Source organism: uncultured Thermosynechococcus sp. (assembly GCF_937958135.1).
Classification (GTDB): domain Bacteria; phylum Cyanobacteriota; class Cyanobacteriia; order Thermosynechococcales; family Thermosynechococcaceae; genus Thermosynechococcus.
The window spans coordinates 1-55,674 of the sequence record NZ_CALGOG010000032.1; the positions used below are offsets into that span (position 1 = coordinate 1).

The following is a 55,674-nucleotide window of genomic DNA, read 5'->3' on the forward strand; positions in this document are numbered from 1 at the left end:
TTGCCTTCACCGCTTCATAGACATCTGCCGCTTGCACAAAGCCAATTTCATCCGCCAGGCGGGCAAAGGTTTCTTCCTTATTGTGGGTGCGCCCCAAGCCACCGCCGGCATAGATATTAAAGCCCTCCAGATTCCCCTCAGAATCCGTGATCACCACTAGGGTCAAGTCTTGGGAGAAAAGATCCACAGAGTTATCCCCCGGCACCGTGACACAGCACTTAAACTTGCGCGGCATGTAGTGATCGCCGTAGATTGGCTCTTCGTTGTGGGGAAAGATCGTGCCGTTGGTATTGCGCTGGCGTGCCGCCTTGACATCGGGGTGCTCTTCGGCGGAGATGACCTTTTCACCATCCAGCCAAATCTCGTAGTAGGCACCGGTTTGTGGCGTCAGCAGATCGGCGATGCGGTGGGCATACTCATAGGCAAGGGTATATTCCGGGCGATCGCGAAAGGGGGCAGGGGGTGCCATCACGTTGCGGTTCAAGTCACCGCAGGCACCCAAGGTGGATCCCATACTGCGGACAATCGCCGCAATCGCTGCTTTCAGATTCTTCTTGAGAATGCCATGTAACTGAAATCCTTGGCGTGTGGTTGCCCGCAGGGTGCGGTTGCCATACTCATCCGCCAAGCGATCCAACGTCAAATAGAGCTGCGGTGGAATATAACCAGCCGGACTGCGGGTACGCAGCATAAACTGGTAGTCTTTTTCCTGTCCTTTGACGCGGTTATCGCGATTGTCCTGCTGATAGGAGCCGTGGAACTTAAGGATCTGCGCCCCCTCTTCGCTAAACCGGTTCGTTGGTTCCAAAAGTTCTGTAGCCACAGGTTCTCGCAGATGTTGGCTCCGTTCTTTGAGAGCTTCGATTTTCGAGCGTTTTAGTACAGCATCAGTAGAGGGGGGCGAAGCAACCATAGTGTTCTGTCTTCCAACAGGTGAGAGTAGCTAAAATAACGATAGCTAAAAGTCCCTAATCTTGATCGGGAAAGTGAACTATCTTATTTTAGCGAACCTGGGGAACGATTAACAGGAGGGTTCTTCTTTTGAGGCACAGTCCTTCTGCCAGCAGCGCTCGAGATAGGCATTGTAGTACTGCCGCCAAAACCGTTTGGGATTGAGGGTAAAGCCCGGACTAAATAGGTGCTGATTCAAATACTGCCAAAGAGGAAAGGGAAGAACACGACGCGTAGCCATAGGCACACCGTGAGCGTGAGCGATTCAACAACTGCAAGTTACTTTGATCATAGACGAGGGTTCCGGAGAGCAAGGGTCTTTGCCAAGTTTCTTAACGCGGGGGAAACCGTCGGAGGGGCAAAAAATGTTAAAATCTGTAAAGTTTTCTGGGATCACCGATGCGGGTTGTCATTGTTGGTGCAGGATTAGCCGGCTTAGCCGCCGCAGTGGATTTGGTGGATGCCGGTCACAATGTTGAAATCTATGAATCCCGTCCTTTCGTCGGAGGCAAAGTCAGCAGTTGGCAGGATGCCGACGGCAACCACATTGAGATGGGACTCCACGTTTTCTTCCATAACTACACCAATCTCTTTGCACTGATGACAAAGGTGGGGGCGATCGCCAACCTTCTGCCCAAGGAACATACCCATACATTTATTAATCGCGGTGGCCAGGTGGGGGAATTGGACTTTCGCTTTCCCTTGGGCGCCCCCTTCAACGGTCTGAAGGCCTTCTTCACCACCAATCAACTCTCTGCTGCTGATAAGTTCTTTAATGCCATTGCCCTTGGCACCAGTCCCATTGTGCGCGGTCTGGTGGATTATGAGGGGGCAATGCGCCAAATTCGCGCTTTGGATCGGGTCAGCTTTGCCGAGTGGTTTCGCCGCCATGGGGGGTCGGAAAACAGCCTCAAGCGCCTCTGGAACCCTATCTCCTATGCCCTAGGCTTCATTGATACCGAGCAGATGTCTGCTCGCTGTATGCTGACAATCTTTATGATGTTTGCCGCTAAAACCACCGCCTCACGCCTGAATATGCTCAAGGGATCACCGGCGGAATATCTCCTCAAGCCCTTGGTGAACTATATTGAAGCGCGGGGGGCGAAGATTCATCTGCGGCGACGGGTCAAGGAAATTCTCTTTCGCGGTGAGGATCCTAGAACTTGGCACGTGGAAGGGTTGGTCATTCCCCTTGGCGAAGAACTAGAAACAGTGACGGCGGATGCCTATCTCTGTGCCTGTGATGTGCCGGGAATTCAACGTCTGATTCCCCCAGCGTGGCGATCGCACCCCATCTTTGACAACATCTTTAAGCTAGAGGCAGTGCCTGTGGCCACGGTGCAACTGCGGTTTGATGGCTGGGTGACGGAACTGCAAGATCCCGGTAAACAAAGGCAGCTCGCGGCAACGGGTATTGATAATCTGCTGTACACCGCCGATGCCGATTTTTCCTGCTTTGCCGATCTCGCCCTCACGAGTCCAGCGGACTACTATCGCGAAGGTCAAGGCTCCCTTCTGCAAGTGGTGCTTACCCCCGGCGATCCCTTCATCAAAGCCAGCAATGAAGAAATTGCCCAACACGTGCTGCGTCAAGTCCATGAACTCTTTCCCTCATCGCGCCATCTGAACATGACATGGTACAGTGTCGTCAAATTGGCTCAGTCCCTCTATCGCGAAGCGCCCGGCATGGATCCCTATCGTCCGCCCCAAAAAACCCCCGTGCCTAACTTTTACTTGGCGGGCAGCTATACGCAGCAGGACTACATTGACAGCATGGAGGGTGCCACGATGTCCGGACGACAAGCCGCCCAAGCGATTTTGGCAGGAGGTCACCCATGAGTTGGCTAGAGCACACGGTTCAGGTTGAGGTGGCAGCGGAGGTCGATCGCGTCTGGGCACTCTGGTCGGATCTAGAGAAAATGCCCCTGTGGATGAAGTGGATTGAATCTGTGGTCATCACCGAAGAAGACCCCACGCTATCACGCTGGACATTGGCCACGGGAAACTGGCACTTTAGCTGGCGATCGCGCATTTGCCGCCAAGTAAAGCACCAAATTATTCAGTGGGAGTCAGTGGATGGGCTGCCCAACCGGGGGGCCATTCGCTTTTACGATCGCCATGGCAGCACCATTGTCAAGCTTTCGGTGGCCTATGCCATTCCAGGGATTCTGGGACAGATCATGGATCGCCTCTTCTTGGGTCGTGTGGTGGAAAGTACCTTGCAAGCAGATCTCGAGCGCTTTCGGGAGTATGTGCAACAGATGCAGCCCACACAGATCTCTTAAAGTTGGGTGAGGCAAAAAGAGATAGCGATCGCCAGCAGGGCTGCTCCCGGAAATGTGAATATCCACGCCATGAAAATTTGCGCCCACACTTGCCAGTTCACTTTTCCTTGACGGCGATACCCCGCCCCCGTAATCGCACCCACCACCACTTGTGTGGTACTGACGGGAAACCCCACCAGGCTGGCGACACCGACCGTCAAAGCAGCACTGAGGTTAGCTAAGCAACCACTCACGGGATCTAGGGGCGTAATTTTCTCACCGGTGGTATGGATAATGCGCTCACCGCCGCCATAGGTACCGATCGCGATCGCGAGGGCACAGGCAGCGACAACCCAGAAGGGCACGCCCGCCTCCGGCGACAGTTGTCCCCAACTCACAAGGGCAAGGGTAATCACCCCCATGGTTTTCTGGGCATCATTGGCACCGTGGGCAACAGCCATCAACATTCCCGAAAGAATCTGCAATCGTTGCCAGCGTTCGGCGGGAATTTCCCCCTGCCATTGCAACCATATCTCAACAAGGGTCATGCAGCCCAAACCAATGGCGATCGCCACCAAGGGGGACACAATCATGGGAATAAGTACTGACTGAACAATCCCCTGCCAATAAATGATTTGCGCTGACCCTTGAAAGAGGGCGGCCCCTACTAAGCCACCAATGAGGGCGTGGGAAGAACTACTGGGCAGCCCCCAATACCAGGTGAGCAAATTCCAGCCCATGGCGCCAAGGAGTGCGGCACCAATGACGCTAAACCAATGTTCACCCAAGGCAGAACTGTCGAGAATCCCCGATTCAATGGTTAGCGCCACCCGCGTACTCAAGAAAGCACCGCTAAAATTGGCCACAGCAGCAAGGATGAGGGCTGATCGCAGGGAAAGGGCACGGGTGGCCACCACCGTTGCAATTGCATTGGCGGCATCATGGAAGCCATTGGTGACATCAAAAAGGAGGGCGATCGCAATCAACCCCCCTTGGAACTCAATGGCCATGCTCTAGGCAGAGGCACTGATTTGATCTTTTTCCTTGGCGAGGAACTTTTCCAGTTCCGCAAGGGCGTCGGCATCCACTTTGGTTTGCATGGGGCAGAACTTCGGCCCGCACATGGAGCAGAATTCAGCCGTTTTGTAGATGTCTGCCGGCAGCGTTTCGTCGTGGTATTCCCGCGCCCGCTCTGGATCGAGAGCGAGTTCAAACTGGCGGTTCCAGTCAAAGTTGTAGCGTGCCCGCGACAGTTCATCATCGCGATCGCGCGCTCCCGGACGGTGACGGGCAATATCCGCTGCGTGAGCAGCAATTTTGTAAGCAATCAGGCCATTGCGCACATCTTCGGCATTGGGTAAGCCAAGGTGCTCTTTGGGGGTGACATAGCAAAGCATCGCTGCGCCGTACCAACCTGCCATTGCGGCGCCAATGGCACTGCTAATGTGGTCATAGCCAGGGGCAATATCGGTCACTAGAGGTCCAAGGACGTAGAAGGGGGCTTCGGAGCACTCTTCCATTTGCTTGCGCACATTAAATTCAATTTGATCCATGGGCACATGGCCAGGCCCTTCCACCATCACTTGCACATCGTGTTCCCAAGCCTTGCGCGTCAATTGACCAAGGGTTTTTAACTCCGCCAGTTGAGCCTCATCGGAGGCATCGTGGAGACACCCCGGCCGCAGCGAGTCGCCTAGGGAGAAGGAGACATCATATTTTTTGAAGATCTCAATAATGTCGCGGAAGTGGGTGTAGAGCGGATTTTGCTTGTGGTGATACAGCATCCACTTAGCGAGAATGCCACCACCGCGGGACACAATCCCTGTGATGCGGTTTTTGACCAAGGGCAGATATTCAATGAGAATTCCCGCATGAATTGTCATGTAGTCCACCCCTTGCTGGGCGTGCTTCTCAATCACATGCAGAAAGTCGTCGGGGGTGAGCCGCTCAACACTGCCGTGGACACTTTCAAGGGCTTGATAGACGGGCACCGTACCGATGGGCACCGGTGAGGCATTAATAATGGCGGTGCGAATGGCATCGAGGTCACCGCCCCCCGTGGAGAGATCCATCACTGTATCGGCACCGTACTTCACTGCTAAACGCAGTTTGGCCAATTCTTCCTCGAGGTTTGAGGAGTTGGGCGAGGCACCGATATTGGCATTCACCTTGCACTTGGCGGCAATTCCGATTGCCATCGGCTCGAGGTTGGGGTGATTGATATTGGCAGGAATAATCATCCGCCCACGGGCGACCTCATCACGAATCAATTCCGCAGGCAAATTCTCCCGCTGTGCCACATAGTGCATTTCTTCGGTGATGATCCCTTGGCGGGCATAATGCATTTGGGTAACATTGTCTTGCCCCTTGCGGGCAGCAATCCATTCGCTACGCACCATTGATAGAATCCTCTCTAGACAGCTTCCCTACGCCAGCATGACCTGGTTCAGGTTCTAAGGGTTTGCTCTCAGTCTGCTCTGGCCGCAGACACCCCTAGCATGTCGTTCATTCTATCATTTTGCCCTTGGGGGGTGGGGATCAATCCAGCACATCAATACGGACAGGTCCGACACCCGCACCAATGAGGCCAATGGCAGCGGCAGCTCCCCGCGAGAGGTCAATTTCTCGTCCCCCTGTAAAAGGCCCGCGATCGTTAATCCGCACGACCACTGAGCGGCCATTTTGCAGATTGGTCACCCGCACCCGTGTACCAAAGGGCAGCGTGCGATGGGCAGCCGTCAGGGCATCTTGATCAAATCGCTCACCATTAGCCGTGCGGGCACCGTGAAACCCAGGGCCATACCATGAGGCAAGGCCGGTCAACTGCATCCGAATCGGCCCCATGGCCACAACGGTATTTGGGCTACCCTCGACGCGGGTGAGAGCCGGGGCATTACCCAGTTGGCGACGGATCAGGTTGGCAATGCGTAGGGCGTTTTCATCGTTGCGTGGTGACCCCTTGGGAAGCATGACCTGATGGTTCAGGGTCAGCAGCGGTTCTTGGTTAGCGTAGATGCGATAGTGCTGCTGTTGGGCATCCCAACGGACGCGCACAAGATTGGCGTCAAAACCCTGTTCGTGGAGCTGATTGAGACGAGCGGTGAAAAGGGTTGCCTGTTGTGCCGCTTCTGAGAGAGTGGTTTGCTCTGGCATCCCGGCAGCTACTTTGACTCCCTCTGGGGTGGCTGCCCGTTGACCCAAGAACGTAAGCACGGGAATCCCCCGCAGATAGACAGTAATGGCTTCCCGTCCCTGTTGCTGATGACGATAGAGGCCGGCGATCGCCCGCGTTGTCGTCGGGGCCGTGGATTGGCGTTCCCCCACTTTGGTGGCAACAACGGTCGAGGCGGTATCTGAAGCTGACTCCATAGCTGGTGCAGTCGTGGTTGCACGGCTACTGGAAAGCATTCCCAACACAGCCAACGTGGTTGTTGTCAGACCCAAATAAAGCGTTTTTTTCATAGGCGTCCGTTAAAAAGGGCATCCATACGGCCGGACAGTAGGGCACCAACGTCACACAGGGCAAACCCCTACTGGTGCCGTGTTCGCTCTCATCGCGGAACTGTTTCAACCTACCACGAAGGCCTAGAATCAAGCATCAGGGGCATTTTGTTCACATCAAACATTTTGAAAGAGAATAAAAAAGCGCTGAGCGCAGTGAAACCTATGCAGACTGGCACATTGACGGAATTTAGAGTTAATGAAAGAAAATAAGAAAGTTTTATAAACCCTTAATAAGCTATTTTTAATTTCTAAACATTTTTGTGATTCAGATCACCGAGAATAAAAATTTCTCTAAAAGATAAAATTTGCTTTTTGCGACCTTTTCTATGCGCCCTAGGACGATTTTTGACCCGATTTTGTTTCCCGTTCTATCCCTTTTGGGATGTTCCGCTAGACACTTAATTAATAAACTTAATAAGATGCATTGCCCAAGAAATTACTCTCCTCTTTAGCGCATAGAACGGGGATATAGCCCGTGGGGAGCCAGACTATGGAAGACAGGGATGATTTGCGGCATCGTCTTGAAAACTTAGAAGCCGCTGTGGCTGCCCTCCAGCGATCGCTGGAGATTCTGCAAACCGCTATTCTCCGTGAAGACCTTTCCTCTTCTGGCGTCCCAGAACGTTCAACTGAAGCCACTCAGCCCGCGGAAGTGGCCGCGCCCGCCCCTGGGACTGAACCCCAACTCCCAGCTCTTGAATCCCCGTTAGGCTCCGTGACGCCTTCCCGAGCGGACTGGCTGCACAACTGGGAGCTGTGGCTTAACCGTCTTGGCATTGGCCTACTGCTGTTGGGGATTGGCTTTCTCTTTCGGTACGCCGTTGAATTGGGCTGGATTACGGATGCGGCTCTTGTGGCTATGGGCTTTCTCATCGGTACTGTGCTAATGGGGTTGGGTTGGCGGTTGCAGCGGCGAGCCATTTTTAGCCAGTTTTTGCAGGGGGGTGGCCTTGCAACCTATTACCTAACTATCTTTGCTGCCTATCAGTTTTTCATGGTGATGCCTTGGGGCGTGGCGTTCCCATTGATGGTGGCAGTTACCCTAGGGGCATTTTTTATATCGTTGCACCAAAATCGAGCCATTTTTGCAGTGATTGGGGTTGTTGGCGGCCTAGCTACTCCCTTGCTCCTCTACAACACGGGTATTAGTCGTCCTTTGGCATTGGCCAGTTATACCTTTTTAATTCTCTTGGGCAGTTGGGCAATTTATGGGGTGAAGGGGTGGCGATCGCTCCTGCTATCAGCCTTTTGGTTGGGATGGCTGATGTTAATGGTGTCTGTAACCATTGACCGGGTGGATCGAGCTGGGGCGTTGCAAGTAATTCTGGCGCTGACTTGGCTAGGCTTTTCGGTATTGCCCCCTTGGTATCAGTGGCGCGATCGCTTGCAGCAGACTTCCCCTGTACCCGCTGGTTATGGTCAAACGATTGCTCTTTTTAACCCGCTCATTGCCCTCGGCTTAAGTGCTTTGCTTTGGGGGTGGTCGGCAACGGTAACGGCTCGCATGTTTATCGTCTTTGGTGGTCTCTACCTTGGAACCAGTCTGCTCTGGCGACGCCTGCCGCAACCTTGGCGCTGGGTCTATAGCTTGACGGGGCTGGTGCTGGTTGCCTTTGGCATTGTTATTCGCCACTACAACGATCGTTTTATCCTCGCACCCCTAGCGATCGAGGGTCTGGTTTTGCACTACCTCAGCCAACACTATTCCTCGCCAACCCTGCGGATGATTGCCCATCTTTGGTGGGGACTGCTGACTTTTGGCTGGGTGGGTCAACTGCTTTTCACCACTGCCGATCGCCCGCCGCTGTTGAATCTCGCTTTTTTTACCCACCTGGTGGTTCTAATTGCTGCCGTCAGCAGTATTCGTTTTTTGCCCCCACCCACCCGCCCGGTTTATTGGACATTGGGCTATGGGGTAACGATGGTTTGGATTGAACATGAACTGGCGCCCTTTGGTACAGGGGCAACGACCCTTGTCTGGGGACTCTTTGGGGTGGGACTGCTGATCTGTGGGCTGCGACGAGATACATCAGCGCTGCGCACGGTGGCTTTGATAACCCTAATCATTGCACTAACTCGCCTTTTTTTCTTTGATCTCATCAATCTTGCGCCCGTGGGGCGAGTGCTCCTCTTTGTGGGGTTTGGTTTGATTTTTTTACTGCTGAGCTATTTTTTCCGTACTCTATGGGGGCGATCGCCCGTGGAATCCTCTAGGATCAGTGAAGAAACTCCCACAAATGAGTCCGAAGAAAACCCATGACCAGCATTGCCGATCTGCGCCGTGATTACCGTCGTCAACGTCTCCTAGAAAGTGAGGCGGCTGAAGATCCAATCCAACAGTTTCGCCTCTGGTTTACCGAGGCCGTCAACGCCGAATTGCCGGAACCCAATGCAATGACACTGGCCACCGTTGGCCTCGATGGTATGCCCGCCGCGCGACTGGTATTGCTCAAAGAAGTGGATGAGCGCGGGTTTGTTTTTTTCACAAACTATCGCAGTCGCAAGGGTCGAGAATTGGCAGCCCATCCCAAGGCCGCCCTTGTGTTTTGGTGGGCAGAACTAGAACGGCAGGTGCGCATTGAGGGCAATGTCGAGCAAATCAGTGCAGCGGAGTCCGATGCCTATTTCCAGAGTCGCCCTCTGGGGCACCGTTGGGGGGCATGGGCATCTCAGCAGAGTGAGATTTTAGAATCCTACGCCGAACTGGAAGCTCGCCTAGCAGAAGTGGAAGCCCGCTACGGTGAACATGTGCCCCGACCAGAGCATTGGGGTGGCTATCGCGTTCTACCCACCCTGATTGAATTTTGGCAAGGACGACCCAATCGCCTCCACGATCGCCTGTGCTATCGTCGCCAAGGAGACCACTGGCAGCGGGTACGCCTCTACCCCTAGGATGGAGATACCTTGCAGAGATTGGCTGAGACGCTGCCATGATGCCCGCTGAACTCATTCCCGCAGATGGATGGCACAATTAACTCATGGCCGGTTAACAGCGACTTTAAGGGTAGTCAAGAGGGGCGATCGCCCAATTCGGTGGGGTCGCACCATCACTTTTACGCAGTCAATCCTGCTCTCCAGTTTGATCGCCACCAGGCGCGAGGGAGGGGTTGAGATATTCCCGCTAGCCCGGCCATTCGCTTTGAGTTGGGGGAGGAGCGAGTGGTACAACTGGCGGCCTTTAACGGCAGTCACCAAATCTATGGCTTTCGCGGTGAAGTCAACAGTGCGCTCTAGTCGGGATTCCAAGCATCCTGTAGATTAAACAGTATGGATGACAATGATTTCCCCCTTCTCGACACCTCAGAAGATGCCCTAGCGGCTCTACCGAGTGAGGAGAGCGATCGCCCCGATCCCGAAGCCATGTTGCCCCTGCTGACCTCCGCTAATGTGACGGAGCGGATGTTGGCGGCGCGCGCCTTTTGTGAATTGCAGGATGAACGCGCCACACCCTATCTCATTCATCTGTTGCAAGAACCCTGTCCCCTGGTTCGTGTCAGTGCTGCCTATGCCCTGGGCCGCAACCCCAGTTTGGCGGCAGTGGATGCCCTCATTCAGCAACTGGAGCGGGACTGGAATGGCTATGTCCGCAAAGGCATTGTTTGGGCGTTGGGCAACTGTGGCGTCCGCTTTCCCTTACCAGAAATTTATCGGCGCACCCTTGATCCTTTGATTCATGCCCTGCAGACCGATATTTCTGCCGTGCGCCTGTGGGCGGCCAGTTCCTTGGGTCAAGTTGCCGAAGCCAGGGAAGAGGCGGCGACGGTTGCGATTCCTGCCCTTGCCTTGGCTCTGGCTCAGGATGCGATCGCGGCGGTGCGCAGCAACTGTGCTTGGGCCTTGGGTCATGCCTGTCGCAAAATCCCTTTCGGGCCTCTGTACACCCAGGCCGTTGATCAACTGATTGCTGCGCTGCAGGACAGTGATATGGGTGTTCAGGAAGATGCCAAAGCAGCCCTCTTGAAGCTGGGGGATGCGCGGGGATTGCAAGCGATCGCAGATTTGCAATCAGAAGCCTTTGGCTAGGGGAGGCGGCAGATGACCAAACCACTGGTGGAGTTGCGGGGTGTCTGCAAAGCTTTCGGTAATAAGCAGGTTCTCAATAATGTAGATTTGGCTATTTATCCCCAAGATGCCCTGGTTATCCTTGGTCCTTCTGGCACTGGCAAGTCAACACTTCTGCGAATTATTGCGGGATTACTTGCCCCCGATAAAGGCGATGTCTATGTGGCAGGTGAACGCCGTCAAGGGTTGCGCCAGGATGGCCTGTGCCGGTTGCGCATGAGCATGGTTTTCCAGCAATCTGCCCTATTTGACTCCCTGACAGTTGCTGAGAATGTTGGCTTTTACTTGTATCAACACACCCGTTTGCCCGAGGCACGAATTCGCGAAATTGTCAGTGAAAAATTAGCGATGGTCGGCCTCGCCGGTGTAGAAGACCTTTACCCAGCCCAGTTGTCTGGGGGAATGCGCAAGCGAGTGAGCTTTGCCCGTGCCATTGTCGCTAATCCAGAGGATCCCGATGACGATCCCTACCTCCTGCTTTACGATGAGCCAACAGCAGGGTTAGATCCCATTGCCTCGACCGTGATTGAGGATTTAATTCGTGATCTACGGGAAAAAACTGGCCATGCCTATGTTGTTGTGACTCACCAAAACAGTACGATTGAACGCACGGGCGATCGCCTAGTTCTCCTCTACCAAGGTCGCATTTGCTGGCAGGGTACCCATGCCGAAGCTCACACGACTGACAATCCCTACCTGCGGCAGTTTCTCAGCGGCGATGTCAATGGCCCGATTCGCATCATTGATCAAGTGGGTACTACTGCTCTATAGAATGCCTTTCCCCTGAGTCTGCCTACAGGAATCTTGGCGAATTCCGAGGATGTATGTCAGGATAGCGATTATTCGCTGCTATTAGAACATTCATATCCATAGAAAACTAATCTTAGGTAAGGGAATAAACTATCGTGGCTCTACACATCGCGTGGCTTGGCAAAAAATCTCCCCCCTGCGGCAATGTCACCTATAGTCGTGAGATTACCAATGGGCTATTGGAGCGGGGTTATCAGGTGAGCTTTCTGCACTTTGCCCAAGGGGATAAACAGGGAGCCGACGGTGACAGTGAAACGCCAGATGTCACGCTCCCTTGTCTCTATAAATCCCAAGTCTATACTCTGCCGTCTCTGCGGGCCAACAAAGTTCTGTTTGAATCCCTCAGGAAACTCAAGCCAGACATTGTCCATGCGTCATTGACCCTCTCCCCCCTCGATTTCTTTCTCCCTGACATTTGCGAAGAGTTGAATATTCCCCTTGTCGCCACATTTCATCCTGCCTACAGCGAAAAGTATCGCACCTTAACAGCGGGCACAGCTTTGATGACTTACCAACTCTATGCCCCCTTTTTAGCCCGCTATGACCGAGTTATTATTTTCTCTCAGTCGCAAAAAGAACTCTTGATGCGTCTTGGGGTAGGTGCTGAAACCCTGCGGGTGATTCCCAACGGGGTGGATACACGCAAATATGCCCCAGGCCCCTCTACGGCCAAAGAGGAGTTTAAGGCACGCTACCTCTATATCTATCAGGGGCGGATGGCGATCGAAAAGAATGTCGAAGCGCTCCTGCGCGCTTGGTGTGCCGCTGATATGCCGCCGGAGTGCAAGCTGCTGATGGTGGGTAGCGGTGTCCTCATGTCTTCATTGATGGCCAACTATGGCCCTGATCAAAATATTCTCTGGCTTGGCTCAATTGTTGATGATCAGCAACGGCTGCAAATTTTACGCGGCTGTGATGTCTTTATTCTCCCCTCCCAAATTGAGGGATTGTCCCTTTCGCTTCTTGAGGCCATGGCCTGTGGTCTGGCCTGCTTGGCCACGGATGTGGGTGCCGATGGTGAAGTTCTTACAGGGGCAGGCATTGTCTTAAATCCTCAGTATGTCAAAACTCAGCTGCAAACGCTCTTGCCCGTTTTTTATCAGCATCCAGAAATGATTCGCCTGCTGGGGGACAAAGCCCGCAAACGGGTGCTTGAGCACTATAGTCTTAATCACAACTTAGATCGCCTAGAGGCCTGTTATCAAGAACTTATGGCATCCTATTCTCTAATGCCCTCTAGAGCAAAGGCGGCAACTTAAGATTGTTTAACTTGATCGGGCAGGCCTTCAAAACGGGCATTGAGACAGCACCACTCCTGTCGTCGCCAGACACTGCCTAGGCTCCAGCCCTGTCGCTCCAATTGCTCTGCGACACGATCTGCTTGATCTAAGAGAATACCGCTAAAGATGCCCCAGCCTTTGGGTTTCACAATGGTTGCCAAGTGGGGCAAAATCTCAAGAATCACCCCTGCCAAAATGTTGCAGACAACGCCATCTACGAATGGCGGCACTTTCTCCCAACTGCCTTGAGCCACGATTAGCTGCGCTGCGGTGAGGCCGTTGAGTTGAGCATTTCTTTGGGTAGCTGTGACTGCCAACTCACAGGTGTCAACTGCATAAACTTTCTCGGCGCCTAAGAGCAGGGCAGCGATCGCCAGAATGCCACTGCCACAGCCAATATCGGCAATCACGGTGGGGGGCAGCGGCTCAAAGGTTTGATCTAACTGCATCTCTAGGGCTTCCAGGCAGAGCTGAGTGGTCTCATGGGTGCCGGTGCCAAAGGCCATGCCGGGGTCTAACTTGATTACCAAGCGGGTGTTGTCTGCAGGGGGGGATTCCCAGGCAGGACAAATGAGTAGGCGATCGCCCACCGGTATCGGATGCCAGTGGACTTGCCAACTATGGGCCCAGTCCTGCTCATTGACCAACTGCCAGTGGAGTTTGGGTGAGAGGTAGCCCTGTGCCACCACATCCTGCTCAATCCAAACCCCCAAAGCAGCGATGTCCAGTAGGGTTACCTGCTGCTGCGGTACATACCCCTGAATCAATACCCGCCCCTGCTGTTGCTGGGTTGCCGTTCCTTGACAGCCAAAGGATTGCAGGCGCCAATAGACCAGCTCTTCCGCCTCAGCTTGACAAGTGACAGTAATTTCCCACCAGCGCTGTACCACAACCGTGCCTACAGATTCACGATATAGGCATCACGAATGCCGGGCACTTTCAGGATTTCCTCCAAGAGGCCTTCGGGGAGTGGATCATCGAGGCTAATCACCATCACTGCATTACCGCGCACCATTTTGCGACCCACCTGCATACTGGCAATGTTGACATTAAAGCTTCCCAACTGGGTGCCAATTTTACCAATGATGCCGGGCATATCGCGGTGCAGCGTCAGCAGCATATAACGGGTGGGCGCCACACTAATGGGAAAATCATCAATACTGGTGATGCGCAACTCACTGTGGGCCAGCACCGCACCAGAGACAGAGCGGGTTCCTGACGGACTTTTGGCAATCAGCGTCAAGGAGCCAGCATAGTCCCGCTGTGATTCATCGCGGGTTTCAACAACGCGAATTCCCCGTTCCTTGGCCTCTAGTCCAGCGTTCACATAGTTTACCCGTTCCCGCAACGCCGGAGAGAGCAAGCCCTTGAGAGCGGCAATTACAATCGGTTGACTGTCATTGGTGGCCAGTTCCCCTTGCAGACGAACTTCTAGAGATTCCACGCGACCGCCGGCCAATTGTCCCACTAAGTTGCCGAGGGTTTCGGCCAACTGCATGTAGGGAGCTAGTTTCTCAAGGACATCGGGACGCAGGCCGGGAATATTTACCGCCGATCGCGCCGGCAGTCCCAAGAGCACATCGCGGATCTGTTCGGCAACATCAATGGCCACATTCACCTGTGCTTCTTCAGTGGAGGCTCCTAGGTGGGGAGTTAAAATTACCTCCATCCCGCAGGTACGCAGGGGAGACTCCGCTTCAAGGGGTTCATTTTCAAACACATCAAGGGCAGCCCCCGCGAGTTTACCAGCTTTAAGCGCCTCCACCAGTGCTGCCTCATCAATAATGCCGCCCCGCGCACAGTTGATAATACGCGCCGTGGGCTTCATCTTGGCAATGGTTTTGGCGTTGATGAGATGGTGGGTTTCTGGAGTTTTCGGCAAGTGCAGCGTGATAAAATCCGACTCCGCAAAAAGCACATCTAGATCTACAAGACGGCAGCCCAGTTGTTCAGCTCGCTCTGTCGAAAGGTAAGGATCATAGGCAAGGAGTTTCATGCCCATGGCACGGGCAACCGTAGCGACATGGGAGCCAATTTTGCCTAATCCAATAATGCCAAGGGTTTTCTTGTAAATTTCTACTCCCGTAAAGCGTTTGCGATCCCATTGACCGGATTTAACCGCCGCATTTGCATCGGGGATATGGCGGGCAAGGGAGAGCATCATTGCCAAGGTGTGCTCCGCCGCCGCAATTGTGTTGCCCTCTGGTGAGTTGACCACCATAATACCTTTGCGGGTAGCAGCGGGCACATCTACGTTATCAACCCCCACCCCAGCACGACCAATAATTTTCAATTGATTGGCTGCTTCAATGACTGCCTTAGTAACCTTGGTTCCCGATCGAATCATTAGGGCATCGTATTCGGGAATGATTTTGATCAGTTCTTCCTCGGAGAGGCCAATTTTGACATCGACTTGTGCTACTTGGGCAAGCAGATCAAGCCCCACCTGTTCAATGGGATCGGAAACCAGAACTTTGGGCATACCTAAACACTATGTATAATGCCAAGATTGCTATAGTATCACATTGTACTTTAGGAAGGACAGAACTTTCGGGAGCGCTCCTTTGCCCAAGGTTTATCTGCCTTGTGTCTGAACTCTTTAGGAGGAGTTTAGGAGGAGCCACCAAAAAATAGGTTAGACAAGAAGAGCACAGCGCCCGCTGCCACTGCAATCTGCACGCCTGTTTCCACCACCTGCTGCCATTGCTCGGCTTCCTTGGCGTTTTCCCTTTCTTTGATAGCCATCAGCAGAAAGAACTGATCCTCATCGCTCAGTTGGCGAATAAACTCTTCAGAAAGAAGTTCCAAGGGCAATTGCTTGAAGTACGCCATCCGTTCGCGAATGTAGCTAAGCGTTTCTGACAAGAGGCCTGATTTTTTGCAAGTTCAGTTTCTGTTTTCACTGAACAAAGGAATTTGTATTGGCGATGACTCACCGTTTTTATAAACAAGCAAGCCAACATTGCCCAAAAACAAAAGCAGGACCATAAAAAGGTCAAAAAGCCAATCAAGCCGCCAATACCGATCATCGCAAGCCCGATCAATCCTAAAATTAAGTTCTCGATGACTTTTCCCATTTTTGGGAAGAATCCAGAGCCTTTAAGTCATCAATCCTCAGCCCATGGGCAGCCAACTTTTGTCGCTGTTGCTTCTCGATCTCCCGAATCGCTTGCTGATACTCTTGCTCAATGCGCGATCGCTCCCTTTCCAAACGACGGGCAACGGCCTCCATGCAAATAGGATCAAAAATTGGCAGTGATTCTTCAACCTCTAGATCCCATCGCTCAGAGTCTGTTTCCTCCACTACTGCCTTATCCGCATGCTCCATGAGATAGGCATAGGCCTCGTTAATTTGCTGGAAGTGCTCTTCAACGATCTGCCGCGCCTTTTTGGGGGTCTCAGGAGGCAGCTTATCAGGGGGGCACTCTTTGCAGAGATGACGATAGGCTTCCTTGATCTCCGCCTTAGAAGCCCTCGGCAGTAAGCCAAGAATCTAGCGGGTCATGGTTTGCGGGGGATTTTAAGGAAAGAGTCCGTTTCAATTTCAGTTAAATTCTCATCGCTGAGACTCCCTGCCCAGGAAAAGTTCAAACAACTTTTGGCACCGCTGATAGGGTGGGTGATTTCCACCTGAGTGACGTTATTTGTTTGAATGGGCGGAGTCCTCATCTCCTGTTGAAAGCTCAGGCGATCGCTAGCCGATGCAATATGATCTGCGGTGATGCCACCGTGCTTATTCCACCAATCTTGCAACTCTTGGGTATGCTTTTTTAAGCAAGACACCCGTTCCCATGCACCCTTGCTACTTTTATTGCGGTACAACGCCTTCAGATAGGGATCGTGGAGCAGGGCAAAGAGCTTGCGTTCGTAGTACATGGGTGTGTTTCCTATAACAATTGACTCCACTGCGAATAGCTGACCGAACACCGTGTGCCTTGGGCGATCGCAGCAAATACTTTTTGAAAACAGCCTTAGTAGAGGTTGAGTGATGGTTCTCCCTCCCGTCAGAGAGCTGGTCACAGTCTCGGTTATCTGCGATAGTATAAATTGTGGTTCCCGACAAAATGCTTCAGTTTTAAGGCAAGCAATCACCGTGTTGGGAGCTAGTTATCAATTGACCTCAATGCTAAAAAAATTGTTATCACAAGCGATCGCCGGCTTCAAGAATTTTTTCTAGTTCGTCAGCAACTTCTAAAACAATCCGAATACTGGTATAAAGAGCTTCGGCTTCACAATCGGCCGCTACTTTGGTACAAAAAACAGCAATGTATTTATTGTCAGCAAGGGGGCGCAATTCCCAAGCACCAATTTTCTTGGTCGCATTTTCAATCAACAGGTAATTGGCGATTTCTCGATCCAAATGGCCGTCGGAAATGTAACCAATTGACCAGACATCGCGAATTTCATAGCGGCCGAGTTGCTGTGTTTGCGAGTCAATAAAGGCTTGCTGCGATCGCCCATTGCTCAGTTCAAACACAACACGGTAATCGCCGTCTTCATCCACTTGGTAGCGAATCCCCAATTGATCCAAAAGGCGACCAACACGGACATCTGCTTGAACTCGGCGCTGACCAAACATAACCCCAAACTCCCAGTTACCAGTGTAATTTGAATCACAAGCTATCGTATCGGATTCTTATGCTCACAGCGATGGTTTCACGAATGTTCATATAAGCAACAGGGGCGGGAGCATGGTATCGTGACTAGATAGCTAAACTGAAAATTCTCAACCTACGCGGGGTTGCCCGCCGACTCAACTCAATAAACAAGGATGTCATGCTATCAAAGGGCTTTGAGGTGGAACTCTATACGGGTAAACCCACCGGCGAGATTGTGGGGCTGTCGGATCGAATTGTGAAAGATTTGGCCGGCTTTGTGCGGGAACCGGATACCCGCAATGTCGAATTCACCACGCCCCCTGTGTATCTTTATGATCAAGCCCTGTGTGACTTGCTGCGTCCTCGCTTTCGACTGCGAGCCTACCTGAAATCTTTAGGGGATTTAACCCTTGTTCCCGGCAGTACCCTGAGTCTTGGAGATAGCCGGCACTTTTATCGCTCTGACCCCCAGAACCCCTACCACACCTACATTGAGCAAACCTATGGCACGCGGGTGGTGACCGCCAGTGTCCACATCAACATTGGCCTGCGGCATCCAGAGGATTTAATCCGTGCCTGTCGGCTGGTGCGCATGGAGGCAGCGCTATTTCTGGCACTGAGTGCATCTTCGCCATTTCTCGATGGCAAGGTGACGGGCTATCACTCCACCCGCTGGGCAATCTTTCCCAAGACACCGCCCCAGGTGCCCCTTTTTACCAGCCATACCCACTTTATTGAATGGACAGAGGCCCAGCTTCAACTGGGCACAATGCAAAATGTACGGCATCTGTGGAGTTCTGTGCGTCCCAATGGCGATCGCCGGCCCTACGATCTCAACCGCCTTGAACTGCGGATTTGTGATTTAGTGACGGATCCCATTGCCCTCCTAGCGATTACCGCTCTCCTTGAAGCGCGACTCCTGCAAATGCTGGACACCCCTGACCTTGATCCCCTGCGCTGGGGCGACGAGGAAACGCTAGCACAACTTGCAGACGAAAATGAGCAGCGTGCTGCCCAAAATAGCCTAGAAGCCGTGTTAACCCACTGGCGCGATCGCCGGCAACTGACGGCAGCCGCTTGGATAGCGGAACTCTATGAAGAGGTTTGGCCAATTGCCAAAGCCCAAGGATTTAGCTGTTTTCTGGCACCCGTTAAGAAACTCCTGCGCCAGGGGAATACGGCCCAACAATGGCTGGCGCAATACGCAGCCGGCCACTCCATCCCGGAGATTATGGCTGCCGCCGTACAGGAAATGGCCGCTAGCGAACAGGAATTTGCGGATCAACTCTGTCAACCGCTGGCGGCAGTACGGGGCTGAGCATGGCGCATTTGTTCATTAGTACAGGGGAAGTTTCCGGGGATTTGCAGGGTGCCCTGCTGGTGAAAGCACTCTATCGCTTGGCGGCAGAACGGGGGATTCCCCTAGAAATTTCTGCCCTTGGGGGCGATCGCATGGCCGCGGCGGGCGCGAAGTTGCTCTTTAACACGGGGAGCATCGGCTCTGTGGGACTACTGGAAGCCCTCCCCCTCATCCAGCCCACGATTGCCCTGCAACTCAAGGCACGCCGCTATTTACGACAGCACCCGCCCGATTTGGTGGTTTTGATTGACTACATTGGCGGCAATGTGGCCATGGGACGATTTATTCGCCAGCACTTTTCTGTGCCGATGGTTTACTATATTGCCCCCCAAGAGTGGGTCTGGTCCCACAGTCTCAAGACGACTCGCCAAATTGTTGCCCTCAGCGATCGCCTGATTGCCATTTTTCCTGAAGAAGCCGCCTATTATCGCCGTCATGGTGCCAATGTGGTTTGGGTGGGGCATCCCCTTTTGGATCGGATTGCGGCAGCTCCCAGTCGGGAAGCGGCACGTCAAAGTTTGGGCATTGCAGCCGATGAGCTGGCGATCGCCCTTTTGCCCCTCTCTCGGAAGCAGGAAATCAAATCCCTTTTACCCCTGATTTTAGGGGCTGCCACGAATATTGCCCAAGTCTATCCCCACGCCCGGTTTTGGTTGCCCCTGTCGCTACAGCAGTATCGCCCAGCCATTGAAGCGGTTCTCAAGCAGTATCCAATTCAGGTCACCCTTACGGAAGACTCCCTACCGGTCCTTGCAGCGGCAGATCTGGCGATCGCCAAATCCGGCACCGTGAATCTAGAAACGGCGCTTTTGAATGTGCCCCAGGTGGTGATCTACCGCGTCCATCCCCTGAGTTTGTGGCTTTATCAACGCTTCTTAAAATTTAATCTCCAATTTGTATCCCCCCCCAATTTGCTTGTAAATAGAGAAATTGTCCCTGAACTGCTCCAAGGCCAAGCCACCGTTGCCAACATTACTGCTGTTGCCCTTGATCTGCTGAATCATCCAGAAAAACGCTTAGCCATGCAGGCAGGCTATGGGGAAATGCGAGCTGCCATGGGCACCCCCGGTGTGGTCGATCGCGCCGCCACAGAGATTCTAAATCTGCTCGACCACAAAAAATGTGCAGGATCAGTGCCCCGCCACGAGTGAGTCAACCAACTGGCTTCAGGGTTAGGGAGAAAATACCTTACGGTTGAGGTTTCATGGGGCGATAGCCCTGACGGCGCTGCTGCATCTGGGTGGCGAGGGCTTGCCGTTGTTGTGGTGTGAGAATGCCGCGCATGGCCAGCATGCTTTCAAAGCGGAGGGAGGCGAGTTGGTTTTCCAGTTGGCGCACCTGTTGGTGTTTGCTGCGGATTTGATCCTCAGAGGCGTTGCTACCCATCATCTGCCGCAGTTCTTCCTTGGCGGTGCGCAGTTGGTTGCGGGTTTGTTCTATTTGAGGATGATATTGTTGCCGCACGGTTTGCAAACGTTGCCGTTGCTCTGGGGTGAGGTTGAGGTTCTCCAGATTCGCTCCCCAGCGAGGCCCGCCATAACCGGGGTCAGCTAAAGTTGGGGTGGCGATCGCCACCAAGGGGCTAAGGGCGCTGCATACCAAAAGTGCTGCAAGGGGTTTTTTCAACATAGCTGTGTTCTCCTTTATTAAAAGTTGGAATGATGGATTACTCGAAAAGAGAGGGGTCGGCATCGTGGAACATCGCTTGCCAATTGGTCGTGATAAAGGTTTCCACTGCGTCTGGGGGAGTTTGTTGTGCCACTTGAGTTGCGGGCTTAAGGAACCCCACAGCGGTGGCGATCGCGCCGGCTCCCAAAAGGGAGAGAACCTGCCAGCGGCGCTGACTCAGTTGATGTTGAGCCAAAGCGGCTTGGACAATACGCTGTTCCAGATGGGGATGGGGGGGCGGTGGCGTTCCCCCATAGGTCTGCAAAAACTTCACCAAAGTTGTATCCTCCGCAGGGGGGGGTTCACGTTTCATAGGCTGACTCCGGCTTCAGTAAAGTAAGTCCGCAATGTGCTGCGGGCACGAAAGAGACGGGATTTCACCGTACCCACAGGAATCCGCAGAATTTCAGCAATTTCCTTTTGGGGCAAGCCTTGGAGATCATGCATGACCAAAACACTGCGATATTCTAGGGGCAATGTGGCTAAACCCCGCTGCACCAAATCCTCGTAGTGCAATTGCCGCACATCTAGTCCAGGGGTAAGTGGCTCATGTTGATACAGGTATTGCTGATGTCGCGCTTTGCGCGTTGCCCATTGACGGCGATAGTCGCAAGCCACGTTCCAGGCAATCCGATAGAGCCATGTGGAAAACTTTGCCTCATGTTTGAGACCCTTGAGTCCTTTCCATGCCCGCAGGAAAACCTCTTGCACTAAATCATCAAGGGCAACGGCACCACACAACTGAAATAGGAGCGATCGCACCCGTTGCTGATGTCGTTGATATAGCTCCCGAAACCCCTGCGGATGCCCGGAAAGGCACTGCTCAATCATCCGCCGATCGGGATCGTTGACTTGAGATCGGGTCACGATAGCCGTTGGGGCTATTGCCGTTGATAGAGGTAAGGAGACACTCATGCGAGGCATCACTCCATCGATGTAATCGTCTGTTTAGACTGGCCCAGAACCACAGAGGTTCAAGACCGTTGGCAGCACAGTTCGCTAGAATTTGGGAAATAATTGCGGCTCTAGGCTGGACTATACTAAACGTCGGATGCGCTAGCAGGGAACTGATCGTGAATATCGCTGAAGTTTTTAACCGTGGTGGCTTGGCCATGTGGCCACTACTAATTCTCTCGATCTTGACCTTAGGCACCATTTTTGAGCGGCTTTGGTTTTGGAGCATTGTTCTCCGAGGAGAAACAAAACTGGCCGAGCAGATTCTGGATGCCGCTCGCCGCAATTGGCAAGAGGCCATCGAATTAGCAGCAAATGCCTGTGATCAACCGATCGGTCGCTTCCTTTATACCCCTTTGCAATTGATTGATACAAACCCAGAAATCTTTCGCCTTGCCCTAGAAGCCGCTGCCGATGAAGAACTGAGTGCTATGCGACGGGGAGAAAAGGTATTGGAGGCAACAATTACCATGGCGCCGCTGTTGGGTTTGCTAGGAACGGTATTAGGTCTGATTAATGCCCTCAGTTCCATTCGCTTGGGAGACATTGGCACACCAGCAACGATAGGTGTGGGTCTAGGGATTAGTGAAGCCTTAATCAGTACTGCCTTTGGTTTGGTGGTGGCAATTATTGCTCTTGCCTTTCAGCGGCTCTTTCAAGCCTTTCTCTTGCAGCAGGCACAAATTTTTCGTCGCACGGGCAATGAATTAGAACTCACCTATCGCCAAGCATGGCTAGAGCAGCAACTCAAAGGGGAACCTGAAAAAACTTTCTTCTAACTCAGGCTCTATGTTTCCTCCTTTGACGTTCTGAACTTGAAAATCTTAGGGCTTGGGGAACCAAAATCGTTATAATCGCTGTTGAGATTTGATTGGCGAGGCATCATGCGCGTTTACGTGTTGCTCTACAACCCAGGGACTGAAAATGAGGGCATTCATTCTCTCCAGCTGGGCGATCGCAACCTGATTCTCATGTTTGAAAGTGAAGACGATGCCAGTCGCTATGCCATGCTCCTAGAGGCCCAGGATTTTCATCCCCCCAGCGTTGTCCCCATTGATGCCAAGGAAATCGAAGAATTTTGCGAATCCTCAGGCTACACCTGTCACTTGGTTCCCGAAGGATTTGTGCCGACCAACGATGCGGAGCGTCTCTTTTTGGCGCCCCCAGAGCGCAATGTCGAAGAAACAGACTGGGAACGGGAAAATCGTGTTCCCCCCGCTGCCGAGAGTGAGTTTTCCGAAAGTGAACTGAATCAGTTGCGCCAGCAACTTGAAAAGCTGCTGTAGATGGTGCGGGTCTGTGCTTGTCTGATTGTCAAAAATGAGGCAGCTCATTTAGCCCGCTGTCTGAGCAGTGTTCAGCCTTGGGTAGATGAAATCGTTGTGGTTGATACGGGGTCAACGGATGAGACGATCGCGATCGCCCGCCAGTTCAAAGCGCGCATTTTTCATTTCCCTTGGCAGGATGATTTTGCCGCCGCCCGCAATTACTCCCTAGAACAGGCTACGGGTGAGTGGATTTTGGTCATTGATGCCGATGAAGTGCTGGTGACGTTGCAGGAGCCGCCTGTGCCCCTAGGGCAACAGCTAGAGGGCAAGACTTTCACTGCCTACCAACTCCTACGGCGGGAAATCGGCACAGGGCAACAATTTTCTGACTTTGCCATTGTGCGACTTTTTCGCAACCTGCCCACACTGCGCTATCGGGGACGCTTCCATGAGCAGTTGGTGTCCACGGCAGGAGAACCACTGACCATTGGTTTTCTGGAAACCCTGCGCATTGATCACTACGGCTATCAGCCCGCACAAATTCAAGCCAAGATACGCGATCGCAACATCCCGATTTTGGAGCGCATTCGCGCCAGTGAAGGTCTGCCTTTGCATCTCCTTTTTGCCTTGGCGGATATGTACCACGCGGTGAATAACCCCACGGCGGCTGAGGAGTGCTACCAAGAACTTTTTGAGCGACTCTTGCCCCACCTTCTCACCGGCCAACTGCCGGAGAATGCCCCCGGAGCACTGCCAGAAATTCTCCATCAACTGGGGCGGCGCTTACTCGCGGAGGGAGATCACGAAACCTTGCAACTCCTGTGTCAGCAAAGTTTAGTCTGGTTTCCCACCTATCCTCCCCTCAATGATTTGGCGGGGTGTTGGCTTATGGCTTTGGGATTGCCATTGGGGGCAACGGCCTACTTTGAGTACTGCCTCGAGCTGGGGCGCACCGATGGCTATAGCAAACAGATGATTTTTCCCTTGGGCTATGTGCGGGAGATTGCAGCGGAACGACTAGGACGTGCCTATGAGGCCTTGGGCGATCGCGAGCGGGCAGCAGCCGCCTTTGCCCAAGCAACCGCTTTTCGCCAAGAAAAGGGGAATCACAAAGAAAAAAACGCCGCTGTTACCAACGGCACCACAGTTTAGGTTTCGGTGATCCAATCTTCGGCAAATTGCTGCCACTCCTCTTCCAATAGACTGATGAGGTTCCCGTTGCCTTGGCTGCCAGCCACCTGAAGCCGCCGCTCAAGCGTTTTAGGAATGGCACGGCAATGGCCTTCGGCCGAGGAGTCGCGCTTGTGCTGGGGAAGCCCAGCGGTTGCAGCAACTGGAACGCCGTTGTTTGGTAGGTAACTCTCCGCCGGCAGAGGACATGATTGGGCCGAGGAACAGGTTGAGCCGCTTTGTGGCCTATCCCTTGGGCGCCCCGATAGAGACCCTGGCTGCCCGATTCCACAAGGGAAATGGGCTGGTCAGAGGTTTTGTATTTAACCCCGCGATAAATGAGCTGCATAATTACATAAATTAAATTAAATCAAGACCCCTAGGTGAATACTATTGACTCGCCAACAAGTCGTAGGTGGTACGATTTTTCGGTATTCATTGGAGAGAAGCCGGTTTTTTAATCAATCTTTAGCCCTTCGACAGTCTTCCTATGAACTTGTCGTTACTTCCCCCCAATGCCAATCAACTTGTGCAAACCCTCCGCCCCGGCCAAAAGGAAATTAGCCAATGGGAGGGGGGTCTTTTGGCGGTGTCGGCAGTGCCCGGCGCGGGCAAATCCCATGGTATGGCTGTGGGAGCGGCGATCGCCATTGCCCGCGAAAAGCTCCATCAACAGCGGCAACTGTTGGTGGTGACCTACAGTCGTTCGGCTGCTGCCAATATCAAGGCACGGATTCGCAAGTATTTGCGTCAGATGGGGTTACCCCGCAATGGCTTTAGTGTGCAGACACTCCACAGTTTGGCATTAAAAATTGCCACCAGTCATCCCATGGTAGCTCTGCGCTGGAATGGTGAAAATTTAATCAGTGAGCATGAACAGCAACGCCTGTGTGCTGCCTGTGTCAAGGAATGGGCGCGATCTCACCCCCAGCTCCTAGAACAGCTGATTCAAGGCTGCGACACCAGCCCGCTGAGTGATGTGGAACACGATGGCCGCAGAAGTGCTCTTTTAACCGACATCTTGGTGAAGTTGGCACAAACAGTGATTCGCAGTGCCCGCAGTATGGCGTTGACGCCCAATGATCTGCGGCAGTTGTCTCAGGAGCTTCGCGCCCAAAATCCTGCAGAACCTGAACCCTACCCTTTCCTAGAGATTGGCGCTGACCTTTTGGAACTGTACCAGCACCATCTGGCTCAGCGGGGGCAAATTGACTACGATGAAATGATTCTGGCAGCGGTGCAACTCCTAGAGGGCGATCGCCAGTGCCGCGAAGAATGGCAGCAGCGGGTGTATGCCGTCTTTGAGGATGAAGCTCAAGACTCGACCCCCTTGCAATCGCGCTTACTGCAACTTCTAGCCGAGGACAGCACCACAGGACAAGTCAATTTTGTACGGGTAGGGGATCCCAATCAAGCCATTAACTCCACGTTTACAGCGGCAGACCCGCTCTTTTTTAATGAATTCTGTGACAAGTGTGCCCAAAAGCAGGCCTTCTACACCATGACCCAAGCGGGGCGATCCACCCCCCTGGTAATTAGAGCGGCCAACTTTTTGGTGCGATGGGGCAATCATATCCTCAAACACCAAGAACTTCCCTTTCGTAACCAAGCAATTCAGGTCGTCTCCCCCACCGATCCGCAGCCGGGGGCAAACCCAGACCCTTGGGGAAAGGGCGTAGAAGTTGCCCGACCGGCAACCGTTTTTGAGACCGTCAGAGAGCTGGCAGCCCGCATTTCCCAAGTATTGGCAGACCATCCTGAGGCCTCAATCGCCGTGCTGGTGCGCATCAACCGCCAAGGAGAATTCATTGCAGATCTATTGCGATCGCCCTCTAGCTTCAACATTGATACTGACCTTGCCGCTCAAGGAATTCCCATTCTCGATGTGTCGGGCATCGAACGGCGATCGCAAGTCCCCAAGGAATTGCTGGACATTCTTTATTTTCTCCACTGTCCCTATTCTCCCGAAGCCGTCAAAGCTGCCCTCACTGTGCTGCAGGAGCGCAAACGTATTCCACCCCAAAATTTGGATCGCTTGGCCGCCCAACCGGAGGTGTTTCTCTACCCCGGTCCTTTAGACCCCCCTGCCGAGGAGCCGGTGCTCAAGGCACGGCACTACTGTCAACGTCTCCTCAAAGCCCGCCTAGAGCTGTCGCTATTTCCCTTGATCACGTACTGCGCTCAAGAGTTGAACTACGATGCTGCTGAATTGGCCACCACCGATCGCCTGATCTGCCACTTGGCACAGCAGGAACCGACGCAACTGTGGGAACGGATTCATCCCCATTGGCAGGAGTTGGTGGCAGCGGATCGCTTTGACGCTGTTGAGATGGAGGATCTCCATAGCCGCCTGGTGCGATCGGGGCAGGTGACGATTATGACGATGCATCGTGCCAAGGGGCTGGACTGGGATGCTGTGTTTATCCCCTTTTTGGAAGCAAGAACTCTCCCCGGTGAGAGTTGGGTGGCTGCCAATGCCAAGTTCCTTAACCCGGAGGTAGATTTTACGGAGGTAGTGCGATGGCAACTGCGTGCCTATGGCCATCAGAAACAACTTCCTGACTGGCGAACCGCCTATCAAAAAGCCAAAGAAGCCAAAACTGCCGAGGAATACCGCCTGCTCTATGTGGCCATGACCCGTGCCAAGCGTTTCCTGTGGCTCGCTGCCGCCCACCAAGCCCCTTTTAACTGGCAGAGCTTTGACTGGCGAGGGTTCTCTCAACTCCAAGAGAGTGACCCCTGTCCTTTTCTACCCTGTCTGGAGCAAAAGTTAAAAAAACATGCAGAGGTTACTCCCGGCGATCGCTAAGACTCTCGCGCCCCGGTAAGCGTTCCATGGCTGCTAAGACCGCCCGTTCCGCCGCCAGAATATCCCGTTCGGCCCCGCCCAAAAAGAGGCGGCCAAAGCTGCCCACCGCTGAAATCTGCAAGATATTAATGAGTGCTGCTTTTTCAGCTTCATTGGCAGCCAGGGCGGCATAGGCTGCGGGTTCAACTTCAAACACATAGAGGGTTTGCCCCGCCAAAATCATATTGCCCCGCCGCGAGCGGTTAATGAGTTGAGTATGGTGGGCATCAATGTTGCGAATCACCTGACTGGAAATCACCCGGGGTCGCAAGCAATCCTGTACCCGAGCGCCAATGGCATCTAAAATCGCTTGTCCTGCGGCTCGCACCTCCCCCTGATTGCCCGAATGCACCTCCAACAGCCCATAGAGTCGCTCAATAAACAAGACCCCCGGCCGCACCACCGCAGACTTCAGGGCAATGTCCAAAAGGCGATTCACATCAATGCCCGGTGAAATCTCCACCCAAAGGGAGCAGTCTCCCGGTAGAGGCAAAAATCCCTGCGCCACCGTGCCCAAGTAGGCCGCGTGTTGCGGTTGGATGGAGTCAAGATAGACATAACTGCGCAGATCAACGCCCAAGGTGGTGGATTCCTAACGCACCAGTACCCATAATCGCCGAAAATGCCCTAGGACAATAGTTGCCGAAGGCGCGGATCCGTAAAATCCTCGATGCAGACTTCTGCTCCTGCGTCTTGCAGCGCCGCCTCCGATTGCGTTGTCATGACCCCCCAGCAAAGCATCCCTGCCCGCACCGCCGCCAGCACCCCTGCCACCGCATCCTCGAAGACCAGACAGTGCTGCGGCAACACCTGCAATCGCTCCGCCACTAGGAGATAGCATTCAGGATCCGGCTTGCCCCGTTGCACATCCTGCTCCATCACCACCGCATCGAAAAAGCCCCCCACCCCCTCGCAGGAGAGCACCAACTCCACATTGGCAGCGCAGGCAGAGGTGCCTAGACCCAAGCGATAGCCTTTCTCCTTGGCGCTTTTCAGAAAGGACAACAGCCCCGGCAACAGTTCCAAATGGGGTGCCAGTAGCTCCCGAAAAACGGCCTCTTTGCCTGCACCCCAACGTTCTACTTCCGCTTCAGTCACCGCTCGCCCAAGGAGTTCAGGGAGAAGTTCGGCATTGCGCTTACCCCCCATTTGCCGCAGATGCTCAAGGTTAATCTGCTGCCGCAGTTCAGGGGTGCGCTCCACATAGAGGCGCCAAGCTTCAAGGTGATAGGGCATGGTGTGGCAAAGTACGCCGTCCATATCAAAAATGAGGGCGCGCTGGGAGGGGTCAACGGCAAGGAAATCCGATAAACTAGCCATTGGGGAAATTTTTAGGCATCAGCAAATGTAGTCTATCGCCTTTTGTCCTCAAGCGGCTGATCCATTGATCAATGGAATTTTGCCACAGGCTAGCCCGCAAAATCTCAATCAAAATACGGGCAACCGCACCTGCAAAAAAATGAGTCAACATTTACAGTGATAGTAAGTTGGCATACAAAAACACGCCAAAGTGGACGTGTTAAGATGAGTGTTACCAGCACGCAGGAGCCATTAGGGGAAGGGTCATGTTTGAACGGTTTACAGAAAAAGCCATTAAAGTCATCATGCTGGCACAGGAAGAGGCACGCCGCCTCGGCCACAACTTTGTCGGTACCGAACAAATTCTCCTCGGACTCATTGGTGAAGGTACCGGTGTGGCAGCAAAGGTTCTACGTTCCATGGGTGTGAACCTCAAAGACGCCCGCATTGAAGTGGAAAAAATTATTGGCCGTGGGTCTGGTTTTGTTGCGGTGGAGATTCCCTTTACCCCCCGCGCCAAGCGAGTGTTGGAACTCTCCCTTGAAGAAGCCCGTCAGTTGGGGCACAACTACATTGGCACTGAGCACCTCCTGTTGGGTCTGATTCGCGAAGGCGAAGGGGTAGCAGCACGGGTTCTTGAAAATCTCGGCGTTGATCTTTCCAAGGTGCGCACCCAAGTCATTCGCATGCTGGGTGAAACCGCAGAAGTAACGGCCGGTGCTAGCCAAGGACGTACCAAAACGCCAACGCTGGACGAGTTTGGGGTCAACCTTACCCAAATGGCGATCGAAGGCAAATTAGATCCTGTTGTGGGTCGGCAAAAAGAAATTGAGCGGGTGATTCAAATCCTTGGTCGCCGCACCAAAAATAACCCCGTGCTGATTGGTGAACCGGGGGTGGGTAAAACCGCCATTGCCGAAGGCTTAGCACAGCGCATTGCCAATAAAGATGTCCCCGACATTCTTGAAGACAAACGGGTAGTTACCCTCGATATTGGTCTGTTGGTGGCAGGCACCAAGTACCGCGGTGAGTTTGAAGAGCGGTTGAAGAAGATCATGGATGAGATCCGCCAAGCGGGGAACGTGATCTTGGTGATTGATGAGGTGCACACGCTGATTGGCGCTGGGGCTGCCGAAGGCGCCATTGATGCCGCCAATATCCTCAAACCCGCCTTGGCGCGCGGTGAGTTGCAGTGCATTGGCGCCACCACACTGGATGAGTACCGCAAACACATTGAGCGGGATGCTGCTTTGGAGCGGCGCTTCCAGCCGGTAATGGTGGGCGAACCCTCCGTGGAGGAAACCATTGAAATTCTCTATGGCCTGCGGGAACGTTACGAGAAGCACCACAAGCTGAAAATTTCCGATGAAGCCCTCGAAGCAGCAGCGAAGCTGTCCGACCGCTACATTAGCGATCGCTATCTGCCCGACAAGGCGATTGACCTCATTGACGAAGCTGGCTCACGGGTGCGCCTGATTAACTCGCAATTGCCCCCTGCGGCTAAGGAACTGGATCGCGAACTGCGGCAAGTGCTTAAGGAAAAAGATGATGCCGTGCGCGCCCAAAACTTTGACAAAGCCGGTGAATTGCGCGATCGCGAAATGGAACTGAAAGCGCAAATCCGCGCTATTGCGCAGCAGAAAAAAGCGGAACTGGCGAGCGGTGAGGAAGAAACTCCCGTGGTTACCGAAGAGGACATTGCCCACATTGTTGCCTCTTGGACGGGGGTACCCGTCAGCAAGCTCACCGAAAGCGAGTCGGAAAAACTGCTGCACATGGAGGAGACCCTGCACCAACGGGTCATTGGCCAAGATGAAGCGGTGAAAGCCATCTCCCGTGCCATTCGCCGTGCCCGTGTGGGTCTAAAAAACCCCAACCGTCCCATTGCTAGCTTTATCTTCTCTGGGCCGACGGGTGTGGGTAAAACCGAGCTAGCGAAAGCCTTGGCCGCCTACTTCTTTGGCTCCGAAGAGGCAATGGTTCGCCTAGACATGTCCGAATACATGGAGCGGCATACGGTCTCCAAGCTCATTGGCTCGCCCCCCGGCTATGTCGGCTACAACGAGGGCGGTCAACTTACCGAGGCTGTGCGACGCCGTCCCTACACGGTGGTGCTCTTTGACGAAATTGAGAAAGCCCACCCCGATGTCTTTAACCTCCTGCTGCAAATCCTTGAAGATGGTCGCCTCACCGACTCTAAAGGGCGCACCGTGGACTTCAAGAATACGCTCTTGATCATGACCTCCAATATTGGCTCGAAGGTGATCGAGAAAGGGGCGGCCGGCCTTGGCTTTGAGTTTGGCACGGAGAATGCTGCCGAATCACAATACAACCGCATTCGCTCCTTGGTGAATGAGGAACTGAAGCAGTACTTCCGCCCTGAATTCCTCAATCGCTTGGATGAGATCATTGTCTTCCGTCAATTGACGAAGGACGAGGTCAAGCAAATTGCCGACATCCTCCTCAAGGAAGTATTCTCACGCCTCACTGAAAAAGGCATTACCTTAGAAGTGACCGAGCGCTTCAAAGATCGGCTCATTGAGGAGGGCTATAACCCCAGCTATGGGGCACGGCCGCTGCGGCGGGCAATTATGCGCCTCCTAGAGGACACCTTGGCGGAAGAAATGCTCTCCGGCCGCATTCGCGAAGGGGATACTGCCCTCATTGATGTGGACGAGTCGGGTCAAGTGAAGATCCAAGCTCAACCGCGACGTGAGCTATTGCCCCAGGCGGTTGAGTAGGGTATTGGCTGTCTATGCCCGACACACCGGCAGAGGTTTAGGGGGAATCTTTCAACTCCCAAGCCCTTGATCATGACCCGCTGGGCGGCAAGCCTCGCCCTACCGCTGCGCAGGAGCCGGCTAACAGGGCAGGGAGGATGTCAAGCCTATGGCCTCTGCCTGTATAACCCTCTGGTTTTGTCGCCACGCGTGGCTCTATCGCTGTTATCTCCCTAACTAGCAGGTGGAAAAAGTACTGGAGTGCCGCTATCCCATTTATGGCGTAGTGGTGGATGGTGCCATTTATGCAGCCTGTCAAAAATCCAGTTACATCCACTGTGTTGATGAGACGGGTCGAGAGCAGTGTTGCCTCAGTGTCCCCTACATTGGGTGTGAAAATTTAGCCGTGCATACTCCCTTTATGCACGCCAAGACTCATGAGCGGAGCATTCACACCACGCATTATCGCGATCGCGGGCTACGCCTTGGAGATTTAGCCCTCAATCATGTACGCTTTACAATTCGTGGTAACTATCCCCACTTACCTAAACGGTTCTAAGACAGGAGCGATCGCAGTACTCCCAAAGGAGCAGGTTGCCAGTCGCCGCGCCAATCCAGGAGTTGAACTAACACCAAATAACCCATGCCGAGTAACAGGGAAATTGCACCGGTGACGATTGCCACCCATTTCCCCGATGACCGTTGAGACATCCTGAACCTCCTATTCATTCTTAAGTCGCAATACCGCCATAAAGGCCTCTTGGGGCACATCCACGCGCCCAATTGCTTTCATCCGCTTTTTACCGGCCTTTTGTTTTTCTAGGAGCTTGCGTTTGCGGGTGACATCACCGCCATAGCACTTGGCCAAGACATCCTTACGCAAAGCAGGAATACTTTCACTGGCAATCACGCGGGAGCCAATGGCGGCTTGAATGGGAATTTTGAACTGGTGGCGTGGGATCAGATCCTTGAGTTTGCTGACAAGAGCACGGCCCACATAGTAGGCCTTATCGCGGTGCACAATGGTCGCCAAGGAATCCACCGGGTCATTGTTGATGAGGATATCCAACTTGACCAGATCGTTGGGACGGTAGCCAATCAGGTGGTATTCCATACTGGCATAGCCCCGCGATCGCGACTTCATTTCGTCGAAGAAGTCGGTAACAATTTCTGCCAAGGGCATTTCATAGACCAACGTGGTGCGCCCTTGGGTCAGGTAGCGCATATCCTTAAAGATGCCCCGCCGTGACTGTGCCAATTCCATGAGCGTGCCCACATAGGTTTCGGGGGTAATCATTTCCAGTTGAACGTAGGGTTCCTCAATTTTTTCGCGGTATTGGGGTTCCGGCAACAGGCTGGGGTTATCAATGGTTAGGACTTCCCCTTTGGTAGTGGTGACGCGATAGACCACCGAAGGGGCGGTAATGATTAAGTCTAGATTGTATTCCCGCTCCAGCCGCTCTTGGATAATTTCCATGTGCAGCAGCCCCAAAAAACCACAGCGAAAGCCAAAGCCCATGGCACTGGAGGTTTCCGGTTCGTAGTGGAGGGAAGCATCGTTGAGCTTCAATTTTTCAAGGGCTTCCCGCAGATCCTCAAACTGGTCTGCATCGGTGGGAAAGAGACCACAAAAGACCATTGGTTTGGCCTCAGTGTAACCCGGCAGAGGCTCTTTGGCCGGGTTTTGGGCCAATGTAATCGTGTCGCCAACACGGGCATCGCCAACGGCTTTAATGGCGGCGGCTAGGTAGCCCACTTCCCCAGCATGGAGACTGTCCACAGGTTTTTGATCGGGGGCAAGAACACCTAGTTCGTCAATTTCGTACTCTTTGCCGGAGGCCATCAAGCGAATGCGATCGCCCTTGCGCACTACCCCATCCATGACCCGAAAATAAACAATTACACCGCGGTAGGCATCGTAGTAGCTATCAAAAATCAAGGCCCGCAGGGGTTGATCCACCGTATCGCGGGGGGGTGGCACCAAATGGACAATGGATTCCAGAATCTCCTCAATGCCAATTCCCTCCTTGGCGGAAGCGAGAACCGCTTGGGAACAGTCGAGACCAATAATCTCTTCAATTTCGGCTTTTACGCGCTCCGGCTCGGCACCGGGCAGATCAATCTTGTTGAGGACAGGAATAATCTCTAAATTGTGCTCCAACGCCAGATAGACATTGGCCAGCGTTTGTGCTTCTACCCCTTGGGAGGCATCCACGACAAGGAGTGCTCCTTCGCAGGCGGCCAGCGATCGCGACACCTCATAGGAAAAATCCACGTGGCCGGGGGTGTCAATCAGGTTCAAAATATACGTTTCGCCATCGCGACTGGTGTAGGTCATGCGGGCGGCCTGTAGCTTAATCGTAATTCCCCGCTCCCGTTCCAGTTCCATATTGTCGAGAAACTGTTCCTTCATTTCACGGGGATCCACCGTGCCCGTAAATTGCAGTAGGCGATCGGCAAGGGTGGATTTGCCGTGATCAATGTGGGCAATAATCGAGAAATTGCGAATGTGGGAAACGGGGACGTCGGTCATACCAGCGAGGGCAACCTTAACAAAATGAAAAGCTCCTTTCTTGATTCTAAGCGTCCCTGCCCTATTGTGCGGAGAATTCAGTGGTAGGATAGAAATGAATTATCGGGATGTAGCGCAGCTTGGTAGCGCATCTGCTTTGGGAGCAGAGGGTCGCAGGTTCAAATCCTGTCATCCCGATTTGGAACCGCAAGCCGGGGCTTTGTTGTGTCTAGAACGATTGTTGCTAATACAATCCTGCGGTAGATTAGCCTCAGGTCTTTTGGATACGTATTCGTTAATGCTGACGGTTCCACGGACAATTTGCCTCGGATTTTTGGCGGTGATTACGCTGGGGACGTTCCTTTTGTGTCTGCCTTGGTCCACCAGTAATGGGCAGTGGAACCCTTTCATTGTTGCCCTATTTACCTCAACATCGGCAGTTTGTGTGACCGGCCACATTATTGTTGATACGGCAACCCATTTCTCTCCCTTCGGCCAACTGGTGATTCTGCTGCTGATTCAAGTCGGTGGTCTGGGGTATATGACGGCCACCACGTTTTTGATTATTTTGCTGGGGCGAAAGTTTAATCTGCGGCAAAAAATCGCGGTACAGAAAGCTTTGGATCGGCGAAGCATCCAGGGGGCACGGCAACTGGTGCGCTCGATTTTGGGCTTAACTTTTCTCTTTGAGCTGACGGGTGCCTTTTTACTGTGGCTGATTTTTCGCCAAGACTTTAGTGATCCACAGGCCCTTTGGCTGGCCGTCTTTCACAGCATTAGTGCGTGGAACAATGCTGGGTTTAGTCTCTTTAGCGATAATCTGGTGGGGTATCAAACCTCTGTGCCTTTGAATTTGGTGATTCCACTGCTCATTATTTTTGGTGGCATTGGCTATGAGGTGATCTTTGAGTTCTACCTTTGGCTGCGAGAGCATCTGCGCCACTGGGGTAAGCCCGCCTATTTGATTCGCAAGGCCAGCCAAATGACGTTTAGCCTCAATTTTAAGATTGTGACCAGTACCACGGCCATTCTCCTCATCCTAGGAACAGTGTTGCTCTTCCTGACGGAGATGCAATCGCCGGAGCGGTACGGTCGTTTTTCTTTGGATCAAAAGCTCCTCTTGGCGTGGTTTCAGTCGGTTACCGCGCGGACGGCGGGCTTTAATACCGTCAACATTGGTGAATTCAGCAATAGTGGGCTATTTATTTTGATTGCCCTAATGTTTATCGGCGGCAGTCCTGGGGGCACCGCAGGGGGCATTAAAACAACCACGTTGCGGATTTTGGCCGGGATTACCAAGTCGGCGCTGCAGGGGAAAGAAGTGGTGTTGCTCTACCGCCGCCAGGTGCCTCCCTCGCTGATCATGAAGGCAGTGGCAGTGGCCTTTGGCTCTATGTTTACGGTGCTGATTTCAACCACCCTGATTGCGATCGCGGATCCCCACCAGAATTTTATCAACATTCTTTTTGAAACTGTTTCTGCTTTTGCCACCGTTGGTCTTTCAACTGGCATCACCAGTGATCTGACAATCTTTTCCAAGCTGGTGTTGATTATGACCATGTATGCTGGACGGGTGGGAATCCTGCTGCTAATGGCAGCAATTATCGGCGATCCGCAGCCTTCTAATGTGCAATACCCAGAGGAAAATCTTCTGGTTGGCTAGGGCGCGGCGCACTCGGCAATCGCAGCGGCCATCTCTTGGGTACCCACCGGTTCTTGGTCTGGAGCGGCCAAATCGTAGGTAACAAATCGCCCTTCACCAATCACCTTTTCAACAGCGGCTTGCAGACGCCGCGCTGCTTCCGTTTCCCCAAGGTGTTGCAGCATCAACACCCCTGAGAGAATTAAGGCGGTGGGATTGGCTTTGTTTTGACCCGCATACTTGGGGGCGGAACCGTGAATCGCTTCAAAAACAGCATACTCATCGCCAATATTGGCACCAGGAGCCACCCCCAGGCCGCCAATCATCCCTGCGCAGAGATCCGAGAGGATGTCACCGTAGAGGTTTGGCATCACCATCACATCGTAGAGTTCGGGCTTCTGCATCAACTGCATGCACATGTTATCTACGATGCGATCTTCAAAGGCAATTTCGGGGTAACGGGTAGCAATTTCGCGGGCACGTTCGAGGAAAAGGCCATCGGTGAATTTCATAATGTTGGCCTTGTGAACGGCTGTTACTTTCTTGCGATCGTTGGCCTTGGCGTATTTGAAAGCAAACTCAACAATGCGATCGCTCCCTAGGACGGAAATGGGCTTGACGCCAATAGCCGCATCCTCACGAATGGGCTTACCCGAGAGATCACTCAAAAAGGCACGGGCTTTGGCTGCTTCGGGACTGGTGTATTCAAACTCAATTCCGGCGTAGAGGTCTTCGGTATTCTCGCGAACAATGACGAGGTCAATGTTTTGAAAGGCGCTTTTCACCCCGTGAATGGACTTGGCCGGCCGCAGGTTGGCATAGAGATTGAGACGTTTGCGGATCTCAACGTTCACGGAGCGAAAGCCTGTCCCCACGGGCGTGGTAATCGGCCCTTTGAGAGCAGTTTTTGTGCTTTTGATGGCATCCAGAACCTCTTCGGGCAAGGGCGTGCCGTAGCGTTCCATCATCTCTATGCCGGCATCCACCACCACCCAGTCAATTTTGACGCCCGTGGCATCAATGGCTCTACGGGCAGCAGCGGCAACCTCCGGACCAATACCGTCGCCGCGAATTAGGGTAACAGCGTGGGACACGAAGACTCTCTCTCTGTACAGACTATGGGGGCTACAAGGGCAAGGGGGTAAACGGGGCTAAATCAGCTTCACCGTGCGCAGGGTGTGAAACAAAATTGTCGCCAAGGCGATGACGCCCGCAACAATAAGAAGATACAAAACGACTCCCATCGGTATTTCTCCTCAAACTGGTAATTATTTTCCCAGAGATGACAGCGGGCTAAGCCGTGCCTACAAAATTAACATCACTAAAGCGTTTTTGCGCTTCACTGACGGGGCGATTCTTGCCTTCCTCTTGCCAGTAGTTAATGATTTCGGTGGCACGGTTGAGGAGTTCAATGCGCTCTGCTTCCGTAATCCAAGATTTCTTCTCTAACTCCGCCTTGAGAAGTTCCCAAGCATCGGTGCGCGGCCAAAAGAAATAGGAGGTGAGGGGGCTTGTCCCTTTGCCAACAATTTGATCAACCGCAATTGCCACGTTTTGTTCTAGCCAGAGCACTCGCAGGGTAAAGCGGGACAATTGTAACCTCCTAAAACTCGTTTTTCACCAAAGGCCATCTTTTATAATAACGAATCAGGCCAACTGCACACAAGTTTCTGGAGAGCTACCCGTGAGTCCCCCCTGTGCCTGTGTTTTTTTTGACATTGATGGGGTAATTCGCGATGTCAGTCGTTCCTATCGCCGTGCCTTAGCGGATACCGTCGAGCATTTTACAGGGGGTGCCTATCGTCCTAGTCAAAAGGAAATTGACGACCTCAAGGCGGAAGGCTGCTGGAATAACGACTGGGAAGCATCCCGTGAACTCATCTATCGCTACTTTGAACGCCAAGGAAAACCTCGCCTCCAAGTGCCCTTAGACTACGAATACCTGGTGATCTTTTTTGAGGAGCGCTATAGCGGCCAAAATTGGTCGGGCTATATTCAAGATGAGCCGCTGTTGGTGGATGCTGCCTATTTTCAGGCTCTGGAGCAGGCAAAAATCCGCTGCGGGTTTGTTAGCGGTGCCACGCGGGACTCGGCAGAATATGTCCTAAAACACCGCCTGGGTCTGGATCAGCCCCTTTTAGTGGCGATGGAAGATGCCCCCGGCAAACCTGACCCCACGGGGCTGTGGCTGGCCTACCGCCAAGTTACAGATCAAGAGACCTTTCCCGCCTTTTATGTGGGGGATACGGTGGCGGATATGCAGACCGTTGTCAATGCCCGCAAAGCCCAGGCAACAACACCGTGGATTGCCCTTGGGGTTATCCCCCCCCATGTGAAATCTGAGGATCGTCAACTGTATGGCGATCGCCTGCGCGCAGCGGGAGCCAGTGCTGTCTTTGCACAAACCCGCGACATTACGCCGGCGGTGGTTGCCACGTTCTTAGCCCAACTGGCTGACCGCGGCTAAAACGGCGGGCAATGAGATCGCAGCGTTCATTGCCGACATCGCCACTATGGCCACGCACGTGGTGCCACTGCACTAGGGGATCGTTGAGGGCATCTAATTCTTGCCACAGGTCTTGGTTGAGAACCGGTTTGTTGGCAGTTGTTTTCCAGCCCCGCCGTTTCCAGTTCTGGATCCATTCTGTGATCCCCTTAAGGACATACTCACTGTCGGTGTAAAGGGCGATCGCCCTCTCTGGAGCCAGTTGGCGCCATGCTTTGAGGCCTTCAATGGCCGCCTGCAATTCCATGCGATTATTCGTGGTTGCGGGGTGATATCCCCCCAGTTCCTGCACAGAACCATCGGCGAAGTAAATGACCACACCCCAGCCCCCAGGGCCTGGATTGCCTTCGCAGGCACCATCGGTATAAATGGCGCGAATCTCAGTCATGTTAATCCTGCAAATAACCTGCAAATAAGAAGGGTGGCTGAAACACCACCCTCTCCTTTCAATACAGTAACCCCAAGGACTACTTGATGCTGACTTTGGCGCCGGCTTCCTCCAGTTCTTTCTTGGCGGCTTCGGCGTCTTCTTTGGTGACTCCTTCTTTCACGGGTTTGGGTGTGGATTCCACCACTTCCTTGGCTTCCTTGAGACCCAAGCCGGTCAAAGAGCGCACCACTTTCAGCACGGCAATCTTCTTGTCGGCGGGAACTTCTTCGAGAATCACATCGAAGGCGGTCTTCTCTTCGACTTCTTCTGCAGGAGCAGCCGCCGCACCACCGGCGACGGGAGCGGCCACCATCATGCCACCGACAGGGGCAGCCGCACTGACGCCAAAGGCCTCTTCAATTTGCTTGACCAGCTCAGCAGCTTCCAGCAGGGTCAAGGATTTCAACTTTTCGAGAATTTCATCGGTTGCAGCAGACATCGTAAACTCCTATCGTTTCAAAGTTGGACAACAAGAACAGGTGGCTTCCCAAGGGAAACCGAAAACAGGATCGATCTATGCCGCACCTTTGTCGGCGATCGCCTGCATTGCCCGCGCCAAGGAAGCAGGAACCTCCTTGATGCCAATGGCAATCTTCGCTGTGACGGCGTTGAGGGCACCGGCAATCTGCGCCATGAGTTGTTCTTTGGAGGGCAGATCACCAATGGCCTTCACTTGCGCTTCATCGAGGGCACGTCCCTCCATGACCCCACCGCGGAGGGTGGTTTTTTTCGTGGCCTTTTGGAATTCTTGGTAGGCCTTGATTGCGCCCCCAATATCCTCCTTGAGCAAGAGAAAGGCCGAGGCGCCTTTGAGGAATTGGGTCATGGGTTGCCAAGTGTCACTGTCTTTGACCGCCAATTCCATCAGCGTATTTTTCGTAACCTTGCAACTGGCATTACACTTGCGCAAGCGTTGCCGCAAATCCTTCATCTCAGCATCGGTGAGACCTTGGTAGTCAATCACCAGTGCCATTTGTGACTCCCTCAGGCGTTCCTTGAGCTCCGCCACAATTTCTTTTTTGTTTGCTAGCGTGCGTCCCACGTACATCACCTCCTGTAGTCAGTGAAAGAAAAACCCCAGCAGCGGTGCCGGGGCGATCGCCCAATCCTAAGGGATGGACTTCGCAAACCTCGGCAGGAAGATTATGTCTGAGCCAGACCCCTGCGGTCTTCGGTTTCCGTCTTGAGTTGTCGGGCATTGGGCAATAGGCAAGTCCTCCTTAAGCGGCTTCCGCCAGTTTTAGCTCCCGCAGAGCATTGATGTCCACCTGAATGCTCGGCCCCATTGTGGCAGCCACATAGACACTGCGCCAATAGCGACCCTTGGCCCCACTTGGGCGGTTGCGATCAATAGCCTCTTGGAGAGCTTTGAGATTCACCAGCAAGTCTTCGGCGCTGAAGCTGGCTTTGCCAAAGAGCACATGGACAATGCCGCTGCGATCAGCGCGGAATTCCACTTTCCCCGCTTTGAACTCCTGAATGGCCTGGGACAGGTCAAAGGTCACTGTCCCGGCTTTGGGGGAAGGCATTAGCCCCCGCGGACCAAGAATCCGCCCCACCTTAGCTACTTGGGGCATCATGTCGGGAGTGGCAATGAGCAAGTCAAAGTCCATCCGCCCCTTTTGGATCTCGTCAATGAGTTCCTCGGAGCCAACCACATCGGCACCCGCAGCGGTGGCCTCAGTGACTTTTTCGCCCCGGGCAATTACTGCCACGCGAATGGTTTGACCGGTGCCTTTGGGCAGCGCCACGGTGGTCCGCAATTGCTGGTCTGTATATTTGGGATCAATACCCAAACGGATGTGAGCCTCTGCCGATTCAGGAAATTTAGCAGTGGCCGTTTCTTTAAGTAGTTGCATAGCCTCAAGGGGAGCGTAGGGACGATCCTCCACCTTGGCATAGAGTTCGCGCAGTCGTCGCGAGAGTTTACGCATGAGAATTTACCTCCACGGGGTACTAACGAAACGAAGTTTCTCCCCCAAGACAACAAGGGACTCCACAGGAACACACTTAGAAAGCTTTAGTCGGTAATGGTCACACCCATATTGCGAGCCGTGCCTTCGATAATCCGCATTGCCGCCTCAATATCATTGGCATTGAGATCCGGCATTTTTTTCTCCGCAATTTCCCGCAGTTGGGCACGGGTGATGCTGCCCACTTTTTTCTTGTTGGGTTCACCGGAGCCTTTTTCAATGCCAGCGGCTTTTTTAATCAGCACGGAAGCGGGTGGGGTTTTCAGAACAAAGGTGAAACTGCGATCTTCATAGACCGAGATTTCAACGGGAACCACCATCCCCACTTGATCGGCGGTGCGAGCATTGTACTCTTTGCAGAACATCATGATGTTCACACCGTGCTGACCAAGGGCTGGGCCAATGGGGGGAGCAGGGTTGGCTTTACCCGCCTGAATGGCCAGTTTGATAACTGCGACGACCTTTTTCGCCATAGTGAGTTAGCGTCCTAATCTACTTTTTCCACTTGAGTGACTTCGAGTTCGACCGGCGTTTCGCGGCCAAAAATCGAGAGTAGGGCTTTCAGTTTGCTGCGTTCAGCACTGACTTCAATCACCTCTCCCTCAAAGTCCTTAAAAGGACCACTGAGAACCTTGATCTTATCACCAGTGTTGAGATCAATGCGGTGAACGGGTTCTTGTTCTTGTGTTTTACGGAAAATGCGCTCTACTTCGGCCGGACTCAGGGGCATGGGCTTAACGTGACCGCGTCCGCGGCCTGTACTGCGGCGTTGTTCAGCACCGACAAAGTTAATCACATTGGGGGTGTTTTTAATCACCTGCCAAGCTTCCTCATCAATTTGCCATTCCCCCGTTTCGGGAGACTGCTGTGCCCGCACTTGCACAAGAACATAACCGGGAAAAACTTTTTCCTCAATGGTCTGCCGCGAGCCATCTTTCTTGATTTTGATGACCGGGGTTTGGGGAATTTCAATGCGAAAGATGCGATCGGCTACATCCAGCGCATGGAGCCGCTGCTCGATGGTGCTTTTCACTTTTTTTTCGCAGCCAGAGGCCACTTGCACGGCATACCAAAACCGTTTGACCTTGCCAACTTGATCCCCTTCCGCCACTTCAACAGTATCGTCAAGGGGATCGCCCAGATCAGAATGATCAGTAAATTCACTCACCATAGGCGCGTACTCGTAGAAATTTTTGGCTGTCTAGAAAATCAGTGTGGCCAGCCAACGAAAGAGTTCATCCACTAGGTAGATGACAGCAGCCGAAAGGGAAACAATGAGAATCACTGCCGCCGATTCGCCAATCAGACGCTGGCGATCGGGCCACACCACTTTGCTGAGTTCTTCCTTGGTCTCGCGGAAAAACTCGGTTAGATTAAAGCCACTGGTAGGCTTTTCGCCTTCGGTACTCTTGGTCACGGCGAGACTCCTTGCAGCGGGGGCAGCCCCTTGCTACCCGTTTAATTCAGCGCGATTTATTATCATAGCAGGTTTCTTTTTTTTAGGAAATCCCAATGTTTGATTGCCTGCGATCGCGCACCCTGACGACGGCCATGGGTGAGGTGGCCTACGTTACAAATGATTTCAGCTCCGTGAACCCTGCCTACCCACCCCTATTTTTTTGGCATGGCTTTGGCGGCGGCTCAAGCCGCTATGAGTGGTCGGCGGTTTATCCGGCGTTTGCAGCCGAGTATCCCCTTTTTGCTTTAGATTTGCCCGGTTGGGGAGCCTCTGAGCATCGCAATCAACCCTATACGGTGGCGGCTTATGTGGAGCACTTGCTGGAGTGCCTTGGCCGATTGACGGTGGAGCCGGCGGTGGTGATCACGTCCTCATTGACAGCAGCCTTTGCCATCCAAGGGGCGATCGCCCATCCCCAACGCTTCCGTGGCCTCATTCTCACTTGCCCAACGGGGTTGAGTGAGTTTGGGCAAGATTACCGCCGGACTCCCTTAGCCCAAATTGCCCGCCAGCCCTATGTGGATATGGCCTTTTATCGCCTTGGGGTGGCCAATTCCCTGAGTGTGCAGTCCTTTATGGCCACTCAACAATTTGCCCGACCTAGCCGTATCAGCCCGGAAATGGTTGCCACCTATACCGCCGTGGCGCAGTTGCCGGGGGCAGAATTTGCGGCACTCGCCTTTGTGCGTGGCGATCTCTGTTGCGATCTCAGTCGCTTTTTGCCCCATCTGACAGTGCCGACCTATATTGTTTGGGGAGAGCAGGCCAAACTCCCTCCTGTGGCCGTAGGGCAACGCTTGGCACAGCTAAATCCTGAGGCCATTCGTGCCTTTGAGGTGATTCCAGAGGTGGGACTGACACCACAATTGGAATGTCCCGGAGTCATGATTGGCCGGATTGATCGCTACCTTGGCGAGTTGCTGGCCTCCCCTTGGGGCGATCGCTAAGGTTAACGCTGGGCATTGGCAGTGGCGGGCAGGGTGGTGCCATAGACACGGGGGCGATCGCCCTGAGCTAATTGGGTGCTCCCTTGAGTATCCACTGCCCAGATCGTGGCTTTGGGGTTTCCCATCGTTCGGGTTTGAAAGAGCACTCGCTGCGGATCTGTTGTGCTCCAACCTAGGAGAGTGGCAAAGTCGTATTCATCGGCTGTGGGATAAACTGTGGCCACATGACCCACGCCGGCCTGCCAGATCCACGCGCCATCGCTAATTAAGTCGGTGGCAAACAGGCCGCCAACCTGGCGTACCAAGAGACGATTGCCCGTTTCTGACCAGCCGACGGGAACAAGTACAGCAATCACCCCTTGACCTTGGGGTACCTCTGCCAAAAAGTCCCGCGGCATTTCCTTAAGGCTGTCAATTCGCTGCTGGGTGCCGCTCTGGCGATCGCGAATTTCAAGGACGCTCACCAATTGTTGCCGGTGTGCTTCGGGATCGGCCGTAAAATAGAGGGTAGCCTGCGCCACATAGCGGCCATCGGGGGAGACATATTGGGGGGTTTGTTGAGTAAAGCGGAGGGATTTCTTGGCCTTTAGGGCAGCAGCATGACCGTCCTCAATCCATTTCCAAGGGAAGGGGAAAGGACTCTGGAGAGGATCCACCACAACAGTTTCGACGGGGCGATCGGGGGCACGGGGCCGCTGGGATTGGGCAAGCATCACCGAGGCGATTGCAAGAGCCGTCAGGATCCCACCCACTGAGGAGATCAAAAACCCCCGCCACGGCTCAAATCGGGTTACCATGAGGTCGCTCCTCTGAAATAGAGTTTGCTTATTTTTCTTGACAGTTTGGTTAAACGAATGACAACCCCTCCTCACCCCTTTAGCATAGCAATTGGCCTAGGCCGATCGCAGGAAAATTAACGAAATTTTATGCTCTTGGCAGAATTACTCAAAAAATCTCGTGACTATTTGCATTCATTGGCAGTTATTGAGATTCATCGCCGGTGGTTTCCCCTTAGCTCACCCTCCCTCAAAGACGCAGGGACTGCTCCCTATGCTGTGAATGCTAAAGGCCATCTGGCGTGGCTCAAGGGTCGGCACTCCCTCTGGTTGGGGCAGCGGATTACCGCACCAGCGACGGTTCAAGGCTATAGTGTGGCGGGTTTATCCCTACGCCTTGATCTCACCTGGTGGGCCGATCAGGCAATCGTGTATGTGAATGGTCAGGCGGTACACCAGGGAGACCTGTTTGATTCGTCTGTGAGCCTTTGCCTGGCGGAGACAGTGATCCCTGGTCAAACCTGGGAGGTGGTTTTACATTTGGTCAGTCCTGCCCATGAGGACGGTGCTCTGGTGAGATCGCGCCTGCGGTTTGAGTCGCCAACAGGAGTTGACCCCCACTTTGTTGCCACCGAGTTGAACATTCTAGAGCTTTTTGGCGGGATGCTTAACCCACACCCCCTTGAACCCCTGCTCAAGAAAATTTTAGAGAGCCAAGGGCAGCGCCCCCTCTTGGATGCACTGCTAGCAGAAATCCATGGGAGAATGCAGGCGATCGCCACCCCTTTGCGGGAGTTCACAATCCACCTGTGTGGCCATGCCCATCTGGACTTGGCGTGGCTCTGGCCGATCGCTGAAACGTGGCAAGTAGCACAGTCCACTTTTCGATCCGTATTACAGCTTAAGGAACGCTATCCCGAACTCACTTTTACCCATTCCACCCCCGCCCTCTATGCCTATTTGCAGACCCACACTCCGGAACTTTTTAGACAAATTCAGGAGGCAGTGGCAGCGGGTTGGTGGGACGTAGCGGCGGGTCTCTGGGTGGAACCTGAACTCAATCTCATTGACGGAGAGTCTATTGCCCGGCAGATTCTCTATGGCCAGCAGTACGTGCAGCAGGTTTTTGGGGAGATTAGCGCCATTGCTTGGTTGCCCGATAGCTTTGGCTTTCCGGAACGGCTCCCCAGTTTCTTGGCGCAGGGAGGGATTCGCTACTTTGTGACCCAGAAATTGCGCTGGAATGATACCACGCGCTTTCCCTACGGTTGGTTTGTCTGGCGGGATGTGGCGGGTGCTGAGGTGAATGCTCTGATGTCGGCACCCATTGGCGAGGGGATTGATCCCGTGAAAATGGCGGCCTATGCCCAAGAGTGGTGGCAACAAACGGGATCGCAGCGCAGTCTGTGGCTGCCCGGTGTGGGAGATCATGGCGGTGGCCCCACAGCAGAGATGGTGGAGCAGGTGCGGCGGTGGCAACACCTCGGAGGAATTGGCCCCCAGTGGCAATGGACTACAGTGCGGCAGTATCTGGATCAGTTAAGCCAAGAAACCCCGCCGACTCAACAGTGGCAAGGGGAGCTGTACTTAGAATTCCATCGCGGTTGCTATACCAGTCATGGCGATCAAAAGGCTGCCCACGATCGCGCCCAACGGCAACTGCAACAGGCGGAACGGTGGTGTGCCCTTGCCGCAATCACGACTTCGTTTGCTTACCCGACAGCAGAACTTAAAACCTGTTGGCAGCAGCTCCTCTTTAACCAGTTTCACGATATTCTCCCCGGCTCCTCGATTCCAGAGGTCTATGCGGAGGTCAACCCGATATGGCAAGAACTCTTGACGAAAACGGAAACCCTCCTAGATACAGCGCAAAGGGCGCTGTGCAAATCAATAAACTATGGCGAACCGCCAGGGGCAGGGGCTATTCCTGTGGTCATTTTCAATGGTGGGGTCGGCGATCGCGCCGCCGTTGTCTCCATTGACTTGGCGCAGCTACCCCAAAATGTGTCCTCTTGGCGGGTATATGCTCCGCAGGGAGAGTACAATCTGCCTGCCCAGTTGAATCCACCCCAAGGCTGCCTGACCTTGCTTACCCCTGAGGTGCCGGGCATCGGCTACACACTGCTGTGGCTTTGTCCAGAGTCTCGGCCTGACCCGTTACCGACCCCACCTCTGGGCTATGTCTTGGAAAATACCTATCTCCACGTTGAAATTAGTCCCACAACGGGGGAAATCACTAACCTCTATGACAAGTTAAATCATCGTCCCTGCTTGGGCGATCGCGGCAATCAACTGCAATTTTTCCGCGATCAGGGGCAGTACTGGGATGCATGGAACATTGACCCCCACTACCAGCAGCACCGACTGCCGGGCGCAACCCTAGAGGCCATTGAATGGGTGACCTGGCATCAACTGGAGCAGCGACTACGGGTGAGGTGGCGCTTTCAGTCCTCGTGGATCCAGCAGGAGTATGTATTGCAGTACCAAACCCCTTGGCTGCGCATTGACACGGCAATTGACTGGCAGGAGGAACATATTCTCCTCAAGGCAGCCTTTCCCTTGGCAATCTGTGCCGAGCAGATCACCTGCGAAACTCCCGGTGGCGTCACAGTGCGACCCACCCTCCCCAATCCCCGCCTGAGTGCCCACGAGCAAGCCAAATGGGAGGTGCCTTTTCTCACGTGGGTGGATTTGAGTACCCCAGAGTACGGCGTAAGTCTTTTTAGCGACTGCAAGCATGGTCTGGATGCCCAAGCCAATCAGCTGCGATTGACCCTCCTGCGATCGCCCACCTGGCCGGATGCAAATAGCGATCGCCGTCTCCACCACTTTAGCTATGGCGTCTTTCCCCACCGGGGCACGTGGCAAGAGGCAGAGGTTCCGCAGCAAGCAACTCAATTTAATCTTCCCCTCAGGGGCGCGATCGCTGCCGCCAATTCCTCAGGGACGCTACCGCCCCACGCTCAGCTTCTCCATTGGTCTGATGACTGCATTCAATGCCTTGCCCTGAAACAGGCAGAGGATGGACAGGGGTGGCAATTGCGGGTGGCTGAAGTGGCTGGCCAAGGGCGCACTTTAGAACTACACTCAACGCTCATCCCATGGCATATCAAGGGGCAGCAAACACTCCTAGAAACGGCGGCAGGGAATCTAGACTCGGCAACCCTCAACCCCTGGCAAATTCAAACATTTCGGCTGTCTCCCTAGAAGGGCACCTCATCCAAATTAATCTCCTCGGCTTCGGGGGGTGGCGGTGCCACCGTCGGTGTAACACGTGCGGTGACGGCGGGAGTAGCTGTTGCAGTTGGGGCCGGCTGTGCAGGGTGATCCACAATATTCCCCTCAACGGTGTAGAAACGGCTCACCACCAACTCGGCGCGTTTTTCTTTGAAGCCTTCGGGGCGGTCAATCGTGTTCATCTTCAGCCGCCCTTCAAGAATTAGGCGATCGCCCACTTTGCATTCTGCCTGCATTTTTTGTCCCAAATTGCCCCAGGCCACTATCCGCAAACTCATGGGTGGCTCTTCACTGCGCAGACTGGGAAACTGCACCACCATTGTGGCCACTGCCATCTGGGTATCCTGGGTATAGCGTAGCTCCGGGGCTTGAATAACTTCCGCAAAGAGGACGCAACTATTCATTCGATTGATTTCCAACAGGTCATGCTGCTTCCAGTATAGTCCCAAGGGCTGCTGCCACAAGGCCACGGGGTTCATTAAGGGCAATCAGCTTCTCCTTGGCACAGAGGAGCGATAGCCAACTATATCTTCTTATACTACCATATGGTTAGTTAGTAAATTCACAGAGGATATAGCTATGGCGCGGGTGGTTGTCCTGGGGGCGGGGATTGGCGGCTTGCCCACAGCGCTTGACTCACCCTTGACTTAATTGAACTTAATTGAATTGAAAAACGGAGCATTGAAACCATCACCAACGCCGAGGTCACTGCCATTGAGCCAAATCGAATTTTATTGCGGGATGGGCAGGTGATTTCCTTTGGCTTCAGCATGATTTTGCCGTCGTTTCGCGGCGCGGCATTTGTGCGAGCCTCACGCCTTATTTTTGCCCCTGCTGCCCACCCTACAACATCCCGATTGTCCTGAAATTTATGGGGTTGGCATGAGTGTTCAGCTCCAGCCTTTGCAAGCTACCCCTGTGCCCACCGGATTGCCCAAGACGGGTCAAATGACGGAGGAGATGGCATCGCGGCCAGCCACAATATTGCCGTTGCCCTTGGGGAATTAGCGGCTGGCTGGGTAGTGCCAACACTGGATGCCCTCTGTTTTGCCGACTTTGGCGACACAGGTATTGCCTATATTGCAGCTCCCCAGGGAAAATACCGTCGCCTTGCCTATGCCATTCAGGGGAAATGGGTCAGTTGGGTCAAGGCAGGCTTTGAGCGCTATTGTCGCCATCCCGATTCCTTAGTGCTGATCACTTCCAGCGGTCAAACCCTCACAGCAGCGAATGAGTTTCCCACAGCCGAAACGGTTACCTCTCGCTTCCCAACCGTCCTTGGTGCTGCTCTGCCCCTAGGGGAGCAGGGGACTGAGATTGCCGCTCCCACTGCTGTAGTGATTGGGTAGCTGATCAAGGGAGTCTAGAAAGCTGGGGTGCTGGCGTCCCGAGGGTCAAAAGCAGGGCTTGGGCTTTGCTCAGGGATTCTTGCCACTCCCGCTGCGGATCGCTGTCGGCGACAATACCGGCGCCCACCTGTCCCCAAGTGGTCTGGCGATCGCGAGCCACCAAGAGAGTGCGGATGAGGATATTCAAGTCCAGATGCCCCCGCTGATCCCAGTAGCCACAGGAGCCGTAAAACAAGTTGCGGGGAAAGGGTTCTAAGTCAGCCAAAATCTGCATACAGCGCACTTTGGGGCAGCCTGTAATCGTGCCGCCGGGAAAGAGGGCACGAATCACATCCACAGGGGACATCCCCGCTCGCAGTTTGCCGCGCACATTGCTCACTAGGTGAATCACATGGCTGTAGTACTCCAGCGTGAGCAGTTCATCCACCACCACACTGCCCCATTGGCACACCCGCCCCAAGTCATTGCGCTCTAAATCCACAAGCATGATGTGTTCTGCCTGTTCCTTGGTATTCCTGAGCAGTTCCTCGGCGTGGGCGCGATCGCCCGCCGGGGTTTGGCCCCGCGGACGGGTACCGGCAATGGGTCGCGTTTGCACCCTGTCTCCCTGCACCTGCACCAAGCGTTCGGGTGAGCAACTGACAATATAGCCCCAAGGGGTCTGCCAAAAACTGGCAAAGGGGGAGGGGTTAATTTGCTGTAGCCGCAGGTATTGTTGCCAAGGATCAACAGGCCCGTAATGACAAAAGCGTGCCGACAAATTGGCCTGAAAAATATCCCCAGCACGAATGTGGCGGAGAATTTGCCGAACGGCGGCTTGATAGGTGTCGGGTTGCCAGCCGGCGGCGAGTTCAATGTGGCCGGGGCGATCGGGCACGCAGAGAGAGTGCTCAGGGGGGGGATCCGCAAGCGCTTGTTGCAGTGCCGCCAGTTGACTGGAGGTCGAAGCTGCCAGATAGAGGCAATCTGCCTGATGATCGAGGACGGCAAAGGCTGCCGGTTCATACCAAAAGGCCACTGGGAAAGGGAGGGGGTCAGGCTTGCGAGGGGGGAGGACTTCAATTTCCCACGCCACCTCATACCCCAGCCAGCCCAACCAGCCGCCGGTAAAGGGCAGATGGCTCACCGCTTCAGGAACTGCTTCACAGCGGGGGAACTGTTGCAGTGTCGGCAGGACTTGACCTAAGGACAGCGCCCACTGGCGATCGCCCCGCGGGGAACCCGCACAAATGGAGTAGCGCGCTTGGGGGGTAGAGGCTGGGGCGGGACTTTCCAAAAGGACGGCTATTGGCTCCGCCAAAAATAACTGCTGAAAAATAGTGCGACCGGTGCGACCCCGCAGCGGCAAAGAGCACCACAGCCACGGCCGACAGGGGAAGATCAATGGTGCGTTACTCCCCACCAACCCAACCGAACCAGCCAAAATAGTCCTACCCCCCCTAGAGCTAGCCAATCCCGTCGCTGCAGGCGCAAATGGTGCCATGGATTGTCGTAGGTGCCCGGTTCTTGAAAACCCCGTACTTGCATTGCGCAGGCCACCTGTTCGGCTCGCAGGAGCAAATTGTCCAATAGCCGTACCGCTAGGGTTAACCACAGCTTGATACTGCCCTTAATGCCCACCAATCGCCAATTGATGGCACGGGTTCGCACGGAGCGGCTCAGATTTTGCACCTCCTCCAAGACTAAGGGAATAAACCGCAGCGACAGCGTCAACGTCAGGGCAATTTCTGCCACGGGTAGCTTAAAGCGCTTTAGGGGCTGCATCAGGTTTTCCAAGCCGGCGGTGACTTCCTCTGGGGCAGTGGTGAGCAAAAACAGATGGGTGCTGTAGAGGAGGGTAAACAGGAGCGTACTCAGGCGTAGCCCCAAATCCAGCGATCGCTGGGAGACTTGCAGATGAACGGGAAACTGACCCACTTGGGTATGAAATTGCCATAGGAGATAGCGATAACTCGTGGGCGGGACTGTTGTTTCCAGAGGGCGGCGCGGTTGATAGGTCACAGCTAGTCCATCGGGCATCAAGGCGGTAATCCCCAGAATTAAACTGCCCAACAGGAGAAGCCACAGCAGTTGTCGCCGCCACACGCGTGCGGGAATCCCCCCGAAAAGCGTCAGTAGAATTAAGCTCACCACTAACCCTAAGCGCCAAGCGACATCGGCTAAAATGGGGGCCAACAGAAAGGTCATCAGCCATGCCAGCTTTACCCGCGGATCAAAGCGGTGCAGCCAAGTGATGGGTTGTTCTAGGTACAGCCCCAGAGGGAGCGATCGCAACAAATCCATGGAAAATGATTAATTTTTCTCCAGTTGCCGCCGCAGGGCTTCCAACTCTGGATCGTAGGCGGGGGTACTGCTGGGTGACAGTTGCGGATTCGCCAGTTCTGCCTTCAGTCGCGCCAAATCCTCATCAACACTGCCCCCTTCAAGGGCGGCAAACTTGGCTTCAAGGGTGTCACTGTTGAGTTCAGCCACTGCTTGGGAGCGGGCTTCGAGTTCTTGAACCCGTTCTTCCATGCGCTCGAAGGCAGCCATGGGGGCATTGGCATTGATACTACTAAAGGTTTGTTGTAGTTGCTCTGAGGCCTTGGCTGCCCGCGCCCGTGCCACGAGCATCTCTTTGCGCGTCTTGGCTTCGGCAATTTTGCTTTCTAGCTGTTGCATTTGGTTTTTCAGGGCTTCCACTTGAGTGACAGACTGTTCCAGTTGTCCCTTCAGCGCCATTGCCGCATTCAGCGCTGTTTTCTTGCGATTCAGTGCCTCCAGAGCCAGCTGCTCATCTCCGTGCTGGAGTGCAATTTTAGCCCGGCGTTCCCACTCAATTGCCTGCTGTTGATGTTGATTGAACTGTTGCTCTAGCCGTTTTTGGGAGGCGATCGCTTGAGCTACGGCTTGCCGCAGGGTTACCAGATTGTCCTGCATCTCAATCATGGTCTGCTCGAGAACTTTCTCGGGATCTTCAGCAGCACCCACCACAGCGTTAAGCCAGCTCCGAGCCACGCGGCTGATGCGATCAAACAGTCCCACGGTGTTATCTCCCTATTGGTTCCCTATTTATAGCAGTATGCCACTTTCTTTAGGAGGTTTGGACAAGAGTCCCAAAAACGGTTGCTGCTCGTGGCAAGGTCTAGGGTTAGAGCCGCCCAAATTTAGTTCTATTCCTTTAGGGAACCAGAAGCTTACAGAACCGGTTTCTTCACCGGCTTCAAGATGCCTTCACTGTCCGCCCAATGTTGTTGCCAAACTCCGTCAATTCAATTGGCGGGAAAACAGGGGGTCGCACCCTACCTATTTTAGGCGGAAATCTTTTTCATTTATAGGAAGCAAGCTCAGGAGAGTTCTATCGTTTAGTCCTCTCTGTTAAAATAAGCAGCTAAAAAATTAAGTGATACGTGAGTGCTTCTGCTTAAATTTGGGTAGCCTTTTAAGAAGTAAGGACATTATTTATTTGCCAAAATTAATAATAAAACTGGTACTGTGAATGATTCAACCCTACCCCCCCCCCCCCCCGAAAATTCCGATAAACACGGCTTTTTAGAGCGCTATGCCCCGGCATTGCTCAATCAGAGAAAAGTCCAACAAATGTTGGATATGTATGCCAAAGGGGAGCGAACTTTCCGTCGCTTGGACTTAAAGGGAGTGACCCTGGAGAACCTAGATCTCACAGGAATTGATCTCAGTGGTGCCAATTTGACGAATGCAACTTTGATCAATGTCAATCTGACCTGTGCTAAACTTATTGAGGCTCAGCTCGTGAATGCTGAGCTAGTTAATGTTGAGCTAAATCGTGCCAACCTTAGCTGGGCAAATCTGCGGGGCGCAACGCTTGTCCACACTCCCTTAACAAAAGCTACGCTACGAGATACTGTGTTGCCCAGTGGTGAGGTAAGCAATTAGAGAACTTCTCTCAATCCTTGCTCAAAACGTTGCCAAAATCGTTGATTTTCTTCAGGCGTGCCAATTGTTACTCGAATCCCGCCGGCGATCGCCCGTACCAAAGTGCCCTGTTTTTTCAAAAATTCCCACAGAGGCTGCGTCTGTGCCGGTTCTCGCAAGCGGAAAAAGAGGAAATTCGCCACACTGGGCCAGACCCGCAGTTGGGGGCAAGCTTGCAGCCGCTCATAAAGGCGCTCCCGCTCCGCTAGGAGTGTGGGAATTGCTGCCAATAGCTCTTGGCGATGGTCAAGGGCAACCCGCGCCGCTACTTGGGAAAAGGTGGGCAGGTTATAGGGCAGACGGACTTTTTCTAAAACCGCAATCACATCAACATTGGCAATGGCATAGCCCACCCGATGACCCGCTAGGCGAAAGGCCTTGGAAAACGTGCGCAGAATTAACCAGTTGGGATGGGTTGTTAAGTCTCCCACCAGCGTCTTGCCGCAGAACTCAAAATAGGCCTCATCAATGACCACTAAAATGTCCTCAGGAAGCTGTCGTAGCCAGTCCACTTCCGCTGCGGTGAGCGGGTTGCCTGTGGGGGAGTTGGGTTGCAGCATAAAGAGGACGCGCACCGGCGGATGAGCTTGCCCAAGGAGGGTGTTGACCTCAGCAATGGGCACAGCAAACGTCTCAGGATCGCGGTGTGCCCGATAGACGGGAATCCCCAGGGTTTGGGCGAGGATCCCGTATATGGAAAATGTTGGCTCAGCGACTAAGATAGAACCATAGCCCCCGATCGCAGTGGCCAGCAAAATCGAGCGAATTAGCTCGTCGGAGCCGTTGCCAACCGCAATTTGGTGTGGGGAAATTTCAGTTGGGCTGTGTTCACTGACATAGCGGGCGATCGCCTGCCGTAACTGCCAATGGTGAGCGTCGGGATAGCGATGACTGGCAAGATCCCGAATGTACTGTTGAGCTAAGTCTTCTTTCAGGCGAGGGGGTAAATCCCACGGCAACTCATTGGTATCGAGGTAATCCAATTCTAGCGGTAGGGAGTCGCTGGGGGGGGTGACGTAGGTGCAGAGGTTGCTCAGTTCTGGACGAAGAAACGTCGCCATGCCAAGACAGTATAAGGGGATTCAATTATAATAACACTGAGCTTTTTGCCCTAATTTGCTGCCAACCCTGACACCGATCTTCATCTTTTGACTATGTAGAGGCAAATGTTCCTATGGCGCGTACCGACTTCAAAGATTACTATCAAATCCTCGGGGTCAGCAAAAATGCCACGGATGCCGAAATTCGGCAGGCCTTTCGCCGCCTTGCCCGCAAGTATCATCCCGACTTAAATCCGGGCGATAAAGAGGCAGAAGCTCGTTTTAAGGAAATTAATGAAGCCCACGAAGTGCTCTCGGATCCAGAAAAGCGGCGCAAGTACGATCAATTTGGTCAATATTGGCAGCAGGCCAGTGCGGCGGGTGCCGGTGGCTTTAATGTGAATGTAGGTGACTTTGGGGCTGATTTTAGTCAATTTGCCAACTTTGAAGACTTTATTAACGAGCTGTTGGGGCGATTTGCCACTGGCACAACCACAGGACGCACCCGCACTTGGAGCACGGTGGGGTTTGATCCATCGGGATTTGGCGTCACCGATACAGAACTAGAAGTGCAAATTAGCTTTGAAGAGGCCTTTCGGGGATGTCAAAAGAGCCTCAACATCGGTGGTGAACAGATGACAGTTACCATTCCTGCCGGCGTGAGGTCGGGGACGAAGTTGCGGCTGCGGGGCAGAGGTCAGTACAACCCCTACACGCAACAGCGAGGCGACCTCTACCTGACGGTGCAGGTGGCTCCCCATCCCCTCTTTCGCTTTGAGGACGACCAACTAGTCATTGACTTGCCACTTACTCCCGATGAAGCCGCCTTGGGTGCCCAGGTAACCGTGCCTACTCCTTCTGGTAATGTCGTTGTGAATGTGCCTGCGGGGACGCGATCGGGTCAATCTCTGCGACTGCGGGGCAAAGGGTGGCCGAATCGGCTAGGGAGCAGGGGCGATCTTCTTGCCAAAGTGCAAATTGTGCCGCCCAAATTCCTGAGTTCGCAAGAAAAAGAACTCTACGAAAAATTGCGATCGCTGCGCACGTTTAATCCCCGTGCTCATTGGCGGGTATAGCCGCGGGAAACTGGCGGGATTTTACCGCTTGGCAGTAGTTCTCAACAGCCGCGATCGCCTGCGTTCCCAAGTCGGCATACACCTTGGCAAAGGGAGGAACTTGCGGACTCAAGCCCAAAATATCTGCGGTCACGAGCACCTGACCATCGCAGTGGGAGCCAGCCCCAATCCCAATCGTGGGAATGTCCAGTTTGGCCGTAATCTGCTGCGCCAAAGTCGCCGGGATGTGCTCCAAAATCACTGCAAACGCGCCGGCCTCGGCAAGGGCAAGGGCATCGGCTAAAATTGCTTCCGCCCCCTGAGGCGTGTTGCCCTGTTGCCGCCACCCTCCCAATTGATGTATCCGCTGGGGCAATAAACCCACATGACCCAAAACAGGGATGCCCACTTCAACTAAGCGCCGTGTGGCCGCACACACCGCAGGGGAAGCGCCTTCCATTTTCACGGCCTGGACTTGTGCTTCCTTAACCAAACGCCCCGCCGATCGCAGCGCTTGCTCTGCACTTTCTTGGTAGCTCAAAAAGGGCAGATCACACACGAGGAAACTGTAGGTAACGCCCCGCCGCACGGCTTGGGCATGGTGAATCATCTGCTCAAGGGTGACCGGCAGCGTGGTGGGATAGCCAAGGGCAACCATTCCCAAGGAATCCCCCACAAGGATCATGTCCACCCCTGCGGCATCCAATAGCCGTGCCCACAGATAATCCCAAGCGGTGAGCATGGTAATCGGCTCTCCCTGCTGTTTTTTCTGTTGCAGTTGCGGTAATGTAACAGGACGACGCACCATAGCCAGATCCACGAGGGTTGTATCCCCATCCTCTAAAGGAACTGCCAAAACGTCAATTTAGCGAGGGGGGATAGACTCTAGTAATATGATTGTTGCCCAATGGAAGCCACACTACCCATGTCCTTGCCTGCCTTTGTTGAAGCGCTATTAACACCTTCGGCTTACCCCCATCCGGTCACCACACCGATTCAATTGCTGCAAACGCATATTTCCTATGTGTTTCTTACGGGGAACTATGCCTACAAGGTGAAAAAGCCCGCGGACTTTGGCTTTTTGAACTTTACAACCCTCGAAAAGCGCCGATTTTACTGTCAGGAGGAGTTGCGGCTCAATCGGCGCTTGGCACCGGATCTGTACTTGGCGGTGGTGCCCATTGTGGCGGTGGGGGATCGCTACTCCATCGCCGATCCTCACGCCTTACCCCCAGGGGCAGAAATTGTGGACTATGCCGTGCAAATGCGGCAGTTTGATCAATCGCAACTCTTTTCTCACCTCTTTGGGGCCAACCAAGTCACCCCTCAGCTCATTGAATCCCTCGGCAAAGAATTGGCTCACTTCCACCGCACCGCTGCCACCGGTCCCCATATTAGTAAATTTGGTTCCCCGCAAGCGATCGCCCAAGTGATTCAGAATTGCCATGCGCTTGCCGCTCAGTTTGTCGGCCGCTGTCAATCGCCAGAGCAGTATGCAGCGATTCAGGCCTTTACTGATGACTTTTTGATTCGGCATCAAGAGTGGTTTGTACAACGACAAGCCGGCGGGAAAATTCGCGAATGCCATGGTGATCTGCACCTCAACAACATCTGCCTTTACAACGGCAAAGTGCAAATTTTTGACTGCATTGAGTTCAACGAAGAATTTCGCAACATTGATGGCATCTATGACGCTGCCTTTTTAGCCATGGATTTGGAGTTCCGCGGGCGCCCTGACTTAGCCAATCTTTTCCTGAACACCTACTTGGAGTGGAGCGGTGACTATGAGGGGGCGGTGCTATTGCCTCTGTACCTCTGTGTGAGAGCCTATATTCGCGGCAATGTGAACGCCTTGGCACTCAACGACCCTGCCATTAGCGAGGCTGAAAAGGCGCAGATTCAAGCCACGGCTGCGGCCTATTATGAGGCGGCCTATCGCTACACCCAACCGCGCCAAGCCAAGCTCTATGTCATGTGTGGTCTTTCAGGAGCGGGCAAAAGTACAAGAGGACGGGGGCTGGCTCAGGCGGAGCAAGCGATTCAAATTCGTTCGGATGCG

General features: G+C 53.7%; 57 protein-coding genes, 1 tRNA gene, 4 pseudogenes, 1 riboswitch and 1 other annotated feature (1 of these 64 only partly in view). Of the genes and pseudogenes, 26 read left to right on the forward strand and 36 right to left on the reverse strand.

The annotated features are described in order from the left end of the window. Window positions 1-913, reverse strand: a pseudogene (locus Q0711_RS04225) (sulfite reductase, ferredoxin dependent); the annotation flags it as partial. Window positions 914-1,021: 108 nt separating this feature from the next. Further along, on the reverse strand, window positions 1,022-1,192 hold the full coding sequence (locus Q0711_RS04230; protein ID WP_298613009.1) for a hypothetical protein: 171 nt from the start codon (window positions 1,190-1,192) through the stop codon (window positions 1,022-1,024). 158 nt (window positions 1,193-1,350) lie between these two features. Here Q0711_RS04230 and zds point away from each other — a divergent pair, with 158 nt between their 5' ends. Together zds and Q0711_RS04240 are read left to right on the forward strand one after the other, a co-directional pair. Then, complete coding sequence (gene zds / locus Q0711_RS04235) at window positions 1,351-2,790, forward strand: 9,9'-di-cis-zeta-carotene desaturase (RefSeq protein WP_298613014.1); 1,440 nt, start codon at window positions 1,351-1,353, stop codon at window positions 2,788-2,790. Next, window positions 2,787-3,236 (forward strand): SRPBCC family protein, encoded by a 450-nt coding sequence (locus Q0711_RS04240; RefSeq protein ID WP_298613017.1) that lies wholly within the window; start codon window positions 2,787-2,789, stop codon window positions 3,234-3,236. Before zds ends, Q0711_RS04240 begins: the two co-directional genes overlap by 4 nt. Here the strand turns inward: Q0711_RS04240 and Q0711_RS04245 are convergent. From Q0711_RS04245 to Q0711_RS04255, 3 genes are all read right to left on the reverse strand, one after another. Next, window positions 3,233-4,225: an inorganic phosphate transporter gene (locus Q0711_RS04245; protein ID WP_298613020.1), complete on the reverse strand. Its 993-nt coding sequence runs from the start codon at window positions 4,223-4,225 to the stop codon at window positions 3,233-3,235. The two genes, Q0711_RS04240 and Q0711_RS04245, sit on opposite strands and share 4 nt — an antisense overlap. Before the next feature lie 3 nt (window positions 4,226-4,228). Then, window positions 4,229-5,611 (reverse strand): phosphomethylpyrimidine synthase, encoded by a 1,383-nt coding sequence (gene thiC / locus Q0711_RS04250; RefSeq protein WP_299041775.1) that lies wholly within the window; start codon window positions 5,609-5,611, stop codon window positions 4,229-4,231. A 10-nt stretch (window positions 5,612-5,621) separates the two neighbouring features. Beyond that, window positions 5,622-5,720: riboswitch (TPP riboswitch) on the reverse strand. A 33-nt stretch (window positions 5,721-5,753) separates the two neighbouring features. Further along, window positions 5,754-6,677: a septal ring lytic transglycosylase RlpA family protein gene (locus tag Q0711_RS04255; RefSeq protein ID WP_298613022.1), complete on the reverse strand. Its 924-nt coding sequence runs from the start codon at window positions 6,675-6,677 to the stop codon at window positions 5,754-5,756. Between the two features lie 532 nt (window positions 6,678-7,209). Here Q0711_RS04255 and Q0711_RS04260 point away from each other — a divergent pair. From Q0711_RS04260 to Q0711_RS04285, 6 genes and pseudogenes are all read left to right on the forward strand, one after another. Next, window positions 7,210-8,979, forward strand: a complete 1,770-nt coding sequence (locus Q0711_RS04260) for a DUF2339 domain-containing protein (RefSeq protein ID WP_298613025.1) — start codon at window positions 7,210-7,212, stop codon at window positions 8,977-8,979. Continuing rightward, a complete protein-coding gene (pdxH, locus tag Q0711_RS04265) occupies window positions 8,976-9,611 on the forward strand; it encodes a pyridoxamine 5'-phosphate oxidase (protein WP_298613029.1) in 636 nt (211 codons plus the stop codon). The genes Q0711_RS04260 and pdxH overlap by 4 nt, the downstream gene beginning before the upstream one ends. A gap of 38 nt (window positions 9,612-9,649) precedes the next feature. After that, window positions 9,650-9,953: pseudogene (gene ureB / locus Q0711_RS04270) on the forward strand (urease subunit beta). 33 nt (window positions 9,954-9,986) lie between these two features. Continuing rightward, window positions 9,987-10,742 carry a HEAT repeat domain-containing protein gene (locus Q0711_RS04275; RefSeq protein WP_298613032.1) on the forward strand — a complete coding sequence of 252 codons (756 nt, stop codon included), beginning with the start codon at window positions 9,987-9,989 and terminating at the stop codon, window positions 10,740-10,742. A gap of 12 nt (window positions 10,743-10,754) precedes the next feature. Continuing rightward, entirely contained in the window at window positions 10,755-11,552 is a 798-nt protein-coding gene (locus tag Q0711_RS04280) for an ABC transporter ATP-binding protein (RefSeq protein ID WP_298613035.1), read from the forward strand. A 134-nt stretch (window positions 11,553-11,686) separates the two neighbouring features. Further along, window positions 11,687-12,850, forward strand: coding sequence for a glycosyltransferase family 4 protein (locus Q0711_RS04285; RefSeq protein WP_298613038.1), 1,164 nt, complete (start codon window positions 11,687-11,689; stop codon window positions 12,848-12,850). On the opposite strand, the gene prmA is transcribed toward Q0711_RS04285, so the two are convergent. The 7 genes and pseudogenes from prmA to Q0711_RS04315 form a co-directional block, all read right to left on the reverse strand. Further along, window positions 12,847-13,761: a 50S ribosomal protein L11 methyltransferase gene (gene prmA, locus Q0711_RS04290; RefSeq protein ID WP_298613041.1), complete on the reverse strand. Its 915-nt coding sequence runs from the start codon at window positions 13,759-13,761 to the stop codon at window positions 12,847-12,849. The two genes, Q0711_RS04285 and prmA, sit on opposite strands and share 4 nt — an antisense overlap. A gap of 8 nt (window positions 13,762-13,769) precedes the next feature. Next, on the reverse strand, window positions 13,770-15,353 hold the full coding sequence (serA, locus tag Q0711_RS04295) for a phosphoglycerate dehydrogenase (protein WP_298613044.1): 1,584 nt from the start codon (window positions 15,351-15,353) through the stop codon (window positions 13,770-13,772). A gap of 128 nt (window positions 15,354-15,481) precedes the next feature. Beyond that, complete coding sequence (locus Q0711_RS04300; RefSeq protein WP_299041737.1) at window positions 15,482-15,736, reverse strand: hypothetical protein; 255 nt, start codon at window positions 15,734-15,736, stop codon at window positions 15,482-15,484. Between the two features lie 187 nt (window positions 15,737-15,923). Beyond that, window positions 15,924-16,103 carry a hypothetical protein gene (locus Q0711_RS04305; protein ID WP_299041739.1) on the reverse strand — a complete coding sequence of 60 codons (180 nt, stop codon included), beginning with the start codon at window positions 16,101-16,103 and terminating at the stop codon, window positions 15,924-15,926. A gap of 90 nt (window positions 16,104-16,193) precedes the next feature. Beyond that, window positions 16,194-16,364: pseudogene (locus Q0711_RS11655) on the reverse strand (J domain-containing protein); the annotation flags it as partial. Between the two features lie 8 nt (window positions 16,365-16,372). Beyond that, entirely contained in the window at window positions 16,373-16,747 is a 375-nt protein-coding gene (locus Q0711_RS04310) for a hypothetical protein (protein WP_299041742.1), read from the reverse strand. A gap of 265 nt (window positions 16,748-17,012) precedes the next feature. Beyond that, window positions 17,013-17,450: a hypothetical protein gene (locus tag Q0711_RS04315; protein ID WP_299041745.1), complete on the reverse strand. Its 438-nt coding sequence runs from the start codon at window positions 17,448-17,450 to the stop codon at window positions 17,013-17,015. 197 nt (window positions 17,451-17,647) lie between these two features. On the opposite strand from Q0711_RS04315, the gene gshA reads away from it, so the two are divergent. Further along, window positions 17,648-18,787, forward strand: a complete 1,140-nt coding sequence (gene gshA, locus Q0711_RS04320; RefSeq protein ID WP_298613056.1) for a glutamate--cysteine ligase — start codon at window positions 17,648-17,650, stop codon at window positions 18,785-18,787. Between the two features lie 2 nt (window positions 18,788-18,789). After that, on the forward strand, window positions 18,790-19,980 hold the full coding sequence (lpxB, locus tag Q0711_RS04325) for a lipid-A-disaccharide synthase (RefSeq protein WP_298613059.1): 1,191 nt from the start codon (window positions 18,790-18,792) through the stop codon (window positions 19,978-19,980). Between the two features lie 37 nt (window positions 19,981-20,017). Here the strand turns inward: lpxB and Q0711_RS04330 are convergent, their stop codons facing one another. From Q0711_RS04330 to Q0711_RS04340, 3 genes are read right to left on the reverse strand one after another with little or no spacing between them, the layout of a single operon-like run. Continuing rightward, a complete protein-coding gene (locus Q0711_RS04330) occupies window positions 20,018-20,458 on the reverse strand; it encodes a Spy/CpxP family protein refolding chaperone (protein ID WP_298616965.1) in 441 nt (146 codons plus the stop codon). Window positions 20,459-20,495: 37 nt separating this feature from the next. Further along, the gene (locus Q0711_RS04335; RefSeq protein ID WP_298613064.1) at window positions 20,496-20,810 is read right to left on the reverse strand and encodes a hypothetical protein; all 315 of its coding nucleotides are present in this window, start codon (window positions 20,808-20,810) and stop codon (window positions 20,496-20,498) included. Beyond that, a complete protein-coding gene (locus Q0711_RS04340; protein WP_366142524.1) occupies window positions 20,807-21,412 on the reverse strand; it encodes a sigma-70 family RNA polymerase sigma factor in 606 nt (201 codons plus the stop codon). The genes Q0711_RS04335 and Q0711_RS04340 overlap by 4 nt, the downstream gene beginning before the upstream one ends. Window positions 21,413-21,570: 158 nt before the next feature. Between Q0711_RS04340 and Q0711_RS04345 the strand changes: the two genes are divergently transcribed. The 3 genes from Q0711_RS04345 (at window position 21,571) to Q0711_RS04355 (ending at window position 23,871) form a co-directional block, all read left to right on the forward strand. Beyond that, window positions 21,571-22,230, forward strand: a complete 660-nt coding sequence (locus Q0711_RS04345) for a MotA/TolQ/ExbB proton channel family protein (RefSeq protein WP_298613070.1) — start codon at window positions 21,571-21,573, stop codon at window positions 22,228-22,230. A 105-nt stretch (window positions 22,231-22,335) separates the two neighbouring features. Beyond that, window positions 22,336-22,737: a DUF3110 domain-containing protein gene (locus Q0711_RS04350; RefSeq protein ID WP_298613073.1), complete on the forward strand. Its 402-nt coding sequence runs from the start codon at window positions 22,336-22,338 to the stop codon at window positions 22,735-22,737. After that, the gene (locus Q0711_RS04355; protein ID WP_298613076.1) at window positions 22,738-23,871 is read left to right on the forward strand and encodes a glycosyltransferase family 2 protein; all 1,134 of its coding nucleotides are present in this window, start codon (window positions 22,738-22,740) and stop codon (window positions 23,869-23,871) included. Between the two features lie 211 nt (window positions 23,872-24,082). Here the strand turns inward: Q0711_RS04355 and Q0711_RS11660 are convergent. After that, window positions 24,083-24,238: pseudogene (locus tag Q0711_RS11660) on the reverse strand (DUF4278 domain-containing protein); the annotation flags it as partial. Between the two features lie 141 nt (window positions 24,239-24,379). On the opposite strand from Q0711_RS11660, the gene Q0711_RS04360 reads away from it, so the two are divergent. Beyond that, window positions 24,380-26,698 (forward strand): ATP-dependent helicase, encoded by a 2,319-nt coding sequence (locus tag Q0711_RS04360; RefSeq protein ID WP_298613077.1) that lies wholly within the window; start codon window positions 24,380-24,382, stop codon window positions 26,696-26,698. Here Q0711_RS04360 and Q0711_RS04365 read toward each other — a convergent pair. After that, on the reverse strand, window positions 26,679-27,317 hold the full coding sequence (locus tag Q0711_RS04365; RefSeq protein WP_298613078.1) for a hypothetical protein: 639 nt from the start codon (window positions 27,315-27,317) through the stop codon (window positions 26,679-26,681). The genes Q0711_RS04360 and Q0711_RS04365 overlap by 20 nt on opposite strands. 47 nt (window positions 27,318-27,364) lie before the next feature. Then, the gene (locus tag Q0711_RS04370; RefSeq protein WP_299041753.1) at window positions 27,365-28,057 is read right to left on the reverse strand and encodes an HAD family phosphatase; all 693 of its coding nucleotides are present in this window, start codon (window positions 28,055-28,057) and stop codon (window positions 27,365-27,367) included. 245 nt (window positions 28,058-28,302) lie between these two features. On the opposite strand from Q0711_RS04370, the gene Q0711_RS04375 reads away from it, so the two are divergent. Next, on the forward strand, window positions 28,303-30,777 hold the full coding sequence (locus Q0711_RS04375) for an ATP-dependent Clp protease ATP-binding subunit (protein ID WP_298613080.1): 2,475 nt from the start codon (window positions 28,303-28,305) through the stop codon (window positions 30,775-30,777). Between the two features lie 223 nt (window positions 30,778-31,000). Further along, window positions 31,001-31,315 carry a hypothetical protein gene (locus tag Q0711_RS04380; protein WP_298616964.1) on the forward strand — a complete coding sequence of 105 codons (315 nt, stop codon included), beginning with the start codon at window positions 31,001-31,003 and terminating at the stop codon, window positions 31,313-31,315. Here Q0711_RS04380 and Q0711_RS04385 read toward each other — a convergent pair. After that, entirely contained in the window at window positions 31,312-31,467 is a 156-nt protein-coding gene (locus Q0711_RS04385; RefSeq protein ID WP_298613082.1) for a hypothetical protein, read from the reverse strand. The two genes, Q0711_RS04380 and Q0711_RS04385, sit on opposite strands and share 4 nt — an antisense overlap. Window positions 31,468-31,477: 10 nt before the next feature. Beyond that, a complete protein-coding gene (lepA, locus tag Q0711_RS04390; RefSeq protein WP_298613083.1) occupies window positions 31,478-33,289 on the reverse strand; it encodes a translation elongation factor 4 in 1,812 nt (603 codons plus the stop codon). A 103-nt stretch (window positions 33,290-33,392) separates the two neighbouring features. Here lepA and Q0711_RS04395 point away from each other — a divergent pair. Further along, a tRNA-Pro gene (locus tag Q0711_RS04395) sits at window positions 33,393-33,466 on the forward strand. Between the two features lie 100 nt (window positions 33,467-33,566). Beyond that, window positions 33,567-34,931: a TrkH family potassium uptake protein gene (locus Q0711_RS04400; protein WP_298613084.1), complete on the forward strand. Its 1,365-nt coding sequence runs from the start codon at window positions 33,567-33,569 to the stop codon at window positions 34,929-34,931. Here the strand turns inward: Q0711_RS04400 and Q0711_RS04405 are convergent. Next, window positions 34,928-36,004, reverse strand: coding sequence for an isocitrate/isopropylmalate dehydrogenase family protein (locus Q0711_RS04405; protein WP_298613085.1), 1,077 nt, complete (start codon window positions 36,002-36,004; stop codon window positions 34,928-34,930). The genes Q0711_RS04400 and Q0711_RS04405 overlap by 4 nt on opposite strands. A 199-nt stretch (window positions 36,005-36,203) precedes the next feature. Next, the gene (locus Q0711_RS04410; RefSeq protein WP_298613086.1) at window positions 36,204-36,503 is read right to left on the reverse strand and encodes a 30S ribosomal protein PSRP-3; all 300 of its coding nucleotides are present in this window, start codon (window positions 36,501-36,503) and stop codon (window positions 36,204-36,206) included. Window positions 36,504-36,594: 91 nt separating this feature from the next. On the opposite strand from Q0711_RS04410, the gene Q0711_RS04415 reads away from it, so the two are divergent. After that, entirely contained in the window at window positions 36,595-37,377 is a 783-nt protein-coding gene (locus Q0711_RS04415) for a TIGR01548 family HAD-type hydrolase (RefSeq protein ID WP_298613087.1), read from the forward strand. Here Q0711_RS04415 and rnhA read toward each other — a convergent pair. The 7 genes from rnhA to secE all read right to left on the reverse strand — a co-directional run bounded on the left by rnhA (window position 37,325) and on the right by secE (window position 41,236). Beyond that, on the reverse strand, window positions 37,325-37,804 hold the full coding sequence (gene rnhA, locus Q0711_RS04420) for a ribonuclease HI (protein WP_298613088.1): 480 nt from the start codon (window positions 37,802-37,804) through the stop codon (window positions 37,325-37,327). The two genes, Q0711_RS04415 and rnhA, sit on opposite strands and share 53 nt — an antisense overlap. A 79-nt stretch (window positions 37,805-37,883) precedes the next feature. Continuing rightward, window positions 37,884-38,285, reverse strand: coding sequence for a 50S ribosomal protein L7/L12 (gene rplL / locus Q0711_RS04425; protein ID WP_298613090.1), 402 nt, complete (start codon window positions 38,283-38,285; stop codon window positions 37,884-37,886). 75 nt (window positions 38,286-38,360) lie between these two features. Further along, window positions 38,361-38,888 (reverse strand): 50S ribosomal protein L10, encoded by a 528-nt coding sequence (gene rplJ / locus Q0711_RS04430; protein ID WP_298613092.1) that lies wholly within the window; start codon window positions 38,886-38,888, stop codon window positions 38,361-38,363. Between the two features lie 18 nt (window positions 38,889-38,906). Then, window positions 38,907-39,039: a sequence feature (ribosomal protein L10 leader region), on the reverse strand. A gap of 27 nt (window positions 39,040-39,066) precedes the next feature. Next, the gene (gene rplA, locus Q0711_RS04435; RefSeq protein ID WP_298613094.1) at window positions 39,067-39,780 is read right to left on the reverse strand and encodes a 50S ribosomal protein L1; all 714 of its coding nucleotides are present in this window, start codon (window positions 39,778-39,780) and stop codon (window positions 39,067-39,069) included. 86 nt (window positions 39,781-39,866) lie between these two features. Beyond that, a complete protein-coding gene (rplK, locus tag Q0711_RS04440; protein WP_298613096.1) occupies window positions 39,867-40,292 on the reverse strand; it encodes a 50S ribosomal protein L11 in 426 nt (141 codons plus the stop codon). Window positions 40,293-40,306: 14 nt separating this feature from the next. Continuing rightward, window positions 40,307-40,990: a transcription termination/antitermination protein NusG gene (gene nusG, locus Q0711_RS04445; protein ID WP_298613098.1), complete on the reverse strand. Its 684-nt coding sequence runs from the start codon at window positions 40,988-40,990 to the stop codon at window positions 40,307-40,309. Window positions 40,991-41,020: 30 nt separating this feature from the next. Further along, the gene (gene secE / locus Q0711_RS04450; RefSeq protein ID WP_149817217.1) at window positions 41,021-41,236 is read right to left on the reverse strand and encodes a preprotein translocase subunit SecE; all 216 of its coding nucleotides are present in this window, start codon (window positions 41,234-41,236) and stop codon (window positions 41,021-41,023) included. Window positions 41,237-41,331: 95 nt separating this feature from the next. Here secE and Q0711_RS04455 point away from each other — a divergent pair, with 95 nt between their 5' ends. Beyond that, entirely contained in the window at window positions 41,332-42,225 is an 894-nt protein-coding gene (locus tag Q0711_RS04455) for an alpha/beta hydrolase (protein ID WP_298613101.1), read from the forward strand. A 2-nt stretch (window positions 42,226-42,227) separates the two neighbouring features. Here the strand turns inward: Q0711_RS04455 and Q0711_RS04460 are convergent, their stop codons facing one another. Beyond that, window positions 42,228-43,022, reverse strand: a complete 795-nt coding sequence (locus tag Q0711_RS04460) for a hypothetical protein (protein ID WP_298613104.1) — start codon at window positions 43,020-43,022, stop codon at window positions 42,228-42,230. Between the two features lie 129 nt (window positions 43,023-43,151). Here Q0711_RS04460 and Q0711_RS04465 point away from each other — a divergent pair, with 129 nt between their 5' ends. After that, window positions 43,152-46,208, forward strand: a complete 3,057-nt coding sequence (locus Q0711_RS04465) for a glycoside hydrolase family 38 C-terminal domain-containing protein (RefSeq protein WP_298616963.1) — start codon at window positions 43,152-43,154, stop codon at window positions 46,206-46,208. Here the strand turns inward: Q0711_RS04465 and Q0711_RS04470 are convergent. After that, window positions 46,205-46,717, reverse strand: a complete 513-nt coding sequence (locus tag Q0711_RS04470; RefSeq protein WP_298613164.1) for a single-stranded DNA-binding protein — start codon at window positions 46,715-46,717, stop codon at window positions 46,205-46,207. The two genes, Q0711_RS04465 and Q0711_RS04470, sit on opposite strands and share 4 nt — an antisense overlap. Window positions 46,718-47,120: 403 nt before the next feature. Between Q0711_RS04470 and Q0711_RS04475 the strand changes: the two genes are divergently transcribed. Together Q0711_RS04475 and Q0711_RS04480 are read left to right on the forward strand one after the other, a co-directional pair. Next, the gene (locus tag Q0711_RS04475) at window positions 47,121-47,246 is read left to right on the forward strand and encodes a hypothetical protein (RefSeq protein WP_298616962.1); all 126 of its coding nucleotides are present in this window, start codon (window positions 47,121-47,123) and stop codon (window positions 47,244-47,246) included. 14 nt (window positions 47,247-47,260) lie between these two features. Next, entirely contained in the window at window positions 47,261-47,587 is a 327-nt protein-coding gene (locus Q0711_RS04480) for a hypothetical protein (RefSeq protein WP_298613111.1), read from the forward strand. A 4-nt stretch (window positions 47,588-47,591) separates the two neighbouring features. Here Q0711_RS04480 and Q0711_RS04485 read toward each other — a convergent pair whose 3' ends face one another. The 3 genes from Q0711_RS04485 to Q0711_RS04495 are packed head-to-tail and all read right to left on the reverse strand — an operon-like array spanning window position 47,592 to window position 50,611. Further along, complete coding sequence (locus Q0711_RS04485; RefSeq protein WP_366142452.1) at window positions 47,592-48,971, reverse strand: anthranilate synthase component I; 1,380 nt, start codon at window positions 48,969-48,971, stop codon at window positions 47,592-47,594. Further along, a complete protein-coding gene (locus Q0711_RS04490) occupies window positions 48,968-49,870 on the reverse strand; it encodes a CbiQ family ECF transporter T component (RefSeq protein ID WP_298613116.1) in 903 nt (300 codons plus the stop codon). Before Q0711_RS04490 ends, Q0711_RS04485 begins: the two co-directional genes overlap by 4 nt. A gap of 9 nt (window positions 49,871-49,879) precedes the next feature. Next, window positions 49,880-50,611: a PspA/IM30 family protein gene (locus tag Q0711_RS04495; RefSeq protein ID WP_298613118.1), complete on the reverse strand. Its 732-nt coding sequence runs from the start codon at window positions 50,609-50,611 to the stop codon at window positions 49,880-49,882. 450 nt (window positions 50,612-51,061) lie between these two features. On the opposite strand from Q0711_RS04495, the gene Q0711_RS04500 reads away from it, so the two are divergent. Continuing rightward, window positions 51,062-51,481, forward strand: a complete 420-nt coding sequence (locus tag Q0711_RS04500) for a pentapeptide repeat-containing protein (protein ID WP_299041764.1) — start codon at window positions 51,062-51,064, stop codon at window positions 51,479-51,481. Here Q0711_RS04500 and Q0711_RS04505 read toward each other — a convergent pair. Then, complete coding sequence (locus Q0711_RS04505; RefSeq protein ID WP_298613123.1) at window positions 51,478-52,581, reverse strand: histidinol-phosphate transaminase; 1,104 nt, start codon at window positions 52,579-52,581, stop codon at window positions 51,478-51,480. The two genes, Q0711_RS04500 and Q0711_RS04505, sit on opposite strands and share 4 nt — an antisense overlap. Before the next feature lie 113 nt (window positions 52,582-52,694). On the opposite strand from Q0711_RS04505, the gene Q0711_RS04510 reads away from it, so the two are divergent. Then, entirely contained in the window at window positions 52,695-53,636 is a 942-nt protein-coding gene (locus tag Q0711_RS04510) for a J domain-containing protein (protein ID WP_298613126.1), read from the forward strand. Here Q0711_RS04510 and panB read toward each other — a convergent pair. Then, window positions 53,608-54,423 (reverse strand): 3-methyl-2-oxobutanoate hydroxymethyltransferase, encoded by an 816-nt coding sequence (panB, locus tag Q0711_RS04515; protein ID WP_298613167.1) that lies wholly within the window; start codon window positions 54,421-54,423, stop codon window positions 53,608-53,610. The two genes, Q0711_RS04510 and panB, sit on opposite strands and share 29 nt — an antisense overlap. A gap of 117 nt (window positions 54,424-54,540) precedes the next feature. On the opposite strand from panB, the gene Q0711_RS04520 reads away from it, so the two are divergent. Next, window positions 54,541-55,674, forward strand: partial view of a bifunctional aminoglycoside phosphotransferase/ATP-binding protein gene (locus Q0711_RS04520; RefSeq protein WP_298613129.1) — the 5' portion only. 390 nt of this gene lie beyond the right edge of the window; only the first 1,134 of its 1,524 coding nucleotides appear in the window; the start codon lies at window positions 54,541-54,543; its stop codon lies beyond the right edge, outside the window.

What these genes read in the sequence shown, in the direction of transcription:
- Q0711_RS04400 (WP_298613084.1), top strand. Translation starts at nt 33,567, where the DNA reads ATGCTGACGGTTCCACGGACAATTTGCCTCGGATTTTTGGCGGTGATT.
- Q0711_RS04280 (WP_298613035.1), top strand. Translation starts at nt 10,755, where the DNA reads ATGACCAAACCACTGGTGGAGTTGCGGGGTGTCTGCAAAGCTTTCGGT.
- Q0711_RS04470 (WP_298613164.1), bottom strand. Translation starts at nt 46,717, where the DNA reads ATGAACCCCGTGGCCTTGTGGCAGCAGCCCTTGGGACTATACTGGAAG.
- rplK (WP_298613096.1), bottom strand. Translation starts at nt 40,292, where the DNA reads ATGGCGAAAAAGGTCGTCGCAGTTATCAAACTGGCCATTCAGGCGGGT.
- Q0711_RS04460 (WP_298613104.1), bottom strand. Translation starts at nt 43,022, where the DNA reads ATGGTAACCCGATTTGAGCCGTGGCGGGGGTTTTTGATCTCCTCAGTG.
- Q0711_RS04240 (WP_298613017.1), top strand. Translation starts at nt 2,787, where the DNA reads ATGAGTTGGCTAGAGCACACGGTTCAGGTTGAGGTGGCAGCGGAGGTC.
- Q0711_RS04360 (WP_298613077.1), top strand. Translation starts at nt 24,380, where the DNA reads ATGAACTTGTCGTTACTTCCCCCCAATGCCAATCAACTTGTGCAAACC.
- Q0711_RS04330 (WP_298616965.1), bottom strand. Translation starts at nt 20,458, where the DNA reads ATGTTGAAAAAACCCCTTGCAGCACTTTTGGTATGCAGCGCCCTTAGC.
- Q0711_RS04255 (WP_298613022.1), bottom strand. Translation starts at nt 6,677, where the DNA reads ATGAAAAAAACGCTTTATTTGGGTCTGACAACAACCACGTTGGCTGTG.
- rnhA (WP_298613088.1), bottom strand. Translation starts at nt 37,804, where the DNA reads ATGACTGAGATTCGCGCCATTTATACCGATGGTGCCTGCGAAGGCAAT.
- Q0711_RS04475 (WP_298616962.1), top strand. Translation starts at nt 47,121, where the DNA reads ATGAGTGTTCAGCTCCAGCCTTTGCAAGCTACCCCTGTGCCCACCGGA.
- Q0711_RS04260 (WP_298613025.1), top strand. Translation starts at nt 7,210, where the DNA reads ATGGAAGACAGGGATGATTTGCGGCATCGTCTTGAAAACTTAGAAGCC.
- Q0711_RS04305 (WP_299041739.1), bottom strand. Translation starts at nt 16,103, where the DNA reads ATGGAGGCCGTTGCCCGTCGTTTGGAAAGGGAGCGATCGCGCATTGAG.
- lpxB (WP_298613059.1), top strand. Translation starts at nt 18,790, where the DNA reads ATGGCGCATTTGTTCATTAGTACAGGGGAAGTTTCCGGGGATTTGCAG.
- Q0711_RS04355 (WP_298613076.1), top strand. Translation starts at nt 22,738, where the DNA reads ATGGTGCGGGTCTGTGCTTGTCTGATTGTCAAAAATGAGGCAGCTCAT.
- Q0711_RS04275 (WP_298613032.1), top strand. Translation starts at nt 9,987, where the DNA reads ATGGATGACAATGATTTCCCCCTTCTCGACACCTCAGAAGATGCCCTA.
- Q0711_RS04335 (WP_298613064.1), bottom strand. Translation starts at nt 20,810, where the DNA reads ATGAAACGTGAACCCCCCCCTGCGGAGGATACAACTTTGGTGAAGTTT.
- Q0711_RS04230 (WP_298613009.1), bottom strand. Translation starts at nt 1,192, where the DNA reads ATGGCTACGCGTCGTGTTCTTCCCTTTCCTCTTTGGCAGTATTTGAAT.
- Q0711_RS04385 (WP_298613082.1), bottom strand. Translation starts at nt 31,467, where the DNA reads ATGTCTCAACGGTCATCGGGGAAATGGGTGGCAATCGTCACCGGTGCA.
- Q0711_RS04455 (WP_298613101.1), top strand. Translation starts at nt 41,332, where the DNA reads ATGTTTGATTGCCTGCGATCGCGCACCCTGACGACGGCCATGGGTGAG.
- gshA (WP_298613056.1), top strand. Translation starts at nt 17,648, where the DNA reads ATGCTATCAAAGGGCTTTGAGGTGGAACTCTATACGGGTAAACCCACC.
- Q0711_RS04375 (WP_298613080.1), top strand. Translation starts at nt 28,303, where the DNA reads ATGTTTGAACGGTTTACAGAAAAAGCCATTAAAGTCATCATGCTGGCA.
- serA (WP_298613044.1), bottom strand. Translation starts at nt 15,353, where the DNA reads ATGCCCAAAGTTCTGGTTTCCGATCCCATTGAACAGGTGGGGCTTGAT.
- Q0711_RS04505 (WP_298613123.1), bottom strand. Translation starts at nt 52,581, where the DNA reads ATGGCGACGTTTCTTCGTCCAGAACTGAGCAACCTCTGCACCTACGTC.
- panB (WP_298613167.1), bottom strand. Translation starts at nt 54,423, where the DNA reads ATGGTGCGTCGTCCTGTTACATTACCGCAACTGCAACAGAAAAAACAG.
- rplL (WP_298613090.1), bottom strand. Translation starts at nt 38,285, where the DNA reads ATGTCTGCTGCAACCGATGAAATTCTCGAAAAGTTGAAATCCTTGACC.
- Q0711_RS04340 (WP_366142524.1), bottom strand. Translation starts at nt 21,412, where the DNA reads ATGAGTGTCTCCTTACCTCTATCAACGGCAATAGCCCCAACGGCTATC.
- lepA (WP_298613083.1), bottom strand. Translation starts at nt 33,289, where the DNA reads ATGACCGACGTCCCCGTTTCCCACATTCGCAATTTCTCGATTATTGCC.
- Q0711_RS04245 (WP_298613020.1), bottom strand. Translation starts at nt 4,225, where the DNA reads ATGGCCATTGAGTTCCAAGGGGGGTTGATTGCGATCGCCCTCCTTTTT.
- Q0711_RS04465 (WP_298616963.1), top strand. Translation starts at nt 43,152, where the DNA reads ATGCTCTTGGCAGAATTACTCAAAAAATCTCGTGACTATTTGCATTCA.
- nusG (WP_298613098.1), bottom strand. Translation starts at nt 40,990, where the DNA reads ATGGTGAGTGAATTTACTGATCATTCTGATCTGGGCGATCCCCTTGAC.
- Q0711_RS04370 (WP_299041753.1), bottom strand. Translation starts at nt 28,057, where the DNA reads ATGGCTAGTTTATCGGATTTCCTTGCCGTTGACCCCTCCCAGCGCGCC.
- Q0711_RS04510 (WP_298613126.1), top strand. Translation starts at nt 52,695, where the DNA reads ATGGCGCGTACCGACTTCAAAGATTACTATCAAATCCTCGGGGTCAGC.
- pdxH (WP_298613029.1), top strand. Translation starts at nt 8,976, where the DNA reads ATGACCAGCATTGCCGATCTGCGCCGTGATTACCGTCGTCAACGTCTC.
- rplA (WP_298613094.1), bottom strand. Translation starts at nt 39,780, where the DNA reads ATGCGTAAACTCTCGCGACGACTGCGCGAACTCTATGCCAAGGTGGAG.
- Q0711_RS04315 (WP_299041745.1), bottom strand. Translation starts at nt 17,450, where the DNA reads ATGTTTGGTCAGCGCCGAGTTCAAGCAGATGTCCGTGTTGGTCGCCTT.
- Q0711_RS04310 (WP_299041742.1), bottom strand. Translation starts at nt 16,747, where the DNA reads ATGTACTACGAACGCAAGCTCTTTGCCCTGCTCCACGATCCCTATCTG.
- zds (WP_298613014.1), top strand. Translation starts at nt 1,351, where the DNA reads ATGCGGGTTGTCATTGTTGGTGCAGGATTAGCCGGCTTAGCCGCCGCA.
- Q0711_RS04490 (WP_298613116.1), bottom strand. Translation starts at nt 49,870, where the DNA reads ATGGATTTGTTGCGATCGCTCCCTCTGGGGCTGTACCTAGAACAACCC.
- Q0711_RS04350 (WP_298613073.1), top strand. Translation starts at nt 22,336, where the DNA reads ATGCGCGTTTACGTGTTGCTCTACAACCCAGGGACTGAAAATGAGGGC.